This is a genomic window from Acidimicrobiia bacterium (assembly GCA_041676705.1).
Taxonomy (GTDB): Bacteria; Actinomycetota; Acidimicrobiia; order Acidimicrobiales; family SKKL01; genus Actinomarinicola.
The window spans coordinates 1-56892 of the sequence record JBAYRL010000006.1 but is presented as its reverse complement, the minus strand read 5'-3'; the positions used below and the strand labels follow the sequence as shown (position 1 = coordinate 56892).

The following is a 56892-nucleotide window of genomic DNA, read 5'->3' as shown; positions in this document are numbered from 1 at the left end:
CATCCAGTCATTGGCGGTGGCACCTACCGACGACGATCGCTTCAGCCGTATCACGATTGTGGTCGATGTGGAAGCAGCACCGCTCGACCAAGTCATTAAGCAGCTTTTTAAGCTGATCAATGTGGTTAAGATCAGTGAATTGCATCCCCGTGATTCGGTAGAACGCGAACTGCTCTTAGCTACCGTTCGTACCACCGAAGGCGATAGGGCACGGGTACTCGAGCTAGTTCAAATCTTTGAGGGCAAGATACTCAACGTCGGCCGGAACGAAATGACCGTTTCGCTTGATGGCAATCCGGTCAAGGTTGATGACTTCGAGTCGTTGCTGCGACCATATGGAATTGTAGAGTTGCAGCGCACCGGGCGGGTCGCCCTCTCAAAACTCAACCGCCGTAACTAAATTGTATTATTTACTTGATAGGAGAAACCCCTAGTGGCGAACGTCTACTACGAAAAAGATGCCGATCGATCGCTGATCGCCAACCGCAAGGTGGCGGTAATCGGCTACGGCTCCCAAGGCCACGCTCATGCGCTCAACTTGAAAGACTCGGGCATCGACGTTCGCGTTGGTCTGCGTGATGGATCATCGTCCAAGGCCAAAGCTGAAGCGGCCGGGCTGCGGGTGCTTTCGGTTGCCGACGCCTCGGCCGAAGCTGATTTGGTCATGATTCTGCTACCTGACACTGAGCAAAAGGCTGTTTATGAAGAGTCGATCGCTCCGAATCTAAACGATGGCGATGCCGTGTTTTTTGCTCACGGTTTCAACATCCGGTTTGACCAAATCGTGCCCGAAGCTGGTCTCGACGTGGCCATGGTTGCTCCTAAGGGCCCTGGTCACTTGGTGCGCCGTACCTACGAAGAAGGCGGTGGCGTGCCAGCGTTAATCGCCGTGGCGCAAGACGCTAGCGGTACTGCCCATGGCTTGGCTTTGGCATACGCTGACGCTATTGGCGGCAGCCGGGCCGGTGTTCTCGACACCACTTTTGCTGAAGAAACCGAAACCGATCTCTTTGGTGAACAAGTTGTGCTTTGTGGTGGCGTAACCTCACTGGTGCAAGCGGGTTTTGAAACCTTGGTTGAGGCGGGTTATCAGCCCGAATCGGCATATTTTGAGTGCCTGCACGAGCTGAAGCTGATTGTTGACTTGATGTACGAACAAGGCATCAGCGGCATGCGCTATTCCATCTCCGACACTGCCGAATATGGTGACCTTACTCGGGGCCCACGAATCATTAATGATTCGGTTAAAGAAGAGATGCGTACCATCTTGGGTGAAATTCAATCAGGTAAATTCGCCGAAGAATGGATCGCCGAGAGCCGTTCTGGCCGAGCCAATTTCCACGCCTTAGAAGCTGCTGGGAAAGAGCATCCCATCGAGAAAATCGGTGAAGAGCTGCGCTCGATGATGCCTTGGATCGCAGCCGGTAAGACCCGTGTACAAGATGCATCTGGGGGTTAACCCCTAAGCTAAGGGCCTGGCTGAGAAATTCGGTCAGGCCCTTTCTTATTTTTATGGCTAGCTAAATGTGACCAAACTAGTCGGGATTAGCTAGGGTGAAATTCCGAGAACTTTAGGAGAGGTAATGACCGAGCACCAAGCAGCTTTTGAGACCCGCCAGATTCACGCTGGACAACAAGCCGACCCCACCACAGGATCGGTGACCACACCGATCTATCAAACTACGGCCTTCCAGTTTGAAGACTCAGAACATGCAGCCGCTCTTTTTGCGCTGCAACGACCGGGCAACATTTACACCCGGATCATGAATCCAACTCAGGCGGTCTTTGAAGCTCGCATGGCCAGCTTGGAAGGTGGTATTGAAGAAACAGCGGCCGGTGTACCCGGTGCCTTGGCGGTTTCTAGTGGGCAAGCAGCCGAAACCTTGGCGGTCTTGAACCTGGCCCAGGCAGGTGACCATATTGTCTCGTCACCTTCGCTATACGGGGGAACATATAACCTTTTCCACTACACACTTCCCAAACTTGGTATCGAAGTGTCTTTTGTGGAAGACCCGGATGATGCAGATTCTTGGGCTGCTGCTACCCGTGATAACACCAAAGCCTATTATGGCGAATCGATTGGTAATCCCAAGAACGATATTTTAGATATTGAAACGGTGGCTAACACTGCCCACTCGTTCGGAATTCCACTAGTAATTGATAATACAGTGGCGACTCCGTATCTCATCCGGCCCATTGAGTGGGGTGCCGACATTGTCATCCACTCGGCTACCAAGTTTATTGGTGGGCACGGTAACTCGATCGGTGGCGTGATTGTTGATGGGGGTAAGTTCGACTACGCCGCAAGCGGTCGTTTCCCTAACTTCACTGAACCTGACCCCAGCTACCACGGCCTGGAGTATTTCCCCATGCTCGGCCACGGTGCGTATATCGCCAAAGCTCGGGTTCAGCTGCTGCGTGACCTTGGTTCGGCCATCGCACCGCAGAACGTGTTCTATTTCCTCCAGGGCCTACAAACGCTTTCGTTGCGCATGGAACGCCATGTCTCGAACGCCAAAGCCGTTGCCGAATACCTGGCGAACCATCCCCAGGTCGAGTCGGTTAACTATGCTGGATTACCTTCTAGTCCCTATTTCGAGCGTGCCCAGAAATATTCGCCTCTAGGCGCTGGCTCATTGCCGTCGTTCGTGATCAAAGGCGGGCGCGAGGCCGGGCGCAAGTTCGTTGAAGCGCTGAAGCTTCACTACCACGTGGCCAACCTGGGTGACACCCGTTCTTTGGTTATCCACCCAGCGACTACCACCCACTCACAGCTAAACGATGAAGAACAACTAGCCGCTGGCGTACACCCTGGCCTCATCCGTCTCTCGGTTGGTATCGAGCACATCGACGATATTATCGCCGACTTAGAGCTGGGTTTTAACGCTTAAAGCTTTTCAGCTACATAGTCGATACTGGCGCACAACGCTTCAATATTGGCAGGCTCAATGGCAGGAAACAGTGCAATACGTAACTGGTTGCGGCCAAGTTTACGATAAGACTCGGTATCAACAATGCCATTTTGTCGTAGTACCTTCGATACGGTGGTGGCTTCGATCGAATCGTCTAGATCGATAGTCGCCACCGTATGGGAACGCATTTCTACGTTTTGCACAAACGGTTCGGCAAAGGAAGAGTTGTCGGCCCAGTCGTAAATAATGCGGGCTGATTCATCGCAACGTGAAGCCGCCCACTCCAAACCACCATTCGAGTTGATCCAGCTAACTTGGGCTTCCGCCAAGAAGATGGTGGCTAGGGCCGGAGTGTTGTAGGTCTGTTCCTTACGGGAATTATCGAGGGCCGCTGCTAAGTCGAGAAACGATGGAATCCAACGTTCTTTGGCAAGTTCCTCAATCCGTGCAATAGCGGCTGGCGAACAAGCGGCGAGCCACAACCCGCCGTCCGATGCCAAAGCTTTTTGTGGTGCGAAGTAGTAAACGTCGACCTGGCTCGGGTCAAAACGCAGCCCTCCAGCACCCGAGGTGGCATCTACCGCTACTAAAGCATCGGTGCCAGCGGGGCGCACTAGGGGCATCATGACACCGGTTGAAGTTTCGTTCTGGGTGAAAGCGTACAGATCGATGCCTTCTTCGGTGACAGCTTCAGGGTGGCTGCCAACTTCAGCTGAAATGATGGACGGATCTTCTAAAAAGGGTGCCGCTTTCGCCCCGGCCGCGAACTTCGACGAGAACTCGCCGAAACTGAGATGCTGACTACGATTTCGAATCAAACCAAACAGAGCAGCGTCCCAAAATGCCGTCGTTCCGCCGTTGCCTAAGATGACTTCATAGCCCTCAGGCAGGGCAAAAAGCTCGGCTAGGCCACGTCGAAGCAAACCAACCATGTCGCGTACTGTGGATTGTCGGTGTGACGTGCCAAGATAGTGGGGTGCCGCCTCTGCCAGTGCGGATACCGCCTCAGTTCGTACAAGTGATGGACCGACTCCAAAACGGCCGTCGCTTGGAAGCAGAGAATCGGGAATTGTAATGGTGGGGTCGTTTGCGCTCACGCGTGTAACTATTGCGGGCGATCACTACTAGGAGCTAATCGAGAATGTCACCCCAGCGTATTTCGGCCCGTGTGGCCGCCATAGCCCCCTCTGCAACACTGGCTGTAGACGCTAAAGCCAAGGCCTTGAAAGCTGCTGGTGAAGCCGTTATCGGCTTTGGTGCCGGTGAGCCCGATTTTTCTACGCCTGACTACATTGTCGAAGCAGCCGCCAAAGCGTGTGCCAATCCCGCTATGCACCGTTATACACCAGCCGCTGGCTTGCCCGAGCTTCGAGAAGCGATAGCCGAAAAAACTCATCGCGATTCGGGTTATGAGGTCAGCCCTTCACAAGTGGTGGTCACCAATGGTGGCAAACACGCCGTCTTTAACGCCTTCATGACCTTGCTTGACCCCGGCGACGAAGTGCTGTTGCCAGCACCTTTTTGGACCACCTATCCCGAGCCCATTGCGCTGTGTGGGGGCGTGTCGGTTGTAATTCCAACCAACGCTGCCAGCGGGTTTAGGGTCACCATTGAGCAACTGGAAGCGGCCCGCACCCCGCGTACCAAGGCGCTAGTTTTCGTGTCGCCGTCGAACCCCACCGGAGCGGTTTATCCGCCCGAAGAGATAGCCGCCATTGGACGCTGGGCGGCCGAAGCTGGCATTTGGGTAATCACCGATGAGATCTATGAACACCTGACCTTCGGTGAGCACAAGTTTGCGTCGATTGTGAAGCTCGTTCCCGAACTAGCTGATCGTGCCATTGTGCTAAACGGTGTGGCCAAGACCTACGCCATGACCGGTTGGCGAGTGGGCTGGATGATCGCCCCTTCTGACGTTGCAAACGCCGCCATTAACCTGCAATCTCACCAGACTTCCAACGTGGCCAACGTGAGCCAAATGGCGGCCTTAGCAGCTGTTTCTGGTCCCCTCGATGCGGTGGCGCAAATGCGGGAAGCCTTCGAGCGCCGAGGCAAGCTAATGACCCAAATGTTGCGCGGCCTTTCCGGCGTGGATGTGCTAGAGCCCCAAGGAGCGTTCTACGCTTTCCCTTCATTCGAGGCGCTACTTGGCCGAACCTTTAGCGGTCAGCAAGTTAACACCACGCTAGAGCTTGCTGATGTGCTGTTGGAGAAAGCCAAGGTTGCCATTGTTCCAGGAGAAGCATTTGCGGCTCCTGGGTACGCTCGATTGTCGTTTGCACTTGGCGACGATGATCTGGGTGAGGGAGTGTCTCGCATCGTAGATTTCTTGTCATGAATGTTGTCTCTTAAGAGGTAAATGGCCTTATGCAGTTTCCTAGCCCAGCTTCTAGCGAAGCACCGTACGGTTCCTGGCCCACCCCCATCACTTCAGATTTAGTCGTGGCCGCCGCTGCTGGCCTCTCTGATGTGCAAGTGGACCGAACCGACGGCTCGATTTGGTGGAGCGAAAGCCGACCCGAAGAAGGTGGTCGAGTAGCGCTCGTTCGCTGGAATGCTGGCAGTGGTGAAATTGCCGAACCGATACCGTCAAAGCCGTCTGTCCGTACTCGGGTGCACGAGTACGGCGGGGGTGCATGGTGGACCAAAGACGACACGGTCTGGTTCACTAACTGGGAGGATCAAGCCCTATACCGCTACACACTCGGCGATGAAGAGGCGGTACAAATTAGCCGCACTCCGGCCGGGCATCACGGTCGTCGCTATGCCGATGGCACCCTCACTCCCGATGGACGCTGGGTAATCTGTGTTCGAGAAACCCATGTGGAACCTGATGGGAAAGTGCTGGCCACACCACGTAACGAGATTGTGGCCATTCCGGCTTGGGCCCACGGGCCGACCGTTGCCACGGTGCTCGTCAGCGGCGCCGATTTTGTTTCTAGCCCCCGTGTTGACCCCACCGGCAGCCGTTTGGTCTGGTTGAGTTGGAACCATCCCCAAATGCCATGGGACGGCACCGAGCTATGGAGCGCCGAGCTGCAAATGAATGGCGCTGCTTATGAGCTGGTGGGCACCCATGAAGATGTGCTGCCACTCACGGTAGAAGAACTACGCGCCCAAGAAGACAACGGTCAGGTAGAGACCGCGGCCATTACCCTGGTCGGTTCCCGAAAGCTTGTTGGCGGTGCCGACGAAGCGTTGATACAGCCCGAGTGGTCACGCACTGGCGACCTCTACGTGGTTTCTGACCGTTCGAACTGGTGGAACCTTTACAAGGTTGGTCTGCTCAATGGCGATCTGTATCCAATGGCCACCACGCCCGGTGAGATTGCCACGCCACCCTGGGTGTTTGGTCAGTCACGCTATGTGTTTAGCTCGAAGCGAAACCTGGTTTTCGCGGCTCTTGCCAACGATGGTTTTGATCGGTTGGTAGCTATCAGCGATGGAACTATCACCGAAATTGATACGCCCTACACGTCGTGGTCATCGCTGCGTCTCGACCACAGCGGCAACCTGATCGCGATCGCAGCTTCCCCGACCACCGAGCCAGCCGTAGTGCGGATCAGCTTCGAGGGGCTCGATGCCAACATCGAGGTTATTCGTGAACCGCGTGACCTTGGATTGCCCAAAGAATGGATCAGCAAGCCCGAGCCGATCTCGTTCCCCTCGGATGGTCGGGTGGCCCACGGGCTTTACTACCCACCCACCAATCCCACCCAAAGCGCGCCCGCTGGAGAGCGGCCTCCGTTGATGGTCATGATCCACGGTGGACCAACCTCCGCGGCACGGCCCCAGCTTTCACTAGCCACCCAATACTGGACATCTCGTGGTTTTGGTGTGGTCGATGTGAACTACGGCGGCTCCACTGGCTACGGCCGCCAATTTCGACAGCTTCTCAACCTTAACTGGGGCGTCGTTGATGTTGAAGACTGCGTAGCCGCCGCTCTATATCTGGTGGCCAACGATCGGGTCGACCCAGCTCGGCTGGTGATCCGGGGCGGTTCGGCCGGTGGCTTCACCACCTTGGCGGCCTTGGCTTTCACCGACACCTTTGCGGCCGGTGCTAGCCATTACGGTGTGGCCGACTTGGCGGCTCTGGCCACCGATACGCACAAATTCGAATCGCGCTATCTCGATGGGTTAGTCGGGCCATATCCCGAGGCCAGCGAAGTTTATGCCCGGCGCTCGCCAATTAATCATCTAGAAGGCTTTGATCGTCCGCTGATTGTGTTCCAGGGTCTTGAAGACGAAATCGTGCCGCCTAACCAAGCCGAGATGATCGTGAAGGCTTTGGCTGATCGTGGCGTGCCGGTGGCCTACGTTCCCTTTGAAGGCGAGCAGCACGGGTTCCGCCAAAGCGCCAACATCAAACGCGCCCTCGAAGCAGAACTGTGGTTTTACGGACAGATGTTGGGTTTCGTGCCCGATGGAGAACTTGAACCGGTCGCCATTCTGGGCGTCTAAAGCGAGTTTTTGGTCACATCTGTTTGTTGTGCGAGCCAAACTCGCTCCATGATTGCCATATGGCTCGTATCCTTGTAACCGAAACTATTGCCGAAGGTGGCCTCGACCTGCTCCGTCAGGCCGGGCACGACGTAGACGTTCAACTGAACAAATCCTCTGACGAGCTACTTTCGCTGGTTTCTGGTGCAAGCGCCCTAATTATCCGCTCCGCCACACAAGTCACCGCCGAGGTGCTGGCCGCCGGACGTGACCTAGTGGTTGTTGGTCGGGCCGGACTCGGGGTCGACAACGTCGATGTGGCGGCTGCCACGACCCAAGGCGTAATGGTGGCCAACGCCCCGGGCTCAAACAGTCTCTCGACGGCTGAACACACCGTGGCCATGCTCTTGGCCCAGGCGAGAAACATTCCTCAAGCCGCTGCGGCGCTGCGTGAAGGCCGCTGGGAAAAATCGAAATGGGAAGGCACCGAACTTCACGGTAAAACGCTTGGAATTTTGGGCCTTGGTCGCATTGGGACCTTGGTTGCCCAGCGTGCCCTAGCCTTTGGTATGCGCATTGTGGCGTGGGACCCATGGGTCTCGGCCGAGCGTGGTCGCCAGCTGGGCGTGGAAATGATGGAACTCGACGAGCTTTTTGGCGAAGCCGACTTCATCACAGTTCATCTGCTAAAGACCGCTGAGTCCACAGGACTGATCAACGCCGAGATGCTGGCCAAAGCCAAGCCAAATCTGCGGATCATCAACGTGGCTCGCGGTGGAATCATCGACGAGACAGCCTTGGCCGAGGCCATCGCGGCGGGCACCGTGGCTGGCGCGGCGCTCGACGTTTTTGACAAAGAACCCCTGTTAGAATCGCCACTGTTCGACCTGCCAAGCGTGGTCGCCACACCTCACCTAGGTGCCTCCACCGCCGAGGCCCAAGACAAAGCGGGCATCATCGTGGCCGAACAGGTGCTTTTGGCCTTGGCTGGCGACTTTGTACCCTTTGCGGTGAACGTGGCGGCCAGTGAAGCCGCCGAGGAAATTCAGCCCTTCATTCCGTTGGCGGAACGCTTAGGCGAGCTGTTCTTCGGATTGTGTGACGGCATGCCCGAAACGGTTGAAGTTGAACTTCAGGGGCGTTTAGCTGGTTTCGACACCCGCATTTTGGTGCTGTCCATTCTGAAGGGCCTGCTTGCAAATGTCACCGAAGAGCCGGTGACCTACGTGAATGCGCCGCAGATTGCTGAATCACGTGGTCTGAAGCTTCGTGAAGTGAAGATCGAAGCGGCCCAAGAGTTCGTAAGCCTGATCACCCTAAGCGCCAATCATCACTCTTTGGCGGGAACCATGGCCGGGACTCGTGGTGAGGCCCGCATTGTGATGGTCGATGGTTTCGCGGCTGATGTACCGCCAGCCGAGCACATGATCTTTGTTCGTAATGACGACCGACCGGGCATGATTGGTGCCGTCGGCACCACCCTTGGCAACGCTGGCATCAACATTGCCGATATGGGTGTGGGCCAATCTCCAGCTGGTGAGGCAGCGCTAATGGTGATTGCCACCGGTGAACCGGTACCGGCGCAAGTAGCAGAACAACTTGCCGCGGTACCAGGAATCACCTCGGTGCATGTGGCTAACCGGCGTTAGGCGCTGACAGCCCAAGTTGGGCGTTTGGCTTCGTACTCGGCAATGGCATCCACATAGCGAAGTGTGATGCCAATGTCGTCGAGGCCTTCCAAGAAACGTTCTTGGGTGCCATCATCTAGTGGGAACGGTTCCTCGATACCCAAGCTAGGCACGGCCAAAATGCGCCGTTCCACATCGATGGTTAGCTCTAACGCCGGATTTTCTTCAATTGCGGCGATGAGCTTTTCACCGAGTTCCTCGCTGACTTGGACCGGAACTAAACCGTTCTTGGTGGAGTTGTTGCGGAAAATGTCGCCAAAGCGGGGTGAGATGACGGCCGCGAAGCCGTAGTCCATAATCGCCCACACGGCATGTTCCCGAGACGAACCGGTGCCAAAGTTGGGGCCAGCCACCAAAATTTTGGCACCAGCGTATTGGGGCTGGTTCAAAACAAAGTCGCGGTCGTCACGCCATTCCGAGAAAAGGCCAACGCCGAAACCGGTGCGTTCAACCCGCTTTAGCCAATCGGCCGGGATGATTTGGTCGGTGTCCACATCGGAGCGGTCTAGGGGAACAGCGGTGCCTGTTACTATTCGTACTGCTTGCATGGGTGCTCTTTCCTACAGATCAGCGGGTGAGGCGAAATGGCCAGCGATGGCGGTGGCGGCGGCTACGGCGGGGGAGACCAGATGGGTTCGCCCACCACGGCCCTGACGGCCTTCAAAGTTGCGATTACTGGTTGAGGCCGAGCGTTCACCTGGGGCGAGTTTGTCGGGGTTCATGGCCAGACACATAGAACAACCTGGTTCGCGCCAATCAAAGCCTGCTTCCACGAGGATTTTGTCTAGGCCTTCAGCTTCAGCTTGTTGTTTAACGGCGAACGAACCTGGAACCACCAAGGTGCGAACGCCTTCGGCGACCCGGCGGCCCTTAGCTATTTGCGCTACCGCTCGAATGTCTTCGATGCGTCCGTTGGTGCATGACCCGATGAACACGGTGTCGACCGGAATTTCACGAATCGGTGTGCCTGCGGTGAGGCCCATGTAATCCAAAGCCCGTTGCGCGGCACCCTGGCTAGCGTGGTCGCCAAAGGAGGCTGGGTCGGGTACTGCGGCGTCAAGCGGTGCTACTTGACCAGGGTTGGTGCCCCAAGAAACATGGGGGAAAATTTGGCTGGCATCAAGCACGACTTCTTTGTCGTAGGTGGCATCTGGGTCGCTCACGAGTGCTTTCCAGCTCTCTACTGCAGCGTCCCAATCAGCGCCAACCGGCGCATATTGACGGCCCTTAATGTATTCGAAGGTCACTTCATCGGGTGCAATGAGGCCAGCTTTGGCCCCGGCTTCTATTGACATGTTGCACACCGTCATACGGCCTTCCATCGAAAGGGCCCGAATGGCTTCGCCACGGTATTCGATGATGTGGCCGACCCCGCCGCCGGTGCCGAGTTTGCCAATGATGGCGAGAATCAGGTCTTTGGCGGTTGAACCTTCAGGCAGCCGCCCGTTGACGGTGACGGCCATGGTGCCGGGCCGTTTTTGGGGCAAGGTTTGGGTGGCCAGCACGTGTTCCACCTCGGAGGTACCAATACCGAAAGCTAACGCCCCGAAAGCTCCGTGGGTAGAGGTGTGGCTATCACCACAGACAATGGTCATGCCGGGCTGGGTTAGGCCCTGTTCGGGGCCAATGATGTGCACAATGCCCTGGCCAGGCGAACCCATCGGGTGCAACTTAATGCCGAACTCTTCGGTGTTGGCGCGCAGCGTTTCCACCTGCTTGCGCGAAATTGGGTCGGCAATTGGGGCGTGAATGTTCTCGGTAGGAACGTTGTGGTCTTCGGTGGCCACGGTGAGATCGGGGCGTCGTACGGTGCGATCGTTCATGCGCAGACCATCGAAGGCCTGGGGTGAGGTGACCTCGTGCACTAGGTGAAGGTCGATGTAGAGCAGGTCTTCGTTGTCGCCGTGATGAACCACATGGCGATCCCAGACTTTCTCGGCGAGTGTCCTCGGCCGTGTCGTCATTGCGTGTCTCGCTTTCCCGATTAACTAATCTCAATATATGGGATTATAATCCCGATGTATGGAACAAATTGTAACCGGTGTGGGGGTGATCGACAAGGCCGTCAGGCTCATCAATGCCGTTGAAGAACAACCCGGCGATCTAAATGAGCTCTCGCAACGGACCCAAATGCCGCGAGCCACGGCCCACCGGTTGCTTATTTCGTTGCGCGACCACGGCTTTGTGCGCCGTGATGATCAAGGCCGTTTTGTGCCCGGTTTACGTTTTGTTGGTTTGGGCCGTGCCGCGGCCAATGCGTTGCCATTACCTCGAAGGGCCGAGCCTGAACTAGCGAAGCTGCGCGACCTGACCGGCGAAAGTGCCCAGCTGTACGTGAAAGAAGGCGATCGCCGAATTTGTGTGGTTTCACTGGAATCGCTTCACGGTCTGCGCACCATCGTCCCACCAGGCGCCTCGCTACCCCTCAATGCCGGTTCCGCGGGCCATGTGCTCACGCGGCCACCCAAGGGTTGGATTCAAAGTGTGGGCGAACGCGAAGCGGGCGTGGCGTCAGTGTCAGCGCCGGTGTGTAACACCGCTGGCGAAGTGATCGCGGCGGTTAGCATTTCAGGGCCGATTAATCGTTTGGGGACCAATCCCGGGGTCACCCATGGGCCCGTAGTAGAAGCAACTGCGAAAGCTATCGAAGCTTTAGCCGACCTCGTTTAGGGTCACTCGTAATGTGGCCCCAGTCGGCGTTTCGTAAGACACAACGTCGCCAGCTTTGGCCCCAAGCAGTGCTTCGCCCAGGGGCGAGCCCAGCGAAACTACCTCGAGGTCACCGTCGCGCTCTTCGATTGACCCCACTAAATATCGTTCGGGCGTGCTGTCGCCCTCGTAGGTGATCGACACCACCGAGCCCGGTACTACCTCGTTCGTGTTCTCGGCCACCACAATCTCAGCGTTCTCAATAAGTGCTGCCAGATGTGCAATTCGGCCTTCCATCTGGCCTTGTTCTTCCTTAGCCGCGTGGTAGTCGCCGTTTTCGGACAAGTCGCCCAATTCTCGCGCGGTCTCGATTTTTCGTGCGATGTCGATTCGACCCCGTGTGACCAGGTCGTCGTGTTCCGCCTTTAGTCGGTCGAAAGCTGCTTGTGAGAGATGATGCGTTGTAGCCACGCCCCCACATTAATGGCAACCGGCGCATTATGGCGGCCAAGTACCACTAATAGGCCGAAGAGGGATACCTTGGCGTTTGGTAAAAGTTCAAAAGGAAGAAGAGGTTATGAGTCACCGGGTTGGGGTTATTGGCGGCGATGGAATCGGCCCTGAGGTTATTGGCGAGGGCCTGAAGGTAATTCGCGCCGCTGGTGTCGACCTTGAAACGGTGGATTACAACCTGGGTGGTGCTCGCTACCTAGAAGATGGCGTCATTCTGCCCGACGAGGTGCTAGAAGAGTGGCGCGGCCTCGACGCCCTTTATTTGGGTGCGGTCGGACACCCCGACGTTGCACCGGGGGTCATAGAGCGTGGCCTGTTGCTAAAGATGCGCTTCGAGCTCGACCTTTTTATTAACCAGCGTCCATTTGTGAACGATGCCGGTATCGACATGGTGGTGGTGCGAGAAAACACCGAAGGTACCTACGCGGGCGAAGGTGGATTTCTTCGCAAGAACACCCCAGAAGAGATTGCGACTCAGGGTTCGGTCAACACCCGCATGGGTGTCGAGCGCTGCGTACGCTATGCCTTCGAGCTGGCGAATGGTCGTGCCGCCAAGCATTTAACCCTGGTGCACAAGACGAACGTGTTGGCCTTTGCCGGAGACCTATGGGAACGGACCTTTAACGAAGTAGCCACTGAATATCCCGAAATCACCACGGCTTATAACCACATCGACGCCGCCTGTATTTATTTTGTGGAAGACCCCAAACGTTACGACGTGATCGTGACCGACAACCTTTTTGGCGACATTCTGACCGATCTCGGCGGGGCGGTCGCCGGCGGAATTGGCCTGGCAGCCTCGGCCAACTTGAACCCGCTGACTGGTCCTTCCATGTTCGAGCCAGTCCATGGTTCGGCCCCCGACATTGCTGGTCAAAACAAGGCTAATCCTGTCGCGGCTATCCTCTCGGGTGCCATGATGCTCGACTACCTCGGCGAAACAGAAGCCGCCGAGCGAATCCGCCGGGCCTGCGCCGATGCGCCAACCGGTTCCACCACCGAAATCGGCGATGCCATCGCCGCTCGCCTTCAGGGAGAGATGAATGCTTGAGACTGTTGAGAAGATTTGGATGGACGGCGAGTTCGTGGATTGGGCGGACGCCAAAATCCATGTGCTCACCCACACTCTTCACTACGGTAGCGGTGTATTCGAAGGGGTCCGAGCCTATGAAACGGCTCGTGGTCCGGCAATTTTCCGTTTAAAGGAACACATTGACCGCCTCTTTGATTCCGCCAAGATTTACATGATGGATATTCCCTTTACCCGGGAAGAACTCACCGAGGCCACCATCGAAACGGTTCGGGTCAACAACGTCGAGTCGTGCTACATCCGCCCCTTGGTTTATCTGGGTTACGGCGTGATGGGGTTGAACCCTCTTCCCGCCCCGGTGCAGGTTTCCATTGCTGCTTGGCCGTGGGAAAGCTACCTCGGCGAAGACGGCTTGGCCCACGGCGTGCGCATGAAGATCAGCTCATGGAAGCGCCACGACCCAAACATTATGCCGCCCGCCGCCAAAGGCACTGGCATGTACATGAACTCTTCGCTGGCCAAAGTCGAAGCCATCAAGGCTGGTTACGACGAAGCCATCATGCTTTCGCCTCAAGGTTATGTTTCGGAATGTACCGGTGAAAACATCTTTGTGGTCCGACATGGCCGCATCATCACCCCGCCGGTGACCGCCGGAGCGTTGGAGGGCATCACCCAATCATCCGTGCGGCGCATTGCCGAAGACCTGGGCATTCCCTACGAAGTCGGCAATATTTTGCGCTCTGACCTCTATGTCGCCGACGAAGCTTTCCTCTCGGGCACGGCCGCTGAAGTCGTGCCGGTGCGTTCGGTGGATGACCGTGAAATTGGTGAGCCCGGGCCAATCACCCGAGCCATTCAAGAGATTTACTTTAGGGCTGTGAAAGGTGAAGACGATCGTTACGACGATTGGCTGACCTATGTCCGCCCCTAATGTTCCCACGGCCGTCGAAATCTTCGACACCACCTTGCGCGACGGGGTGCAGTTCGAAGGGATCTCGGTAACAGCAGACGATAAACTGCGTATTGCCGAACAGTTGGACCGGCTGGGTGTGCATTGGATCGAGGGCGGCTACCCGGGTGCAAACCCTCGTGACGAAGAGTTCTTCCGGCGTGCTGTTAAAGAACTCAAGCTCACCACCTCTACTCTGTTGGCCTTCGGCTCGACCCGGCGGGCTAAAGGCCGAGTGGATGAAGATCCGAGCCTGGCGAACCTGGTGGCTGCTGGCACCTCAACTGTTTGCATCGTGGGGAAATCGTGGGATTATCACGTCACCGAAGCCTTGCGCACCAGCTTGGACGAGGGCGTGGACATGGTCGCCGATTCGGTTCGTTACCTGAAAAGCCACGGACTTCGGGTGTTTTTTGATGCTGAACATTTCTTTGACGGCTACAAGAACAATCCCGAGTTCGCGCTCCAGGTATTAGAAGGTGCCGCCACTGCTGGGGCTGACGCTCTGGTGCTTTGTGACACCAACGGTGGGTCGCTGCCCCACGAAGTGGGTGCTATCACCGCTGCGGTAACTAGCCATTTCAGTGATCTGGTGATTGGGATGCACACCCAAAATGACACCGGTTGCGCCACCGCCAATGCCATCGCCGGTGTTCTTGCGGGTGCCCGGCAGGTTCAAGGCACTATTAATGGCTACGGTGAACGAACTGGTAACTGTGACCTCACCCAGCTGGTACCGAATTTGACCTTAAAGATGGGTATCGAAACACTGCCGGTCGAGCGTATAGAGCTACTCAGCACGGTGTCACATCATGTGGCTGAGCTGGTGAACCTCCCTCCACAACATCAACAGCCCTACGTGGGTTCATCAGCCTTCGCACACAAGGCGGGGCTCCACACCAGCGCTATTGCGCGGCGGCCTGACAGCTACGAACACATTGATCCCAAGCTGGTGGGGAACACCACCCGTTTCTTGATATCTGATCTTTCGGGGCGGGCTTCGATTGAGCTCAAAGCGGCTGAGCTTGGCGTGACTTTGAGTGGTGAGCAGGTAGGCGAAGTCGTGACGCAGATGAAAGAACTGGAGCATCGCGGCTACCACTTCGAGGTGGCTGACGGTTCACTAGAGCTGTTGATGCGCAAGGCTTCGGGCTGGGAACAAGACTTTTTCGAGCTTGAATCGTTCCGGGTGATCGTCGATCATCTCGGCGCGGGGCTGAACACTGAGGCCACCGTGAAGCTGAAGGTCGCTGGCCAGCGGATGGTCGCCACCGGCGAGGGCAACGGACCAGTCGACGCCTTGGATTCCGCTTTGCGGGCGGCTATTGGTCCCACCTATCCCGAGCTTGACGACATCCGTTTAGTAGATTTTAAGGTGCGAGTGCTCGAATCGGGCGCTGGTACTGGGGCTGTGACCAGAGTCCTTATCGACTCTGCCGATTCACGGCGTACGTGGTCCACCATGGGCGTGAGTGAAAACGTGATCGAAGCGTCGTGGCAGGCCCTGTTAGATTCGGTTATCTACGGTTTATTACACCGCTAGATTTGTCTAAGGTTGAAACGTGGCTATTCCTTCCTATGTGCCGGTAGATAAAAATGTTCCCAATCGCAAATATGTTGCGCCGAAGCGCTTGGGTGAGGTGTGGGAACCCGATCGAGCCGGTGAGCTTATCCAGCGTGGCCAACCCTTTGGGCCTCGTCTCGGGGTGCAAGGACCAGACATTGGTTACGCCCTGAAACTAGCCGAGCTGGCTCGTGACACCTGGGTGTTGGAAGACCACGAAAAGGGTGACGATGCTCGCACTGGCATCGCGGCGGTGGCCATGAAACGGGCTGCACTTTTCGGGCGAGCCCCTATCATGCACGATGTCACCTTTGCCGCCAAAGTGTGGGGGTTTACTTCGGCAGCCCCGGTCGACTTGATCCAGCTTCGCAGCGCGCTCTTCGCCCAAATCTCTAGCCCGCACCATTATCACGAACGTCGAGTGGTGGCCGATCTGATTCCTCAAGAGCTGCTGGCGAAACCGCTTGGCGAGCTAGACGCATTGTTACCAAAAACTTGGGAGCAACTCGTCGTTGCTGGCACCCAATGAGCCCTCGTGTACGGTTTTCCCCGGCCCCAACCGGGTATCTACACGTTGGTTCGGCGCGATCAGCCCTCTTTAACTGGCTCTATGCTCGACACACCGGCGGTACTTTCATCGTACGGGTAGAGGACACCGATGTTGATCGCAGCCGTCCCGAGCTGACCGAGTCGATCTTTGATGCCCTGCGTTCACTGGGGCTGAACTGGGACGAAACCTATTATCAGAGTGCTCGGTTTGAGATTTATTTGGCCGCCGCGCAGCGGCTCTTGGCTGAAGGTCACGCCTATTACTGTGATTGCTCGCAAGAAGCAGTGAAAGAACGTGCCGCTCTTCGTGGTGGTCCTCCTGGTTATGACGGCCACTGCCGCGATCGCCATTTGAGCAGTGGGGTTATGCGTTTTCGCTCCCCCGATACTGGTGTTACAGGCTGGGATGACCTGATTCGCGGGCGGGTAGAGTTCGAAAACCAATATCTCGAAGATTTTGTGATCGTACGGTCAAACGGCACGCCCATGTTCCTGCTAGCCAATGCGATTGACGACCTCGACATGGAAATCACCCATGTGATTCGAGGCGAAGACTTGGTGAACTCCACGCCGAAGGTGTTGTTGTTGCGCGATGCTTTGGGTGCCGAGGCCGAGCTTTTGTACGCGCATTTGCCGTTGATCGTAAATGAGGAGCGCAAGAAGCTTTCCAAACGTCGTGATGACGTCAACGTTGCTGATTATCTAGATCGTGGATTCTTGCCCGAGGCCATGGTGAACTACCTCGCCACGCTGGGCTGGGGTGCGCATGATGGGGTCGAAATCCGGCCGATCGCCGAGATCATAGAGCGTTTCGAGATTGCCGATGTTGGCAAAAGCCCGGCCATGTTCGACGTAAAGAAGCTCACTCATTTCAACGGCGAATATATTCGAGCGCTATCGGGGCCGCAGTTTATCGAGCGGGTACAACCATGGCTCACCGAAAATGTGCCTTGGAAGCCCGAAGATTTTGATGAGTCGTTGTTTGTCGAGCTGGCACCCATGATTCAAGAACGGGTCAAGCTTTTGGGTGAAGTGCCAGAAATGGTTGATTGGCTCTTCACCGGGGCAGCGGCTGACGACCCGGCCAGCTGGAACAAGGAAATGTCGAAACCGGCGGCCGCACCGATGCTGGATAACGCACTGGCGCTTTTCGAGGCTGATGAAACTTGGGATGCGGCCTGGGTTCGTTCCGTGGTTGAGCAGGCTGCCATGCAAGCGGGTCTGGTGAACCAACAGGGCAAACCCCAGCTTGGTAAGGCCCAGGCCCCGCTGCGGGTGGCGGCGTTGGGTCGGGCGACCGGCCTGCCCCTTTTTGAGTCCCTTGCTTTGTTGGGCCGTGATGAAACCTTGCGCCGATTGCGCGAAGCCCGAGCGCGGCTGTGAGCTGTAATTTCTTGTGCTGCGCTGGAGTTTTCGCCTAATCCTGCTCGGGGCGCTCTTTGTTGCGCTCAATGTTGTTTATCTGGCGTTTACTTTTGTGAACGTGTGGTGGACCGCCCGCCAAGATCAAGCTGGCCCCGCTGATGCCATTGTGGTCATGGGCGCCGCTCAATACGACGGCACGCCGTCGCCGGTGTTGCAGGCACGACTTGACCATGCCGTAGAGCTTTTTGAAGCGGGCTACGCGCCTCTCGTGGTGGTGACCGGCGGCAAGCAGACCGGGGACCGATTCACCCAAGCGCTCACGGGATACAACTACCTGCGTGGCAGAGGCATAAGCGACGAGCAGATTCTTCTTGAGGTCGACGGCACCAGTACCTACACAGAACTAGCCGCCACCGCACGTATTTTGCACGGCCGGGGCCTGGAGCGGGTGTTGCTAGTTTCTGATGGTTATCATTCGGCACGCTTGCGAGCTATTGCCGGAGAAGTTGGGCTTCAGGCATCAGTTTCACCTACCGGAACCAGCTACGGCCTAAACCAGCTGATACGAGAGACGGCCGCGGTTTCTGCCGGAAGAATCGTTGGATTTCGACGCCTTGAGAGCTTCGGCTAAAGTAGGACGACCGCCGTTCGGGGGTGGTGTAATTGGCAACACAACTGGTTCTGGTCCAGTTATTAGGGGTTCGAGTCCTCTCCCCCGAGCCAGAATGAGCCTGTATACTTGATCGCATAATGCGAACAATGAATCCGGCTCTAAATGAGTCAACGTTTGAGAAAGCTGATTGGGCTCCGCCGGTCGGTCAACCTCATGCCGTCAAGGTCATGACCTTTTCGGGAACGCTTAGCGCAACTGCGGTGCTACTAGCTTTGCTTGCGGTCGGGGCAGTATTCGGCTGGAATTCCGTTACCCAGAACGAAGTCTCTACTTCTTTACCGGGCTGGCTGATTTTCGCTGTGCTCGGTGGATTTGGGGTAGCGATACTCACCATATTCAAGCCACACCTGGCCCGTTTCACGGCACCCCTTTACGCGGGTGTTGAGGGCTTGGTGCTGGGTGCTATCTCTGCGGTATACAACTTTGCTTTCGAAGGAATCGTGCTGCAAGCCGTGGGCCTCACCGCTGGGGTGCTTGCATTGATGATCTTCCTGTATACCTCGCGCATCGTGCAGGTCACCGACAAGTTGCGCATGGGTATAGTGGCCGCCACCGGCGCAATCGCGCTCATGTACCTGGTGACCATGGTCATCGGCTTCTTCGGTGGGGGAGTCCCTTTCATCCACGACAGTGGAACCTTCGGGATCATCTTTAGCTTGGCCGTGGTCGGTGTCGCTGCTTTTAACCTGATGCTTGATTTCGACTTGATCGAAAAAGGTGTAAACGCTGGGGCGCCACGTTACATGGAGTGGTACGCCGCCTTCGGCATCATGGTGACGTTGGTTTGGCTTTACCTCGAAATGCTGCGTTTGCTGGCCAAGCTGCGCGACCGCTAAAGTCGAGCATCTTGCCCCCATCGTCTAGCGGCCTAGGACACCACCCTCTCAAGGTGGCGACACGGGTTCAAATCCCGTTGGGGGTGCCAATTTTCAAGCGGCGAGTGATGTTAACAACACATCAAACGCGTAGTTAGTCAGCTTTTCGCCGGTGCCGGTTTTTCGACGGCGGGTCTGCAATAATCGTGGATCATTCGGCCCTGGCGACTGGGGCACCAGCAACTGGCCGTTTCGGTTTAGAAACTGCCATCGATGTTGTTCCGGCGGGGCATTCGGATCAGGCAAAATAGTCAGCTCGTGCCGATGCACAATCCGGTGATGACGACGACACAACAGCACCAGATTCCGTAATTCGGTGGGTCCGCCTCGATCGAAATAGTGAATATGATGCGCTATTAGCTTGCGGGTGTTCGCACAACCCGGGTAGCTGCAACCGCCGTCACGGGCCAGTAGTGCCCGGCGTTGCTGAGCGTTCGCGAAACGATCAGGCACTGAGGCCATTATCGGCTCACCCTTGACCATCACGGTCGTGACTAGCGGGCCCCGTTCTACGAGCATGGGTAGCTTCCATTGAGGTACCGGCCCAACACCTGGAATATAGGCCCGGTCAACTTGCACACCCTCATCGTTCTCATGGGCGTGAATCAACAGGTTTACTGTCAGCGATTCTGGTAAGAACCCTACGTCATTGGCTTTGGCCGAGCTGGCAGCCTCGGCCATGGCCAAAAGCGCTTCAGCGCAATTTCGGTCCAGCCCCGGTACAAAGCCAGCTTCACCAGGCACCTTAGTTATCCTGCTTCGTTCGCCTTCAAGCCAAGCGGCCATAGCAAGGCCGTCACTCATATCGAAGTTGGCCCTCAGGCGGAACCGCCCATTTAGCCAACCCCAACTAGCTGACGAGGCTTCGGGATCAACTTCGGTTAACTCTTCAATGTCGGTGCTGTACGTTCGCTCGCTCGGGCGAGCCACACGCTGATATTCACGTAACACCCGCTCAAGCTGAGACCCAGTACAGGCCTCAGTGGCTTCTATCACCTTGGTTTCAAGCGCGGGCGTTACTCTGCGCGCAATCGCCAGAACCGAGCGGAGAGACCTCTCACCGCCGTCAAGAAGCTCGGTGGTGGCTGGCAGCTCATCTAAGCGTTCGGCCAGTTCATCCACCTCGCGAGCCTCGGACCCTGTCATGCCTAGCGCCCAACCCAAATAGCCGGATTCGGGATTATGTTGTGGATGGGCGCGAAGGGCACGCACCGCCGCAACCAGCTTCGCCTGCCAGACAGTGACCTGTGAAGCGGCCGCTTGTGCTTGAGCTAGCAGCTGGTTATAGCCTTCAAGCCCTCCTGCGGGCGCACCTTCGAACATGTATAGATCATGACGGCGTCCTGTGACATTTAAGGCTTCCAAGCGAATCGCTTGCCAAAATCGGTTGCCGAGATTGAGCCGAATTCCTAACATTGGCGAACGGGCTTCGGCTCAAATCAAAGGGGAACCTATGCCACAGGCCATTCCAAGTTCGATCCGGCGCAACCACTGGATGAACCAGGTCGCCGTTCACGCCGAGATGAAGCCCGACGAGATGGCCTTCAAATATCTGGGCGAGATCACCACTTGGGGCACGTTCCATCTAAGGGTGCAACATTTCGCAGCGGCCCTAGCGCGGCGAGGCGTTAATTTCGGCGACCGGGTCATGCTCCTGACTCTGAATTCGACCGAAGTATTGGAAGCCGTGTTTGCGGTGAACACGCTTGGGGCCATGGCAGTGCCCCTCAATTTTCGCTTAACCCCGCCTGAGCTGGCGTTCATCATTAACGATGCTGATGCCGACATGATCATTGTCGATCCCATGTTGGCGCCTCTGGTGGCCGCGACCCAAGGCGTTACCGACCGGTTGAAGCAGGTCATCGTGCTTGGAGAAACTGCCGGGGAAGATCAAGAGGCGAGTGCTGGATTGATCGGCGAAAGCCTGGATTGTTTCGTAGCGCCTGACGTGCCGGAATCTACGCCAGCTTTGATTATGTACACCTCTGGCACAACCGGAGCACCCAAAGGTGCCATGCTCGACCACATCAATATCTTTAGCCAGGCCACAACCATGGTCCGTATCAATGGTGATCATCCTGATGACATTGCCTTTGTGACGGCACCGTTCTTCCACATCGCCGGTCTTGGCTCGATGGCCACGTCATTTCTATTGGGAATACCGTCGGTCATCCACCCGCTGGGTGCTTTTAATGCTTTAGAAACTATCAAAGCCTGGGAGGCCGAACGGGCAACCGTTGTTTTCAACGTGCCTACGCAATGGCAGGCCATTGTGGCCGAACCGTATCTAGCTGAGGCCGACCTGGCGCTTAGAATAATTGCCTGGGGTGCTGCTCCCGCCTCTGAGACTCTTTTACGGCAAATGGCGGAATCGTTCCCCGATGCCACCAACGTGGCAGTGTTCGGCCAAACCGAAATGAGCCCGGTCACGTGTGCTTTATCGGGCGAAGATTCTCTTCGTAAGCTTGGAAGTGTAGGCAAGCCGATACCGACCATGATGTATCGCATCGTGGATAGCGAAATGAACGATGTGCCCGTAGGTGAGGTGGGCGAGATTGTGTATCTCGGACCGAACCTGATGCAAGGTTATTGGCGCCGGGAAGAAGCAACCGCTGAAGCTTTTGCGGGGGGCTGGTTCCATTCTGGTGACCTGGTGCGCCAAGATGATGAAGGTTTCGTCTGGATTGTGGACCGGGCCAAAGACATGATCATCTCGGGCGGTGAAAATGTGTATTGTGCCGAGGTTGAAAATGCTTTGTTTGCTCATCCTGCAATTGCTGACGTAGCGGTCTATGGCCGAGCCGATGAGAAATGGGGTGAAATTCCTGTGGCGGCAGTGGTTCTTAACGAGGGCGCAGAGCTCACCCTCACCGAACTGCAGGAATGGATGGAAGGTCGCCTCGCTCGGTTCAAGCAACCAAAAGACCTGGTCTTCTACGATGAGCTCCCCCGGAATGCGGGCGGCAAGGTGGTTAAAGGCGACCTGCGGGCCAAGACCACACCCGCATAGTGGCCAAAAAAGAAGCCGGCCAAGAACGCTAGAAAAGCGTTTACTTGGCCAGCTTACAGCTTTAGATTAAGCCTTCGCCCTCAAGGTAAGCCTTGACGACTTCACCCAGGCTCTTGCCTTCCACGTCGACTTGACGGTTCAGCTCGGCCATGGTGTCAGCTTCGAGATTGTTGAGAATCTTCTCGGCCATCTCGGTCAGCGCTTCGGGCGCTTGGTCATACACGGCTTCAGTGATCGTGAACGACAAGTTGTACACAATGAAGGTACCTTCATCGTCGACCACGGTTAGGTTCAGCTCGGGAATACGGCCGTCAGTAGTAAAGATCTCACCGAAGGCACATTCACCCTTAGCGGTTTCGTTGTAGATAATTCCAGAGTCCATGATCTGACGTTGGTTCTGGGGAATCGAGAAACCAGTGAAGTTCTCAAATAGCACCAAACCGTCGGCACGGTCAGGGAACTCAGGCTCCATGCAGGCCTCAGCCTCGGGATTGTTCTCGAGGTACTCGGCCATCTGCGTGAGAGTGAAAGCCCCACCATTCTCATCGGTCAGGTCGGGTCCGGTCGCAAAACCATAGGTGTTGTTGAAGGCCGAACGTCCGAGCCAGTGGATGGAGTTTTTCTCAAGGTCCTCATCAGCAGTGACCTGATAAAGTTCGTCAGGATCATTGCTTGGATCATCGTGGCCCAAGTGGTTGGTCCAGCCGGTGCCGTTGTATTCGGGATAACCCTGAATCTCATTGGCTAATAGGGCATCACGGTTCACGTTGGTGCCACCAAGGTTGATCCGGCGGGTCACGTTACCACCACCAGCTTCAATGCCTTGAGCGAACATTTCAGCGACCAGCTGGTTCTCGGTGAAGTCTTTCGAACCGATGGTGATGTTTACAGCTGAGAGGTCAAGCGACGCGAATTCGCCACTGCTTTCCTCGCCGTTGTCAGCGTCGTTGTCATCGTCGCTGCTACAAGCGGCCAGAACTAGCGCCAAGCCCGCTAAGGCCGCCACTAGTTTGATGAATCTAGATTGTTTTCGCATTATTTCTCCTTGATTTGGGAATTTGGGGCGCGTTGAATCGCACCCATGGATAAGCGGGAACTCAGAGACCTTTGGGTCGCAATGTTCGTTCCGCGACCGCGGCGACCCAGTCGAGTGTTAGGGCCAAGAGGGCGGTGATGGAAGCACCGGTGAAGGTCACCAGGGTTCGTGCGTTCTTCAGACCCGAGTTGATAGTGTCACCCAGACCACCACCGTTGGTGAACGTTGCCAGGGCGGCCATACCCACGTTGATCACCAAGGCGGTGCGGACACCGGCCAGAATCACCGGAACGGCCAAAGGCAGCTCAATCTCTAACAGAATTCGCCATCGGGGCAAACCCATGCCACGGGCTGATTCAATGACCTCGGCCGAGACTTGATCTAAGCCCACCATGGTGTTGCGCAGTACCGGCAGAATCGTGAAGATGACCAGGGCAATGATGGCTGTTCGGGCGCCACGGCCTTGCCACATATAAAGAATGACGAACAGACCGTAGGCAGGTAGCGCTTGGCCAGCGTTGGCCACTGAGAGCACCACACCACTGGCCCAACGCATGGCCGGGCGGGTGAGGATAACTCCTAGTGGAATCGCAATGATCAAGACCCAAAATGTGGACCACCCGGTTAGAGCCAGATGCTCTTTGATCTGGGGAAAGAGCTTGTTGTCCCATGACAAAGCGGACTGATCACTGAAGTTCTTCTCGGCCCCGGCCACATACCACGCCAGTAGCGCCGCCGTGAGAGCCAGGCCAAACGGTGCCAGGATCAGGCCACGAGAAAGCTTCATTTGACCACCGGGACTTCGCCCGTCAGGTTCTGGTAAAATTCACGCGCTTCGGCCTGCATACGATGAATGACACCGGTAATGGTCTCAATATCTAAACAGCCCTGGTAGCGACCCCGGCCATCTACCACCAAGAGAGTGCCGTGGCTGGACTGGATCATTTCTTCCAACGCGTCACGCAAGGTGGCCTGGGGCTCGACCGTGGCACGTACCGGTCGGCCAAGGCTTGGCAAATCGGCGGGAGTGTTGGCACGTAACAGGTCACGTCGTTGTAGCCAACGCACGGGACGATCGTTTTGGTCGACCAGCACCAACCATTTTTCCGGGCTCGCATCGATGGCGATTAAGGCATCCTCGATCGAGGTATCTGGGCCCATGGTGGGATAATGAGCAAGCGTTACGTCGCGAACCCGTTCAAAGTTGAGACCCTTGAGAGTGGAGCCTGAACCCAGGAAATCATCTACGAAATCGTCGATCGGGTGGGCCAGAATACGCTGTGGCGTATCGTATTGAGCGATCTGCGAACGCTCTTTCAAAATCACGATTCGGTCACCCATTTTTATGGCTTCGTCGATGTCGTGAGTCACGAAAATAATCGATTTGTGAAGCTCGGATTGCAGCCTCAGGAACTCATTTTGCAGACGATCACGAGTAATGGGGTCAATAGCACCGAAAGGTTCGTCCATCAGCATCACAGGTGGGTCAGCGCCAAGAGCACGGGCGACTCCAACTCGCTGGGCTTGACCGCCGGAAAGCTCTTTGGGGTACCGATCGCGGTAGATGGTTGGATCCAGACCTACCAGATCTAGCAGCTCATCAACCCGAGCATTGATGTCAGGTTTCTTCCAACCTAAGAGGCGGGGCACGGTCGCCACATTTTCGCCAATGGTGCGGTGAGGAAATAGTCCAACTTTTTGAATAACGTAACCAATGTTACGTCGCAGCTGGTCGGGGTTGACCGAGGTCACGTCTTCGCCATCGAAGATAATGCGCCCACCGGTCGGCTCGATTATGCGGTTGATCAGGCGCAAAGTCGTGCTCTTTCCACATCCGGAAGGTCCGACGAGCACCGTGATTTCGCCCCGAGCAAAATTTAAGGTGAGGTCATCCACGGCGGGCACGGTGGTGCCTGGATAACGCATGGAAAGACCCTCAAGAGAAATAACCGGGTCGGTAATATCGGCTGGTTTGCCAGGAAGCTCAAAGTTCCCGTTCGCTGTGTCGTTCATCGTTTTCTGATTCCGGGAGAGGTTGTGAAGTGGCGAATAATGCCAAAGATGGCATCGAAGACGAGTGCTAAGACCATGACCAAAACGGTGCCGGTCCACACTTGTTCTACCGAGTAGCCGAGCGGATATGCAGAAAGCCCTTTCTTAATAAATTCACCGAGACCGCCGCCGCCAACGAGGGTGGCGATAGCGGCGATTCCCGAGGTCAACAGAATCGATACCCGAACCCCGGTGCTGATCACAGGCCAGGCCAGAGGCAATTCGATTCGGGTTAACACTGCTGCCTTAGACATGCCGACCCCTCGGGCCGACTCAGCAATGGCACCGTCAACACCTTCAAGCCCGGCCACCGTGTTGCGCATGATTGGCAACAGGGCGTACATGACCAGTGCAATGCGTGCGGGCGCGGTGCCCAAGCCTACCAACGGAATGAAAAGGGTAAACAGGGCCAGGGAGGGAATAGTGAGAAATATTGATGCAATACCCAAAAGCGGAGCTCGTAACACCTTTACACGGTGCGCGAGTACGCCGAGGGCCACCGCTAGTACGGTAGCGATAATGACTGATTGGAGAACCAAGCTTGCGTGTTCAAGGGTGTGTTGGCGTACGTCATCGAAGTGAAGCACCGTGACATAGCGCCACCAAGAACCCACTCCTTCAGCCAGCGAGGCGAAAAGTAGGTTCATATTGTCACCGTTTCTGGCACGTTTAGTCTTGGGTCTGGCATATCTCCTTCTCGGTACTACGACGTTCGAAGCACCGAATCTGAGCGACACTGCCGACCTCCCCGCGGCTAGCAGCGCGTGGCCTACTGCACCACCTGCTCTAGGTTCCTAACACACAAAAATCCAGAAGAACCCTATGTTCCAGCGTGACACATATGGGCGAAAGGATGTCGAATTTAAGGCAAAAAGATGCCATGAGCTGGGTCTATAGTGGCATCGCCTGTTGGTGCTCGCCGGTTTGCACGCGCCACAGCGCAGCGTAGAGGCCGCCTTGATCTAACAGCTCTTCATGCGTTCCTGACTCGATCACACGCCCAGCTTCCATCACGTGAATGCGATGGGCATTCCGTACCGTTGAGAGCCGGTGCGCGATGACTATGGTGGTTCGCCCTTGTGAAACCCGTTCCATCGAACGTTGAATGGCAGCCTCGGTTTCGTTGTCGACCGCTGAGGTTGCTTCGTCGAGTACCAAGATGGCTGGATCACGAAGAATAGCTCGAGCAATGGTCAGCCGTTGACGCTGACCCCCTGAGAGTTTTTGGCCTCGTTCGCCCACAACGGTGTCATAGCCATGAGGCATGGCCTCAATGAACTCTGCCGCTTCTGCCAGAGCTGCGGCGGTGCGTACCTCGGCGTCGGTGGCATCGGGACGGCCGTACGTCAAGTTCTCACGTACGGTGCCGTGGAACAAGAACACATCTTGCGAAACGAACCCCATGGCCCCACGTAGCGAGCGAAACGTGAGCTGGTCAATCGGCACGCCATCGACCGAAAGGGTGCCGCCCGTGGTGTCATACAAGCGCAATAAGAGCTTGACCACTGTAGATTTCCCGGCACCGGTGGCCCCCACGATGGCGTGAGTCTCACCAGCGGGAATATTGATGTTTACGCCCTTTAGAACCTCTTCGCCAGTGGCATAGGCAAAGCGCACGTCATCGAAGCAAACCGCACCGGCCACTGGGTTGGCGAGTTCTTGGGTACCGGCCTCAATTTTTGGTTCGGCTTCTAACAAACCAAAAATTCTTCGACACGAAGCCATGGCCCGTTGGTAAAGGTCGAGGGTTTCACCCAGGTCGGTGAGTGGCCACAACAGGCGCTGAGTCATATAGACCAGCACGGAAAATAGGCCCACCGCCAAATCGCCGCGCAACGTGGCCCGACCACCCACAATCAAGGTCATGGTGAATCCGGCTAAGACCGCGGTTCGGATTAAAGGGCGGAAAGCTGTGGAGAGCCGGATGGCGTCTTTGTTGACCGACTTGTAGTTTGACGATGCTGCGTCAACCCGAGCCACCTCGCGATCCTCAGCGCTGAAGGCCTTAATGGTGGCAATACCACCAATTCCATTGGTCAGCGTGTCGCCAATATTGCCCGCCGCTTCACGTACCTTGGCGTAGCGGGCCTCTAAACGTTGCTGGTAAAACAGCGAACCGGCCACGATAACGGGAATGGGTATAAATGCCAGCGCCATCAGCAACGGTGAAATAACAGCAAAGGTGATGCCCACCAGCACCACGTTCGAAGCCGTAATGATGATTTTGTGCGGACCCATGTCCAAAAATCGTTCAAGCTGATTGACGTCGTCATTCAAAACTGTCATTAGGCCGCCCGAGGTTTGGTCCTCGAAATAGGCCACCTCAAGGTTTTGTACATGCCGATAAGCATCCATGCGGGCGTCGTGTTCCAAGGCTTGAGCTAAGTTTCGCCAGGTCACGACGGCTAGATACTCGGTCGCCGATTCCGCCAACCAAATGAGTACGGTCAGGATGACCAAAATGGTGAGCTGTTCATAGCGATCGCTGACGTTGAACATGCGGCCAATGAATGACTGCTCGGTGTTCACCACGACATCGACCGCTGCCCCAATTAATAGCTCGGGGGCGATGTCGCACACCTTGTTGATGAACGACATGAGGGTGGCGAAGATGAGGTGGCTTCGACGGCCCTTGGCGTAGCGCCACAGCTCGCGCAGCGGCGGCTTGGTGGATAAAGGAATAGTGGATTGAGCGCTGTCGGGCATGGGCCTCTTAGGTGGTGGGGTCAAACAGGTTGGTGCTTAGATACCGTTCTCCGGTGTCAGGCAACACTGCGACCACCAATTTGTTTGCGAACTCCGCACGAGAAGCAACTTCGGTGGCTGCAGCTAGCGCGGCGCCAGATGAGATACCTGCCAAGATACCTTCACTTGTGGCCAAGAGGCGTGCTGCCTCGGCCGCTGCTCGCGCCTCGACTCGGATCACCTCGTTGTAAATGTTGGTGTCAAGCACCCTCGGTACAAAGCCTGCCCCTAATCCTTGGATGGGGTGCGGTGCCGGGGCCCCACCAGAAAGCACCGGCGAATCGCTGGGCTCGACGGCAACGATCCAGATATCAGGATTGTGTCTGCGAAGTGCGATGCCAGCACCAGTCACGGTACCTCCGGTGCCAACGCCCGAGATTAAGGCCGCGATCTCACCGTTGGTATCGTTCCAAAGTTCTTCACCAGTTGTACGTTCGTGTATGTCAGCATTGGCCGGGTTCTCGAATTGTTGTGGCATGAACCAGCCATTTGCATCAACCAGCTCTAGCGCCTTGGCAATGGCGCCATTCATACCTTGCTCTTTGGGAGTCAACACCAGCTCGGCACCATAAGCGACCAAGAGTTGGCGGCGTTCAATGCTCATCGAATCGGGCATCACCAGCACCGCTTTGTAACCCTTGGCAGCGGCTACCATGGCCAAGCCAATGCCGGTGTTACCGCTGGTGGGTTCAACAATGGTGCCCCCAGGGGGGAGCTCGCCGCTTCGCTCGGCGGCCTCAATCATGGCTAGGGCGATACGGTCTTTAACGCTGCCGCCAGGGTTGAAGCTTTCAAGCTTGACCGCGATGCGTCCTTCAACCTTGGTGTTGTAGCGGTGCAGCTCGACTAGCGGGGTCTTGCCGATCAGGTCTAAAACGCTGTTGTGCAAAGCCATTAAAGGCCTCCCATCTCGTGGTTTTCGAGCCAAGACGGCTCGAGGAATTGTTGATCGTGGTCAGGCTCCTGTCGTACTCCATCGACAATTAGCGCCTGTCCCTTAGTGCCCACCACTACTGAATTAGCCGGGATGTCTTCAATGACCAAAGCATGGGGCCCAATCCGGGTATTGTCGCCGACCGTGACGGGCCCCAGGATGGATGCCCCCACCCCAATTGTCACGTTGTTACCAATAGTTGGGTGCCGTTTAGCGCCTTTCTCGTCGCTCCACCATCCATGGCCGCCGAGTGTGACGTTGTGGTACATCATTACGTCATCGCCAATTTGTGCGGTCTCGCCAATGACCACTCCGTCACCATGATCAATAAAGAACCGCCGCCCAATCACAGCGCCGGGATGAATTTCAATGCCAGTTATTAAGCGCAGGGCTTGGGAAAGTAAGCGTGGTAGAAAAGGTATCCCGCTTCGCCATAGGAAATGAGCGACCCGATGGCTCGCCAGCGCCCAGATACCGGGATACAACATGGTTTCTAAGGTGGCCACTCCATGCAACGCCGGATCTTTTTGAATTGCGACCCGTATCGTTTCGGGTGCCGCGCGCTTGAGCCATCTCATGGAACCACTCTAGGCGCTTGGGCTATGACTTGAGTTCCCACTCGCTTGGCACCGTAACCACTGGCCGTGGTGAATGGTGGGTGAGCTTAAAGGTGGTCGAACCCAACAATCGGTCAGTGAACGCGCCTCGTCCTCGGGCCCCAAGCACGAGCAGGTCGACCTCGTTTTGTTCAGCGGCACGCAACAGCCCGGTAACAGCGCTTTCTGCTTCGACCATCACGCACTCGTAGGGGATGCCCAGATCACGAACTCGGGCTGTCCATTCACCATGCAAAAGCTCGGTCAATGAATCTTGCCATTGCCGGAAGCTCTCGGTTGGTACCTCTTGCATTAGCTCTGGGTCCCACGTGACCACATACACCACAAAAAGTTCGGCTCCCGTTTGTGCGGCATGGTTCGAAGCCCAAGTGAGGGCCTTCATGCTGTCTTCTGAGCCGTCGATGCCTACCAAAATCTTTTCGATCATTGCAACCATGTGAAGCTCCTTATTCACGCCGTTCTAAAGAGAATCGTTGTGCATGTATTTTCAGTAAGTCGGTTCTAGTACAGATGCCTATCAGTTTGTCTTCGGTCGTGACGGGCAGATGCTCAATTCCTTCGTCCAAGATGGTCTGTAGCGCTGTCAGTGCGGTGTCGTTTGGTGAGGCCGTAACCACGTCGTGGCTAGCGATCTCAGTGATGGGTGTCTCGAGAGGTAAGTCGGTGCTGAGCAAGTCGGAGCGGCTCAGCATGCCAATCAATTTATCGTTTTCAACGATTGGATAAGCGCCATGTCCGTGGTGGCGAAAGGTGTCGCGAGCTTCGGTAATGGTGCAGGTAGGGCTAAGTGTTTCAACTTTGGTGGTCATCAGTCGTGACACCAAAGTCGTGCGAAATAAGTCAGCTTCGTAATCTCGGCCAACAGAAATACCCCGCTTGGCTAATTTGTCGGTCATAATGCTGTCGCGATTGGCAGTGTTATAAACCAAGTCGGCTAAAACGGTGGCAATCATTAGCGGTAAAATTACTTGGTAATCTTGGGTCAGTTCGAAGACGAAAATTATTGAGGCCAAGGTCGCTCGCGATGCAGCACCAAAGGTGGCTGCCATGGCTACCACGGCAAAGGCCCCAAGCGAGACATCGGGCCCTGGCAAGGCAAAGTTCAAGCCTGCTCCAGCCAGAGAGCCAAACGATGCGCTGACCAGCAGAATGGGGGCCAAGGTACCGCCAGAGGTGCCAGACCCTAACGCCAGCCACCATGCCACCAACTTGGCGGCTCCGATGACCAACACGAACTGTAGAGATTGGTTTCCGCTGATGACCTCGGCGATTACGTCGTAGCCGACGGTAAAAATCTTGGGAACGAACATCCCGATAAGGCCGAAGCCTATAGCGCCAATCGCCGGGTGCCAGAAGCTTGAAATGGGGAGCCGTTCATAGAGATTCTCAACCGCAAAGAGGCCCCGGGTAATGATGGTTGCGATTAGGCCACAGATGATGCCGAGCAGAGCAAAAGCCGGCAGTGCCTCGAGGCCCAGATAGTCATGGGTAGGAATTGCAAATAGAGGTTCGGGCCCAAAGACCAAAGCGTGGGTCCCAGCGGCCACCGCTGAGGCTAGAACCAGTGGAATGATGGCGCGAATCGAGAATTCGAAGAGGAGAAGTTCAATGGCCAGCACCACGGCTGCCAGCGGGGCTCCAAAGGTGGCCGACATTCCAGCCGCGGCACCGGCGGCCAGCAATATTTTTCGCTCCGATGGTGAGACTGGAACGACTTGCCCCAACAGCGAACCAAGCGATCCGCCGGTTACGATGATGGGGCCTTCAGCGCCAAAGGGTGCGCCCGAACCGATGGCGATGGCCGCGGAGATTGGTTTTGCTATAGCTGTTCTGGGGGCGATCTTGCTTTGCTTAGTGAGAATGGCCTCCATGGTTTCCGGTATGCCATGGCCTTTGATGACCGGTGCCCATTTTGCGAGCAAAGAAATCACCAGGCCGGCCAACGTGGCAATTATCAGCACTTGCCAGTTGAACCGTTCGTAGCGCAGCGGTATCGATGAGAAGCTAAAACTGCTTATAAAGGTGACGTTCGTAATAGCGTTGATCAGGTGGAACAGCACCCAGGCGGCCAGGCCGCCGGCAATACCCAACAAAACGCCGAAAATACTGAGGAGTCCTAAACGATGATTAGTGGTAAGTTGCGGCATTGTTTAGAAATTATATCGTGACACGATATGTCTCAACGTGAGCTGACAACTAAAGACTATGAACGCCTTCTAGAGTTTCGCGATGGTCTGCGGCGCTTTATGCATTGGAGTGAAAGACAAGCCCGCGATGTAGGCCTAACCCCAGCTCAGCATCAACTCCTGCTTGCAATTCGCGGCCATGATGCCGCGCCATCGGTGGGCGAGGTGGCCGAACATTTGATGCTGCGGCACCACAGTGCGGTCGAGCTGGTGGATAGGGCTGAAGCCGCTGGATTGGTATTGCGGGAACCTGATGAAGACGACCATCGGGTGATTCGTCTGCACCTAAGCGAACGCGGCCAAGGGCTATTGGCCGAGCTTTCGAGCTTGCACATGGAGGAACTTTCTCGCTTGCGTGGGAGCTTAGAGAACCTGTGGCAGGGTTTGGCTTAGGCCAAAAAAGAATGAGCGGCCCACCATTGGCGGGCCGCTCATGTGGTTATCGGCTTAGGTGCTAGTTGGCCAGAAAGAGTTGATGAGTGCGGATAATGGCACTGGGGTTGCCGTTGCCGCGCTCGCCAGAAGGTAGCGTCCAGTCATCAATGCCACGAATGTTGTTCACGTATCCAATGGCAGTTGCGGTAGGCGAAACCCAAAGTACAGGCACTTGCTCACTGGTGATGATTCCAATCTTTTCCACCGCCGCGTAACGTTCGGTGAAGTCGGCACTTGTCTTCAAAGTGTGCAGCGCCTCGTCGATTTCAGGGTCCACGTAATTGAACACGTTGCCCGGCGTGGTGGCTATTGGGCCGAAATAGGTTTGGAGGCTGGTGATCGGGTCGCCAGTACCGCCTCCGGTTCGCCAGCAGTTGATCATGTAGTTGCCCTTAAATGGGGGTTCCTGATCAGCGCTGCCGACGGCGTTCTCAATGTGTGGACCTTGTTCAACCTGGTTGAGCTTGGTGTTGACATTGATCTCGGCCCAAAAACCCTGTTGTAGCTGAGCGACCTGCAACAGGCTTGGATCGGGGGGACAGTTGTATTCCACATCGATCGGATCGCCTGGGTTTCGGCCGTCGGAACGGTTGGGGTCAGCGCGGTACTCTTCGATCAGTTCTTTCGCGCCCTCAACGTTACGAGTGCCATCGGTCGGGTAGGCGTCGGCCACTTTAGAGGAGTACCAAGGACTGTCGGGTGAGAAAAAACCGCTTGAGGGGTTAACTAAGCCATCATCACCCAAGACTTCTTGAACGGTATAACTGTCGGTGGCCATGACTAGGGCCTTACGAACGCGTACGTCGTCGACTGGCGGCACCAGCATGTTAAAGATGGCGGTGTTGGATTCATTGCCCGCATAGAGCAGCACATCGATGTTGCCTGTCCGCTCTAGTTCCTGGGTGGCTTTGATGGCGCTACCGCGAAGGGTTTGGGTCATCTGGACCGAGCCAGCAGCCAAGCTTTGCACCCGGCTGTCTTCATCTGGGATTGGCCGGAAAATGACCTCATCAAGGTAGGGGAGCTGATCGCCGTTGGCAGCAGTGAACCAGTAGTTCTCGTTACGCTTGGTCACCATGCGGTCATCGCGTCGCCATTCAACGACCTCAAAAGGCCCAGTGCCGACCGGATGACTGCCGAATCCATCGGGGTTCGCCTCGTAGGCTTCCTTCGACACGGGCCAACCAATTTGGCCCCGCAGAAGGTCGGGGAAGGCGGCGTTGGTTTCACTCAGGTGATACACCACCGTTAGATCATCAACGATGTCCATCCCGGTGACACCCGCGATCTGCAGGGTGCCAAAAGTTTGGCGAGAATCGTTGTTGTGAAGAGTGTCAAAGTTCCACTTCACCACCTCGGCGTTTAGATCGCTGCCATCGTGAAACTTAATGTCGGGGCGTAGCTTTAGGGTCCACTCGGTGAGGTCATCGTTGGGCTCTAGCGATTCAGCCAAGAAACCTTCGAAGTCACCTTCAGCATTGATGGAGACGAGGGGATCGTAAATTGCCAAAGCCACCGTCGTTCCCGAGGAGGCGAAGTTGCCTTCTCCAGGCGTCCACGTGTTGGATTCGGCTTCCATGCCAATGGTTATCGAACCGCCGTAGTTCGCTTCATCAGTGGTTGCGGGCGGTTCGTCGGGTTCTTCACTCTCAGCCTGGGTGGTTTCAGTAGTCGAGGATGCGGAATCTCCCGAATCTGAATCGCTGCCGCAGGCCGCAGCGAAGATGCCGAGTGCGGCCAGCAGCGCTAATACTCGCCACCAGGCGCCACGCTTAGACGTCATATAGCTCTCCGTAGGTAAATTAGTGTCCGATGTCACATATACATCGTACGAAAGAGTACATGATAGTCACAGCTAACCAGAGAGTAACCGCCAATAACATACGTTCTTTTGGCGGCTACCTCTGGTGTTGGATTCCTATGCGGTGCCGTTGCGGCCAATCCGTACCCGCCAGACCTCGGGGCCTGACTCTAGGTAATCCCATGTGAAACGACCGGTATGTTCTGCCTCAAATTGATAATAGAGCGGCTTGGGGTCGTGGTCGTTGATCAAAATGAACGCCGTATTTGGTTCTAGGGCGTTGTAAGTTTCAAAGATCAATTCGTGGCGGCGCATGGGAATTTCTTGACGCACGTCGAGTTCGGTGTCGCTCATGAACTATGTCTCCTGGTGTAGGCGAGCAAGGTAATGCATGACACCGTTGATGCGTTGGGCACCCTTGGGGTCGCCCGACTTGGTTAGAACCCACCACGCTTTGGCCGCAATTCGGCTGGCCTCTTCGGGGGCGCCCGAGCGACCAGCCAAATGTAAGGCCTGTGATAGTAAGGCCACTAAGTCGGGTTCGTCTTGGGTCTCGGCAGGCGTCATGGTTAAGTAGAAGCCTGCCACATAATTCTAGTAAAAGCTAGAATTAATTGCCGAAGTCCCAACCGCTGTCAAGGTTGCGGTACTTACCCAAAACGTTCTTGGCCATCAGAATGCGGTGAACCTCATCAGGGCCGTCGGCCAAACGCAAGGTACGGGCACCTTGATACATGCCCGCCAGCGGCAAATCACCGCTTACTCCGGCTGCACCCCAAACCTGAATAGCACGATCGACCACTCGCTCATAGGCGTTTGGTACGAACACTTTGATGGCAGAAATGTCGGTACGGGCATCCATGTCAGCCGCCATTTTCTCAGCGGTGCTAATGGTCATCAGTCTTGCCGCTTGAATGTCCATGTAGGAATCGGCGATGAAGCCCTGGATGAACTGCTTGTCCTTTAGTGCGCCGCCGTGAACCTCGCGGGTAATGGCGCGTTCTACCATTAAGTCGAAGGCCCGCCACATCTGGCCTAGAGAGTTCATGCAGTGATAAACCCGGCCTGCGCCAAGGCGGTCTTGGGCAGCTTGGTGGCCGGTGCCACGCTCGCCTAAAGCGTTGTCGAGTGGAACGCGAACGTTGTCGTAAATGATCTCAACGTGGTCGCTTTCACGGCCCCACACTGGGATGCCACGTACAATGTTCACTCCAGGTGCATCGGCAGGCACAATAATCTGAGTCATGGCCGAGTTGCGATCAGCGCCGCCTTCGACCTCCTCGGTACGGCACATCACAATAAAGAAATCGGCTCGCTTACCATTTGAGGTGAACCACTTGTGCCCGTTGATCACCCAGTCGTCGCCGTCGCGTCGAGCAGTGGTGCGCAGGGAACGAGGGTCAGAGCCGGGCTGGTCGGGTTCGGTCATCGAAAAGCCCGATTCTAAGGTGCCGTCAATTAGTGGTAGCAGCCATTTTTGTTTCTGTTCTTCGGTGGCGTATTTAACCAGGACCGACTGGTTGCCCGAGTTAGGCGCCACCACACCAAAGAGGCTTGAGGCTCCAGTGGCATAGGCCAGCACCTCATACATGTAGGCCAGTTCCAGAAAGTCGAGACCGGCACCCCCGTATTCAGTGGGTAAGTGTGGTGCCCACAAGCCAGCTTCTTTAACTTTTGTTTTTACCTGCTCGCGTAGGCGGCGAGATTCCGCCTTGTCTTCCTCAGTGAGATTTATGCCGCGGTATTCCGCCCAGAGCATGTTTTCATTGGGCAGAATTTCCTTGTTAACAATGGTGGCGGTGAGGGCCCGGATCTCATTAATTCGATCGCTCACGTTGGCCATTGGCTGCACGTTCATTTGTAGCACTTAAGCACCTCTTTAGAGTTGACGTCTGTGTCAACTCTAAAGGTTGTGCTGAAATTGTAAAAGAGGAAAACGGCCCTTGTCGCTCTGTTAGGTAGCGTCGGTGGGGATGATTACCACTGGACAGGTGGAGTGGCTGGCCACTTGTTGGGAAACGGAACCCAGCAAAAGCCCCATAAAACCGCCGCGGCCACGACTACCCACTATGACCATGTCGGCGTCTTCGGCCGCTGCCAGTATGGCGGGTGCCGCTGCACCTTCCATCAATAATCCCTCAACGGGTTCCACCAGTTCGGAGGTGTCCACCTCGCTCAGCATGGCATCGAGGGTTTCACGGGCACCGTCGGCCAGCATTTGAATATCGAATGGGATTCCGCCCATACCCGAAGCTGCGTAAGGCACGTGCCATACATGCACAACAGTAAGCTTCGCCCCTTCCAAAGCAGCTTGTTTTACGGCCCACTCGAGAGCTTTTCTTGAGCCTTCGGAACCGTCAACGCCTGCTACGAATTTTTTCATAGTGCTGTTGTACTCCTTAACTAATAGCGACCTAAATGTGCCGCTAATTAGATTGTACTTTTAGTGGAGTACGGGTGCGCTTTGACGGTTGAATTCATCGACGTGAACCACTCTGGGTTGATGGTCGATTAGCTCGGAATCTTCATAATCGCCGTAGCTAATAACGATGATCTTGTCACCAGGTTGCACTAGTCGTGCCGCAGCGCCATTTAGACACATATCACCCGCCTCACCCGGAATCACGTAGGTTTCAAGCCGGGCGCCGTTATCGATATCGACAACCGCAACCTGTTCGTTTTCAAGTAGGTCGGCGGCAGCCATAAGCTCACGGTCGATGGTGATTGACCCCACGTAGTTAAGGTTGGCATCGGTCACGGTAGCTCGATGAATCTTGGATTTCATCATGCGACGTCGCATCTATGGAGAGTCTCCTTGATGGTGGGTGCCAGCTACGGTCACCCCCGGTTATGTGTTTCTATCCTGCCACCAAAAACTACGTTTGCGGCAAGTTAAGACGGAAATTCTTCGAACCGATTGGTGTTATTCACCAGGCTCTTCAGTCTCATTGGAAGGAGATTGAGTTTCTCCATCAATCATGCCCTCGAGGCCGCCCCGGGCCACAGCTACCAAGGTATTGAGATCATCACGAGAAAGTTCGCCACTTTGTGCTGCTACGACCTTGCCCTCGGCGTCCAGAATCACAAAATAAGGGAAGTTTCCACCGCCAAAAGCGGCGTGAGCGGTTGAAGTGGCGTCATCTTTCAACGTGGGTACGGTCCACTTTTCGCGGTCAAACCATTTGCTGGGTGGGTAATTCGGCTGACCGGGGGAGATTGACGTTGAAACCGCTACGAAATCGACGTCCTCGGGCAGCTCACCATCATCAATCCACTGCTGAATGCGTGGCACCTCAACCTGGCAATGTGGGCACCAGTGTGCAAAGAAGCCAATGAGCTTAGGTCGACCGTCATTTGAGATCGACATTGGTTCGCCCTTAAGCGAGGTACCCGAAATCTCGGGTGCTTCGAGACCTATCGATCCCTCGGCATCTTGGATGGGCAACGGAGAGCCATTGACCGTCACGGCCGCTGTTTCTGGTTGCTTAGAGCTTTCTTCTTGGGAGAGCGCCACCGCAATGATGCCGGCGAAGATCACGACGGCGGCCACCGCCGCGATGATCCAAACGTTGCGTGAACCGCTACCAGCTTGGGCCGCTTTGGCCACCGAAGAGTTACGAGTGCGAGGTGCCCTAGAAGAACTCATTTACCAGCTTTCTGATTAACAACCGACTTGTCGGTCAATAACAGTAGAACGATGATCGCTAAAAAGCCTGTCAACGCCATAAATGCCAGGCTTACGAAACCCCACTGTTGAAAGTAAGGCACATTGCACGGAACAGTTGGGCTGCAAGAACCGCCTGAGGTAGGGAACTGTTCAATATAGAAATGATACGCAGAAACTATGGAACCTAAGGCTGCCAGAGGAATAGCGTAATACTTGACTGCCGTGTCGCGTCGAACGGCAGCGATACCCAAAAGCAACGCCGAAGGGTACATGGCGATTCGCTGGAGCCAGCAGTATTTGCACGGCTCATAATGAGCGATCTCTGAGTAATACAGGCTTCCAAGAGTGGCCCCGGCGGCGATTACAAAGGCCAACCAACCAGCCATTGGCGCAAGTACACTGGCGTAGGCAGCGGTCCGTGAGGAAGGCCGTAGCCACCGAGCCAATAGCAGCACCAATGTCACAACGGCCGTAATGGCTGTAGCTACGGTTAGCATTGAGAAAAAGAGGTTGGCAGCTTGCACAGTCATGAGTATCAATATCGTGGCATGCCAATTAAAGATTTAGTATGCATAGCGTGGGAAAAGATTCTTACGACCATTCCGAAGTGAGTCCAACTGATTTAGATGCTCAAATGGCGCAGGCCATTTTTAGTGCGGTGCCTGACGGGCTAATCATCGTGGATGAAGACGGTCTGATCGTGTTGGCAAATCCGCAGGCCTACGTAATGTTTGCCTGGCCCGAGGGCCAACTGGTGGGTAGTCGTATTGAAGATTTGATTCCACCTCGATTTCGGGCAGGGCACTATCAAGATCGCGCTAACTATCATGCTGCGCCCAGGGTTCGACCCATGGGGCTTGGCATGGAATTGCGTGCCATTCGCCACGACGAAACTGAATTCCCGGTAGAGATATCACTCAGTCCGGTTACCGAGGGTGGCAAGAGCTATGTGGTGGCCTCAATCCGCGACATTACCGAGCGGGTTGAACAACAAATGCGGTTGGCCGCTACCCGCGAAGCGTTGCAGCTAACTGAAGACCGCGAACGCATCGCCCGTGAACTACACGACACGGTGATTCAACGCCTCTTCGCCACCTCCATGGGGTTGGAAGCCGCGTTGACCAAAGCTGTTAGTCCCGAGACGCGCGCACGCCTCGAGCGCTCGGTCGACGATCTTGATACCACTATTCATGAAATCCGCACTGCTATTTTTGGTCTTCAAGGTGGTGTTCTGGCTTCGGGTGTTCGTAGCGAAGTCATCAAGTTGGTGAAAGACGCCGCGGCGAGTTTGGGTTTCGAACCGCACCTCAGCTTTATCGGACCAGTCGATACGCTTGTTTCAACAGAACTTGGTGATCAGCTTTTGCCCACCTTGCGCGAGGCGCTTTCTAACGTCGTTCGCCACGCCAATGCCACTGCGCTTGAGGTTAGTTTGACGGCCACCAAGACAACGGTGACTTTGGTCGTTACCGACAATGGTGTTGGGGTGGCTGGCACTTCGTTGAGCAGCGCTAGCCCGTTGTCAGGTTTTGGCGTAAAAAATATGACCCACCGTGCCGAATCGCTCGGCGGTTTCGCTTCGCTGACTAATGTGGATACGGGTGGTCTCCGTCTAGTGTGGGAAGTGCCCGTTAGTAGCTAGAGGCCTGGAGATTTCTTATGCCCATAACTGTGTTCTTGCTCGACGATCATGAGATTGTGCGTCGGGGCCTGCGCGAGATGCTAGAGGCTGACGGTCAATTTGAAGTGGTGGGCGAAGCGGGCACGGTGGCAGAGGCCCTCGATCGGATTCCTGCTACAAAGCCGCAGGTGGCCGTGCTAGACGTGCGTTTGCCTGATGGCAATGGTGTGCAGGCTTGTCGAGACATCCGAAGTCGTAATCCCGAGATTGCTTGTTTGATGCTTACCTCGTTTTCCGATGACGAGGCGCTTTTCGATGCCATCATGGCCGGTGCTGCGGGCTACTTGTTGAAACAGGTACGCGCTAAAGAATTGCTCGAGGCGATCAAGGCTGTTTCTGAGGGTAAGTCGCTACTTGATCCCGAGGTGACCCAAAAGGTTTTAGAACGAATCCGACTGGGTTCACCTGACGATGAGAGACTGTCACAACTCACCGAGCAAGAGCGCAAAATCTTCGATCTCATCGGTAATGGCCTTACGAATCGTCAGATCGCGGAACAGGTTTTCTTAGCTGAAAAAACTGTTAAGAACTATGTCAGTAACTTGTTAATGAAGCTCGGAATGGAACGTCGGACCGAAGCCGCAGCCTATGCCGCCCGCATAGATGAACGCCGCAAGCGCGACAGCCGGCTGTCTTAGCGACAAATCGCCCCGGTACCGGGAATGATGAACAAAGGGACCGGAGAAAATCGCATTAGGTGGTAACAGGTCGAGCCAAGTACAGCGTCATCGGCTGACCCCAAACCTCGGGTGCCTAAAACCAGCAACCCAGCTTCTTCACGTTCAGCGACCCTGGTTAGAACCAAACCGGGTGGGCCGTCTTCCAAAATAGTGCTGAACTCTATGCCGCTCTCGCGCAACAGCGCAGTCCATTCCAGCATTTCAGTTTGCAATTCATCTTGAACTTGGTCGCTCGGGTGCATTTGGCCATTGATGCGACTTAACATGCCGACCGCGTGTACGGCAATCACATGGGCATCGAAGGCTTTTGCCAACAGGGCAGCGTGGCTCACGGCCAGTAGCGACATTTCCGAGCCGTCGATTCCTACCACGATACGGCCGGGTGCAGGCACAAGTGAGGCGTTGGTGGTATTCACAATACCTAGATTGTCACACCTCGTGACCACAATGCTTGAACACGGATAGCGACCCCCGTATGACGCAGTGCATGAAAGGGTGCCTACGTAGCTATATCCGGGAATTTTCAATGTCTAATTCAATTGTTACTTCTGGTCGCGCGTTGCGTCTTTTAGAAATTGCTGAACGTATCGAGCTTGCCTGCCACGAGGTTGGAGATGAGGGCGTGGCACTCATCCGTGTAGCAAATTTGGTGGGTCCTGTTGAGCTGGCTTTGTTGCCGGTTTCATACGTCGATTTGGTATCCACACTGGTAGAAACGGTGCCTGAGCATTGGGCCGCTAGTGGGGTAGTGCTAAGTGGTCACGCTAAACGTTTTAGTGGCCAGGCTGAAGCGGTCGAACGCTTGGGCCTAGCGCGAACGGTGGTCTTGTGTGATCGCCACGGTACCTTCACTTCGGTAATCCGAGTGGCCGGTGATGCACCCACGAGCCGGATTGAAAACAGTCTCGATGGACCCCATGGAAAAATCGCCGATGCTCTACGACGAAGTATGGGATTACCAACCGCACCGGCCACCGTGCCCATTCGTCATTTTCTAGCCTTGTTGTGGGTCCATAGGATATATACCCTGGCAGCCACGGGCACCGAGGTAACCGTGCAAGTCATCGAAGGAGCCCAACCCACACGGTGGCTATCGTGGCACCAGGTTCACCAGGCCTGTTTAGCTGGAGAGTTACCAGAGCTAGGCATTAGTAAACGCATTGCCTCATGGATGGATGTCGGCATCTTCTCGCGTTGGTGCTTGGCTAACTTTCCCGAACTTTCAGACCTATTGAATGACTTGGCCGAGATAGTTCCCTCTGCCACCTATAGCCATTTGCAGCTGCAGTTGTTACGAATTTAGCTTCCCAATGTCACCCAGCCTGCGGCTCTGTCCTAGCGTAGGAAAAATAGGCCGTTGGTCACAGCGGCCCAGGGAAGATCCAAGCAATACAACTCTACAATTAGGGGGGACCCTTAGAATGTCTGCGCCGAAATCGGCCGCTCCTACCCGACCTGTGCCAGAGCCGGTACCGGAAACTGCCCATTTCTGGGAAGGTACCAAAGCTGGCGAACTTCGGATCCAGCGGTGTCAAGACTGCGAGGGAGCATATTTCCCGCCGCGGCCATTTTGCCCAACGTGCTCTAGCCGCAACGTAGCGGTTGAGGTAGCTAGTGGTAAAGGCACTCTCTATAGCTATGTGATTCATCACCGCGACGTGCCCGGCTTCACAGCACCGTACTCAATTGCTGTTGTCGAGCTTGATGAAGGTCCTCGGATGATGACCAACATCGTGGGCTGCGATCAAACGCCTGAAGCCCTGGTGCTCGACATGCCGGTTGAGGTCACTTTTGAAGAAGTCACTGATGAGATTTCAGTGCCGCTGTTTCGTCCGGTGGAGGCATAAGTAATGAAACCGAAAAGTGTGGCTGTAGTCGGGGCCGCAGAAACCACCGACATGGGGAAAATCCCCAACCTTTCGCAGCTTGGCCTTCATGCTGACGCTGCCTTGAACGCTATGGCTGACGCCGGCCTTACCGCCAAAGATATTGACGGCGTGGCCTGCGCGGGCGAATCGCCAGTAGCCGTGGCCCAATACTTGGGTATTGTGCCCAAGTACGTTGATGGCACCTCAGTTGGTGGCTGTTCATTCATGTTGCATGTGCGCCACGCTGCTGCCGCCATTAATGAAGGTCTTGCCGACACTATTCTTATTACCCACGGTGAAAGTGGTCGTTCTCGGGTTGGTTCCGGGCGCTGGGGCATGGCACCTGCCAGTCTGCCGGGCCAGTTTGAAATGCCCTATGGCCCCATGGGTCCTCCCACCACCTTCACGATCCCATGGTTGCGTTACGCCAAGACCTACGGTGCTACCGAAGAAGATTTGGCCAACGTGGCGGTGATCCAGCGTGAATGGGCAGGGCTAAACCCCCGTGCTTCGTTCCGTGATCCGCTCACCGTTGACGAAGTGCTCGACTCGCGTATGATCGCTTGGCCCTTCCGTAAGCTGCTTTGCTGCTTGGTGACCGATGGTGGTGGTGCCTTGATTCTCACCTCAGCCGATCGTGCCAAAGATTTTCCGCAGAAACCGGTCTACATTTTGGGCACCGGCGAAAGCAGTGAAACGCCCATGGTTAGCCAAATGGACGATTTCACCACTTCGCGAGCCTTTAGAGTTTCGGGTAAGAAGGCGTTCGATGAGGCCGGTATCACCCACGACGATGTTGATCACCTTATGATCTACGACGCCTTCGCGCACCTCCCGATCTATGGTCTAGAAGATCTCGGTTTTGTGGGCTTAGGTGAAGCTCCGGCGTTTATTCGAGAGCGCAACACCGCTATTGGAGGGAAGCTACCGGTTAACACCAACGGTGGTGGCCTTTCATACATGCACTCCGGGATGTATGGCATGTATGCCCTACAAGAGAGTGTCCGTCAGATGCGTGGTATTGCTCCGGCACAAATTGAAGGTGCCGAGATTTCAATTGCGCACGGTGTGGGGGGCATGTTTGCCGCCAGCGGCACCATAATCTTCTCGAACGTAGAGCCTTAAGAAGCTTGCTGCGTTATAGCTGCCACCCGTTTGTCGTGATTAACGGGTGGCGCTATCGCGCTTGGCGTCTGATCAATAAAGGAAATAACGCTGTTCCAGCGCCGCGATGCCAACGCCCGAGCTAGTTCCGCGTCGCGGGTTGCTTTAGCGTGCAGGGCTTCTTGAGCCAAATTGCAGGCGGGAGCCGGGCGCTCACTGTGTTGATACATGCGGCACAAATCGACATGTGCGTGGCCATGCCAACTGGCTCGATAAGCATGTTGGTGCCCAACTAGACCTTTACCCAAACTCACGCGGTGTGAAGCTTCCAGGCGAAGGCCTAAACGAATTCCGTAGAAGGCAGCCCGGTCGTAGATAAACGGCAGGTCATACAAGGCGCCATTCCAGGTGGCGATCACCCCGGGTTCGAGCGACGCTAGGTGCTGTTCTAGCCCTGCTAGCAGCAACCATTCATCGCCGACCAAAGTTTCGGTGCCTCGAATAGTAGAGATGGCAATAGCGACAACCGATGAGATACCAGGGTCAAGACCGTCAATTCTGGTATCCGTCTCAATGTCGAGACCGTATATCAGCCTTTGTCGTGCCATTACCTAAAGCATGGTACGTAATATGAGCGCTGAAGTGGTGGATACTCGGGGTGTTTAGTTAAGTATCGATGTGCAGCTTAGGTGTGCCGTCTTCGACGAAAAGGGTGCCGGGCATACCTATTAGGTCGGCATTGTGCCAGCCAAGGTGGGTGGCCTTTAGTTCTAACACCATGCCTTTTAACTCACCCATGACTATTGCTAATGATAGCTCCATACAGTCATCGCCAGGATCGCCATATTCACCGGCGTCAACGATAAATACGTCGTAGTTACCATCAGGAATATCGGGGATGCCACCAGGCAAAATAGCTGGTTGGGGTTTTGGAGAGTTCTCGGTCATAACGGCTCGATTATTTTGTAGGCTTCCGCTTGGCTTAATCCGGCCAGGCTACCGGTGGCAGCTAGCTGGCTTAGAATACGGTGTCGAAAGGCTTCGGCTTGAGTGCCATCATCGTTGGGCTGAATGTCCATGGTGGTGATGAACTGACTTACGTGTTGCATTAAGGCGTTCACTTTGTGTTCTCCAAAGCCCGTAACCTCTTCGAAGTGATCGGCCTCATCGGCTTCAAACAACAACAAGGCGTCGGGACGATGATGCGCCAGGTTTTGTTCAGGAAAGAAGTGCGGGTCGCGCGCTCCGACAATTGAATCGACGCACAAAAACCCAGCAGCGCGATGATCAGGGTGGAGTCGATAACGCTTCCATGGATCATGCCCGAGGACCACATTCGGTTTCAGGCGTCTAATCCATTCAACTATCTGAAATCGAACAGAACGTGTGTTTTCTAATTCTCCGTCAGTGTGGCCCAAAAAGACTACCTCGCCGGTTGCGCCGATAGCTTTCGCTGCTCGGCGTTGTTCATCTTGTCGAGTAGATACCAGTGCGCCCAGGTCTTCATTGGGGTCCCAAGTGCCTTTTTGGCCATCAGTACATATTAAATAGCTGACTTCGCAGCCAGCGGCCGCCCATTTGGCCAAGGTGGCACCGCATTGGAAGTCAATATCATCGGGGTGCGCACCGATTGCTAAAGCCCGATTTGGTATCGCCAAGTTAATTTTTGGGTTCACTCTTGTTCCGAAGGTCTAGATAAAACTGACAGATCACGCGGTTCGTCAACATCCCATCCCAAAGCGGCGTCTTCCACCACACGATACGGCAAACCTAGCGCTTGAACGTGGTCTAGATGGTAAGCAAAGGAACCCGGTCCATAGCCAAATACGAAGGCGGCGCTGGTGGGCACGCTCATCACGTTTGTGCCTTGTCGGTGCCGGTCAGGCACGATTGTTACGCCCTCGAATTCGGCAAGCCACGCCAAATCTTGGGCCAAGGGTAAATCGCCGTGAGCAACGATCACGTGTGAGAAACCAGCTTCACGTAAGTATTGAAACGCTTCTTGCACGGCATTGTTCAAACCAGGCTCTTTCTGAAAAAGGACCATGGCTTCTTGCTGGCGGGCCCATGTTGCTACCTCGTCGTGATCACACACCACTAACACCGGTAGCGGCGCGGCGGCTTGCAACACCACCTGCGCCATTTCACGAGCCAAGCTGGCACGCTTGCTAGGTGCCAAAGTTTGGGCCAGGCGACCCTTAGCCGCACTAAATGGTTTCATGGGCACAATAACGGCAGCTCGGGTGGGCATTAGCCTCATAGAATACAGGGTCGCACCGCGAAGCACGCCTAATGTTGGCTTATGGAAACACGAGTAGCGGTGGTCGGCGCAGGCTCTTGGGGAACAACTATCGCCCATGTTATAGCAGCTCGTGAACCTGTACGGTTGTGGGCTCGTCGCCCCGAGGTCGCTGCTGAAATTAACGAAACCCACCGAAACTCGTCGTATCTGGCGGCCCACGAATTGAACAAAGCAATCGTGGCGTCCTCTTCTATGTCTGCCACGGTTGCCAATGCCGAAGTGGTGGCAGTGGCCGTGCCCTCGCAGGCCTTTCGCGGAGCCCTGGCAACCATGGCCCCACACCTTTCGGCTAATGCCTCACTGGTTAGTTTGACCAAGGGCTTTGAGGAAGGCTCGATGAAACGGATGACCGAGGTTTGCGCCGAAGTTGTCCCGGGCCATTCCACCGCGGTTTTGACCGGTCCTAATTTGGCTAACGAAATTATGGACGGTTTCCCGGCCGCTTCGGTGGTGGCTACAGCCGATGAGGCCCTAGGTGCCCAGGTGCAGGGCTTGTTTGCTGGCTCAAACCTTCGGATTTATACCCACCATGATGTGGTTGGTGCCGAAACGGGTGGTGCTCTTAAGAATGTGATTGCCATTGCGTGTGGTGTGGCCGATGGGCTTGGCGCCGGAGACAACTCGCGAGCTGCCATCATTACCCGCGGTTTGGCTGAGTTGACACGCCTTGGCGTCTCGATGGGGGGCGTGCCTATCACCTTTGCCGGCTTGGCCGGCCTTGGTGACTTGGTGGCTACCGCTATTAGCCCCCAAAGCCGTAACCGTCATGTGGGTGAGCAGTTAGGTCGAGGCCGCGACCTGCCTTCAATAATCGCCGAGATGAACATGGTTGCCGAGGGTGTTAAAGCAGCTCAGGTGGCGTTGCGGTTGGCCCGTGAACATGGGGTTGAAATGCCGATTGCTAATTTGGTGGCTCAGGTTTGCAACGGCAGTATTTCGGCCACTGAGGCTTTTAATCTGTTGTTGGCCCGAGATGCCCGCCCCGAAGTTTATGGTTTTCAACCCTAGATAATTCTGGGTCTAGGTCGGGCTTCGGTAGCATCTTGGGTGTCATGGCTGAAGATGCTCTAAACCCAATGCGGTCAATTGTTTCTCACGCTGCGGAATGGATGTTGCCTTATTGGCTTGAACGCCAGCTAAATCCGTCCAGCCCTTCTTTTGTTCCGGCGTTGGGAAGCGGAGCACCTGAAAATATTACTCATCGCAACGCGGTACCAGTTGGCACTTTAGGTTCCCCCGAACATGCCATTGTCGATCCTCGGGGTCTGGTTACCCCATGGCCCGGTGGCTGGAGTTTGGACTGGTGGGCTGGCGCCGATGACCGGTGGCGTCTCCCAGCCCGTGAAGGCGGGGTGCGCCAGGTGTTGCACGGTAATGCGCCGATTGTTGAAACCACTATGCGGGTACCTGGTGGCGACTTTGTAGAACGAGTTTGGGCGTTTCACGATTCTGAAACCGGGCCCACCTTGGCGGTTGAGTTTGCCAATGAAAGCAAGGCACCACTGGCATTGGCGATTGCCATTCGCCCTTTCGGAGTTCTGGGCCACCATCGTGTAGGTACCGTTGAGGTCACCGATTCGATGGTTTCGGTGGATGGCCGTTTGGCCATGTGGTTACCCAAACCAGCCCACCGCAGCGCTGCCGCCAGCTTCGTGGATGGTGACGTAGCTCGTGTGGTTATGACTGGTGGTGCTTCATCATCGGCTTCAACCGTTAGTCGATGCGAGGCCGGGTTCGCTCAGGCAGCCTTAATTTATCCCCTAAGCCATAGTGCGTCGCTTCGGGTCCTCATTCCGCTGCGCTCGCTAACACCCAGCGAAGTCTCAACCGCCCCGGCCGTGGTGCCGCCGTATGATGCCGTAGCTCGAGGCTGGCAGTCTCACGTGGGTCGTGGCACGAGGATTGTGGTGCCCGATCAGATCTTAGGTGACACCTTCGAACGTGCCCGTACCCAAATGTTGTTGGTTTCACCCGGGGTCGATTTGGCCCACGGTGACATGCGCGACGCCGCCGCGGTGGTGCGAGCCCTCGACCTGGTTGGATTGCATGAAGAGGCAGGATTAATAGTTGAAACCTTGCCTGAGGGCCAAGGTACATCCGGTCGCCTTGGTGGCGACGACCGCAACCGAAGCGCTACGGGTGCGGTTGTCTCGGCTTTTGCCGAACATATTTTGTGCTGTCCAGAGTGGGAAACCGACGATTTAACCTTGGCTATGGCCGCTGCTGGGGCCCATTATCGCCCTGGTGCGCGCCGCTGGTCGTTTAAGCACGATTCGTTAGAAATTATGGATGCAGCTTGGCATCTGTATGGCACCAACGTTTTGGCCCAGGCTTTGCGAGACCGTAATGAGATCGAAGCCGCGGTCGAGATTGAAAATCGGGCTCAAGATTTGTGGGAGATGGTGGAGGTTGGTCTCCAAACCGGAACCAGCGGCAGCTTTGGTTCTAACCCGGTAGAACTTTTGGAGCTGCTGGCACCCCTTAATTTGTTGGAAGCACAAAGTGAGGTCGCTTCTTCACTGATGGAGGAGATCCGGCGTCGCTATCTCCACGAAGGTGCCGTAGTCGACCGTTTTGGTGGTGGTGTTTTATCACCTGGGGCCACTGCTCGTTTCGCTCAGGCGTGTCTACGTCGTGGCGAACGCGAAGCTCTCGAGTCTTTACGGGTTCTAAACGAGATGTCCACTCAGCATCTGGGTTGGCCCACCACGATCAATCCGCTTACCCATGGTGGGGCTAGTGGTGAGGCGTGGTCGGCGGGTGCCGCCGCGGCCTATGTGGAGGCAGTGTGTGACCTGATGGCTTACACCGTCGCCCCGCAGAACGGTCAGCCCGCCCAAATGGTGCTTTGTCCAGTTCTTCCCGAGAGCTGGTTGGGGGGAAACATTGAGCTACACAATCTGAACACTTCTTTGGGTCTGCTCTCTTACGGCATTCGTTGGCACGGTAAACGGGCCGCGCTCTTGTGGGATTTCATTCCAAAAGAGGGTTTGGGTGAAGTTCTAATTACCATGCCGGGGGTTGATCCAAGTTGGTCGACCACCGAACTGCGTGGCGATGCACTCTTGGGTGTGCCACCAATTGCGACCGAGCTTGAAGAAGTGGCAGCTGAAGAACCCGCTGAACAAGAAGTGACCCTCTCCCTTGGGGTCCGCACTCGCACGACACAAACTGAAACCCAAGCTGAAGCAGAAGTTACGGTGTCGAAGCCGATTCCACCATCTGCGAAATCGTCTCCCAGCCCAACCACGGTTTCGTTTCCGGGTTTGAACCCTGAAGACGGACAGTCCTTTAGTTAGAAGAACGTTAGTTTCTTGGGCTCCACCAAGCGGTCATCTGCGCCTCACCTCCAGCTAGAAAAAGCTTGTTGGAATGCTGGCGAAGAGGTGGTGGTGGGGATAGATGAGGTTGGTCGAGGCGCGTGGGCTGGGCCCCTTAGCGTGGGTGCGGTGGTGCTACCGAAAGAGCGTCGCTTGTACAAGCTTCGTGACTCCAAAATGCTTAAGGAAGCGGAGCGAGAAACCGCTTATGCCCGCGTTGTTGATTGGGTGAGCACGTTCTCGGTAGGGCACGTGAGCCCGGCTGAATGCGACGAGCTAGGTATGTCGCAGGCCCAGAAGTTAGCTGCGCAGCGAGCTATTGCGGGTTTGGGAGTAACACCTGATCGCATTTTGGTTGATGGTAACTGGGATTTTGTGGGTGGTGGCAAGACCCAGCTGGTGGTGCGCGGCGATACTATTTCGTTGTCAATTGCCGCCGCTTCGATTGTGGCGAAAGTGACTCGAGATCGGCTGATGCGCGAGCTATCCGAGTCTTTCCCGCCGTTTGAATTCGAACGTAATAAGGGTTATCCAGCACCACGTCACCGGATGGCTTTAGCTGGCTATGGACCCACTTCGATTCACCGTAGAAGCTGGAAATACATGGGTTCTTTGGCTTTTCAAGGGGCTATTTAGACGTAATGAAAATAGCGCGGTACCTTCATTTAACATGAATCCTTCCTGGTCCTCGCCGGTTCCTGGGTGGTGGTCACGAACCTGGCCTTTGGTCGCATTGGGGCTCTTAAGCGTGACTATGTGGATTGGGCGTGTCCGCAATGTTATTTCTACCGACACGCTGCATGGCCCGGGCTTAGTTTTTCGCTTGGTTATGTCGCTTCTTTTTGTGGGTTTAGGGGCGGTGCTGCTGGTGTCTTGTTGGATGGGTCGCCAGCAACGAAACTGGCGTGAGTTTGCCCTTCGAAGCAGCGATGGTTGGCGAGTTAGGGCTGGTATTCCCGAATGGGGTCGTCAGCTAGCAGCAGTGCTAATTGTCTTCACTACTTTGGTCTGGCTGGTGCAGGGTTTTGGCATCATGCTCGACTCGAATCACACCACTAGCTTTAAGATGATTCACACTTTTTTAATGGTGGGTTCGTTAATCGTGGCTGGTACGGCGGGCTGGGGTTTACGCCGTAGTTGGCCGGTGGTTAACTCTTCCCGTTCGACAATACCCGGTTAAGCGGAAGTCTCGACTAGAATCAAGGGTCACCATGGGCCAGCCAGTAACTGTTATCGAGAAACCATCAAGCATCCCCGGAACGGTTCGTTTCGAGATTAACCGTTCACTCACTGGGATGGGGCATGAACGCTATGTAGCGGGCACTTTGATCGAAGGCGATCGTCCCCCAGATCGGTTGGCACGTAGCTTGTTCGAGCACGGGGGCATTGAAAGCGTTCATATTTACGCCAATGTCATTACGGTCACCTTAGATGAGCACCGTAACTCGAGCGGTCTTAAAGAAATCATCGAAGATCTCTACATCTATTATCTGCCTGGCGTTGAAGTCGCTCCGGTAGAAGGGTTTGGCGAAGACTAAAGTCGCGCTTGCCCAACACGAACGCATGTTCGATAATGGTTAGGTGGGGTTAGCTAAGCACCAAGCCGTTCTTCAACATCTTCAAGAGCTAGACGGTGTTGTCTCACCCAAGGGAACTCACCTCCCTTTACTAGAGCCTTTGCAACCACTTTTTGGTGGTGACTTGCCTAAAGGCTGGGTGGTGTCATTAGCAGCTCAAGCGGGGTCAGCTAACTCGTCATTGGCTTTAGCTTTGGCCGCGGCCACTACCGCACAAGGCTCGTGGGTGGTGGCTCTGGGCTGGCCATCGTTAGGTTTGGTGGCTGCCCACAACCTAGGGGTTAACCTCAATCGTTTAGTTATAGCCGACGTAAGCTCGTCTGAAGAAACTTTGCTGGCTTTAGATATCTTGGTTGGCTCGGTCGAGCTAATTATGGTTAATAACCTTCGCTTAAACGGCCGTGAACATCGTCATTTAACCTCTAGGTTACGTACCAGGGGCACAACTTTAATTAGTGTAAACACTTCTTGGCACACTACTCCCGATATTACTTTGTGGGCTTCAACCCTAAGTTGGGAAGGTTTAGGTAACGGTCATGGGCATTTACGTTTAAGGCGTGTGAATATACGCTCTCGGGGCCGACGTAAAGCATCTCAAGAACGTAGTGTGCAAGTTTGGCTACCAGGGCCTGAGGGTAAAGTTGAATCCGCTTCTTCCCCGGTACCGGTAACAAGCCTAAGGGCAATTTAATGCTGGCAACAGCTTTGCCCACCCGCACTACGGTCATCTGGTGTTCAGGCCTCGACCATAACGAAGAGGTGCTTGAAACTTTAGGTAGGTATGTGGCTGAAATTGAGGTTCTTAGCCTGGGTACCTTCCGCTTTGCCACTATTGGTCCTGCCCGATATTTCGGTGGAGAAGAAGCTTTTCTAGCGACCTTGTTTACGGCTTTGGTCGAAACTCCCGGTGTCCAGACGGTACGGATTGGCACCGCCGATGGACTTTTTAGTGCTTTGGTGGCATCTAGCCAACCAGGTTCTGGTTCTTTGGTGGTGCCCAGAGGTACATCACCCAAGTTTTTAGCTAGCCAACCTATTGATTGGCTAGCAAGTTCTGGCCTTGTGAGCACCCTTAAGCTTCTGGGTATAGAAACTTTGGGTGATTTTACTTCACTGTCTCTAAAAGACGTGGTCACCAGGTTTGGCTTGGAAGGCCAACAGGCCTATCAACTAGCTAGTGGGCAAGATGAGGAAACTATTAAACCTACGCTAGCGCCAAGCGATGAAAGTGTGGCTGTTAACTTCGAGGTGCCAGTCAATCAAGTTGAACAAGTAATCTTTATCGTAAAGTCTTTGGCGGAAGAGCTGCATGAGAAATTATCAAAGCAGTTTATGCAATGTGCTCTGCTCAGCATTCAAGCAGAAACAGAATACGGCGAAACCTTAAGTAGGCAATGGCGCCAAAGTGGTTTAATCAGTTCGAAGGTATTGAGTTCTCAAGTGCGTTGGCAGCTTGAAGGCTGGTTGTCGCAACCAGCTAACAAGCGTCCCCATGGGGGTATAACTCGTTTGGTTCTGATGCCACTAGAGCTTCGTCCGGCGTCTCATTATCAAGCCCAGCTTTGGGGTGAAGAGCTCTTCAGTCCTGCTCATGAAGCTATTAAAGCCTTTAGAAGGTTAAGTTCTTTGCTTGAACCAGCTTCACTAAAGGTGCCCCAATGGCGGGGAGGCCGAGATTTTGGTCGCCAAATAAGCTTGGTTCCTCTGGAGCATGAAGATCTCACCCAACCAAAGGCAGCCCCAGAGCAGAAACCTTGGCCTAACCAGCTGCCGTTGCCAGCACCAGCCACGGTGTATGGAAGGAAAACGGTTCAAGCTTGGGTGGTTGACCGTCAAGGCGACCCGGTTGCGGTAAGCGGACGTGGAATGTTAAGCGCGCCCCCGCATCTGGTACGAGTAGAGGGCCAAACCCCAAAGACGGGCTGGAGCGAAGTTCAGTCGTGGGCTGGTCCGTGGCCTTTGAGTGAACGATGGTGGAACTATCAAAATCATCGTAGGTATGCCCGTTTCCAGCTTGTTACAACCGATGGAGTCGCCAGGTTGATGGTGCTTGAAAACGGGCATTGGTGGGTGGAAGCTTTATACGATTAGCCGTTGTTCACAGCCCTTATTCAAAGGCCTCAAAAAGCTCTTCGATAGCTGCAAATTGGCCGCCTTTGGTAGACGACATCACCATGATGGGGGTGGTTACCCCAGCCTCGAACCAGGCTTCAATTCCTTCGCGTACTTCGCCTACCGAACCCGAAAGTGTGCAGTCATCTAGCCAGCGATTGCTCATTAGCCCAGGTAGCGCCTCGCGGTTGCCTTCTTCAAGTGCCGCCTCAATTGCCATCATTTCTTCCTCGTAACCAGCCGCTTTCCAATAATTACGGTAGTTCGGCAACATCACATAGCCACTAAGGGTGCGCCGGTGGATAGCCCGGGCGGCATCGCGATCATCATCGATCACGGTCGGTATCATATTTCCCACAAAAAAGCCGCTGTCACGTTTTTCTTTGGGTATGCGAGGGACTGAATGGTCGCGAATATATGAGAGGCTAGCGTTTGCCCAAATGGCACCATCGGCCAGCTCAAGTGATAAATCAAGCATTTTGTCACGTAAGGTAGCGGTCACAATCGGGGGCAATTCGCCAGCTTGGCGTGTGGCCCCCTGAATTGCCGTCACATAGTCACGAATGTCGGAAAGTGGTCGTGAGCTGTCCACCCCTAAACGGTCGTTAGCCGGAGCGTGGCTCACACCCACCCCTAAACGGAAACGACCCCCTGAAATTTCATGAATAGTGCCAGCATGACTCGCCAAATCAACGGCATGGCGCAAGTAGATGGGCTGAATAGCGGTGCCGAATTCGATGGTAGAAGTGGTATGCGCTAATGCCTGGCACAAACCCATGGCGTCACCCATGCTGGGACAATAAATACCGGCAAAACCACGGCGTTCAATCTCCTGGGCGAACTCAATCGTTCGAGCCTTCTTGCCGGGTACGGCTACCAGAGAAACGGCTGGTTTTTGATTCATCTGTTTCCTCCTAAAGATTCCCGCCATCTTAGATGCTGGGCCATAGTGCTCATCTCTACCTTGAATGAAACCCCAATGCTTATTTGGTCTTAGGTAGGGCCGATCAAGCTCACGTGGGTCTCTCAGGGATGGATGCGGATGAGCGATAACGAGTCAATGGATCATGGTCTCGACGACGAAATGTTGGATGAGATCATCGGCGAATTCTTGATTGAAAGTAGCGAGGCACTGGACCAGCTCGATCAAGATCTCGTCACTTTGGAAGACAACCATTCCACGGAAGTCTTAGCGTCAATCTTTAGAACCATGCACACCATCAAAGGCACCTGCGGGTTCTTGGGTTTTGGCAATTTAGAATCTTTGGCCCACACCGCCGAAAACCTTTTGTCGCGGTTACGTGACGGTGAATTGCAGGTCACGGCCGAAATTACTACGGCTTTGTTACTTACCGGTGACGCTATTCGCGAGATGATGGCCACCGTTGAATCCACACGTAGCGATGGCACCTCGTCGTATCCCGAGCTGGTAAATGAGCTTTTGCGTTTGCAACAAGATGAGCCCGAAACTAACGGTGAGGTACAGCCCCTCAGCGAGGTTCTCACCGATTATGGCGATGTAGCTGCCGAAAATGATGCAGCTGCCGAAGATATTGAAGAAGCGCAACAAACCCAAACTAGCCAACGGGCATCCAGCCGTTCCGAATCCACGATTCGGGTTGATGTTGAGCTCCTTGATGATTTGATGAATCTGGTGGGTGAGCTGGTGCTTGCTCGCAACGAAATAGTGCAGCTGTCTCAAGACGAAGGTCGGGTTGAAGACGCCTTGAGTCTGCCCGCACAACGTTTAAATCTCATCACCACCGAACTTCAAGAAGGTGTGATGCGCACCCGCATGCAGCCCATTGGCAACGTGTGGAATCGTTTTCCGCGGGTCGTGCGTGACTTAGCTCGGGCCAGTAAAAAGATGGTCCATGTCGAAATGGAAGGCTCGGACACCGAGCTCGATAAAACAATTGTGGAGGCCATTAAAGATCCACTAACCCACCTGGTACGCAACTCGGTGGATCACGGAATCGAGTCACCCGAGGAACGTCAGCGTTTGGGCAAGCCTGCCGAGGGCGTTCTAAGCTTGCGGGCTTTCCATGAGGGTGGACAGGTCATCATCGAAATTTCGGATGACGGCGCTGGAATTAATGTGGATCGAGTGGCGCAAAAGGCCATTGAGAAAGGTCTTATCGAGCCCGATGCGGTAGCGCGGATGAGCCAGCGAGAGCTGGTAAATCTCATCTTCACCCCTGGCTTTTCCACCGCGGCTGTGGTTACCAACGTTTCCGGCCGTGGAGTGGGGATGGATGTGGTTCGTACCAACATCGAACGTATCGGCGGCAGTTTGGATGTCACCACCGAAGCGGGTGTGGGTTCAACCTTCCGGGTCAAAATTCCGCTGACCTTGGCCATTATCCCGGCCCTAATGGTGGGTTGTGGCGATGAACGTTTTGCCATTCCCCAGGTGAGCTTGTTGGAGCTGGTGCGTCTAGAAAACAACGAGCTTCGCCATGATATCGAGTGGATTCATGGGGCTCCGGTGTTTCGACTTCGGGGTAGGTTGCTACCACTGGTCGATCTTTCCAGTGAATTGGGCTTGGAAGCGTTGCCGCTTAGCGAGCGTCGCCAAGTGAACTTGGTGGTCTTGCAATCTGACAACCATCAATTCGGCCTAATCGTTGATTCGATCACCGACACCCAAGAGATTGTGGTTAAACCGCTTAGCGCCCAACTCCACGACGTGGGCACCTTTGCTGGGGCCACCATTATGGGCGATGGACGAGTAGCGCTGATCCTTGACATTCTAGGTTTGGCACAACGTTCAGCCGTGGTTTCGCATGATAAATCTCGTGTCCATGATTCACCGGTGGCTGAGGTGGAAGAAATCAGCCAGGTTGATGAAGACGCCATGTTGGTTGTTGGCGTGGGTGGTGGCCAACGTGCCGCCGTGGCTTTGTCCACGGTTTCTCGCTTAGAGCAGATTCCGAATTCGGCTGTTGAATACAGCTCGCGAGGTGTTGTTGTTCAATATCGTGGCGAACTTTTGCCGCTGGTATCGCTGGCGGCGGTCGCCAACGTAGGTGTGCCAGCATCTGTTGCGTGGGCTGAACGAGGCAACCTCAATGTGGTGGTGTGGGGTGCTGATGATAATCAGATTGGTTTAGTCGTCGACAACATCATCGATATTGTGAACGATTCGGCTGGCACCGCCCCTCGTTTAGTTGAAGAGAACGGCTCGGCATCTTTCGTAACAACCTTAGGTGGTGAGGTTACCGACGTGATCGACATAGACATGTTGCTTGGAGCACCGTTGTCTTCGATTGGTTCCGACTGGAGCCACGATTATATGAGTCTCTCTAGTTGAGCAGCGGCATGATAACGAAAAGGAACAAATAGTATGCAATATTGTACCTTCAACGTAGCTGGCTTCTTGTTTGGGATCGAAGTTGACCAAGTTCAAGAGGTGATCCGCACCCAAAACATGACTCCCGTGCCGATGTCGCCAGCAGTGGTGGAAGGTTTGATCAACCTTCGCGGTCAGATTGTGACTGCGATCGACCTGCGTAAACGATTGTCTTTGCCGGAAAGACCTCAAGGTCTTCGTCCCATGAACGTTGTGGTTCGTATGAGGGATGGCGCGGTCAGTTTACTGGTCGATCAAATCGGTGAAGTAATTGACGTATCACAAGACAGTTTTGAAGCGCCTCCATCAACCCTGGCGGACAATGTGATGGATTTAATTAAAGGCGCTTACAAGCTCGATGGGCAACTGCTTTTGCTATTAGACACTGCCCACGTAGTAGCCGTAGCCAGCGTGTAATACATTCCGCCATAGATTTAGGTTTTTAGTATGACTTTGAATAAACGTATCCGACTAGCGTTTGCACCTTTAGCTGGTATCGCCATTTTGGCGTCATTATTGCTCTTGATGTTAATCGGCAATGTGAACAACAACGTTGCCCGTATTTCGAACCAGGTTGAAACTCAACGCATCGCTACGCAGGGTATTCAGGTTCTTCAAGCTATTCGCACCAACGTTTATGAACTTGGCCAAGCCCGACGTGAACCAGATCGGGTCGCGGTGCTTGATGAGATGCAAGAAAACCTCGATTATCTGGCTGACATTCATGCCTATTTGGATGAGCACCTACTCGACCCGAACACGAGAGCGGCGTTAGAAGAGTGGAACGTCGCCCGGGGCCAGAACACCAACCTGGTCAATTTGCGCGAGGTGCGTGCCAATGCTGTCAACGTTCAACAAGTGGCCATGATTCTGGCTCAACCCGAGGTTATTCCTCTGCTTGGCGAATCGATTGTTGGCATTACCAAGGTTTCTGATGGGGTGACGGCCTACACCCAAGCGCTAACCGACAGCAGCCAGAGCGACTATTCCCGAGCCCGAATGGCTGGAATTGTGGCCGTCGTGACCCTGGTGGTGGGTGCCCTGATTGGTGAGCGTTTGCTGACCCGAGGTGTGTCGCGGGTGGTGGGTTCTTCGGCGGTGGCTTTGGGTGAGGAGGCTGTTGGTTTGGCGGTGGTGTCTTCTCAGTTGGGTGCTAATGCTGAGGAGGCTGCGGTTCAGGCTGGGGTGGTGTCGGCGGCTGCT

At 55.1% G+C, this 56892-nt stretch carries 59 protein-coding genes and 2 tRNA genes (1 of these 61 only partly in view); 33 read left to right on the top strand and 28 right to left on the bottom strand.

The annotated features are described in order from the left end of the window. The 3 genes from ilvN to WC184_10080 all read left to right on the top strand — a co-directional run. Positions 1-400, top strand: the 3' portion of a protein-coding gene (ilvN, locus tag WC184_10090) for an acetolactate synthase small subunit (GenBank protein MFA7478223.1). The gene continues 101 nt to the left of window position 1, outside the view; the window shows 400 of its 501 coding nt (coding positions 102-501); the start codon falls outside the window, past its left edge; it ends in the stop codon at positions 398-400. Between the two features lie 33 nt (positions 401-433). Continuing rightward, positions 434-1459, top strand: coding sequence for a ketol-acid reductoisomerase (gene ilvC, locus WC184_10085; protein ID MFA7478222.1), 1026 nt, complete (start codon positions 434-436; stop codon positions 1457-1459). Between the two features lie 124 nt (positions 1460-1583). Further along, the gene (locus WC184_10080; protein ID MFA7478221.1) at positions 1584-2891 is read left to right on the top strand and encodes a bifunctional o-acetylhomoserine/o-acetylserine sulfhydrylase; all 1308 of its coding nucleotides are present in this window, start codon (positions 1584-1586) and stop codon (positions 2889-2891) included. Here WC184_10080 and serC read toward each other — a convergent pair. Next, positions 2888-4009 carry a phosphoserine transaminase gene (gene serC, locus WC184_10075; GenBank protein ID MFA7478220.1) on the bottom strand — a complete coding sequence of 374 codons (1122 nt, stop codon included), beginning with the start codon at positions 4007-4009 and terminating at the stop codon, positions 2888-2890. The genes WC184_10080 and serC overlap by 4 nt on opposite strands. A gap of 44 nt (positions 4010-4053) precedes the next feature. Between serC and WC184_10070 the strand changes: the two genes are divergently transcribed. Genes WC184_10070 through serA form a run of 3 tightly spaced genes read left to right on the top strand, consistent with a single transcriptional unit; the run spans position 4054 to position 9004 of the window. Continuing rightward, positions 4054-5250 carry a pyridoxal phosphate-dependent aminotransferase gene (locus WC184_10070; protein MFA7478219.1) on the top strand — a complete coding sequence of 399 codons (1197 nt, stop codon included), beginning with the start codon at positions 4054-4056 and terminating at the stop codon, positions 5248-5250. A gap of 29 nt (positions 5251-5279) precedes the next feature. After that, positions 5280-7376 (top strand): prolyl oligopeptidase family serine peptidase, encoded by a 2097-nt coding sequence (locus WC184_10065; GenBank protein ID MFA7478218.1) that lies wholly within the window; start codon positions 5280-5282, stop codon positions 7374-7376. 59 nt (positions 7377-7435) lie between these two features. Further along, positions 7436-9004 (top strand): phosphoglycerate dehydrogenase, encoded by a 1569-nt coding sequence (gene serA / locus WC184_10060; protein MFA7478217.1) that lies wholly within the window; start codon positions 7436-7438, stop codon positions 9002-9004. Here the strand turns inward: serA and leuD are convergent. Continuing rightward, entirely contained in the window at positions 9001-9591 is a 591-nt protein-coding gene (leuD, locus tag WC184_10055; protein MFA7478216.1) for a 3-isopropylmalate dehydratase small subunit, read from the bottom strand. The genes serA and leuD overlap by 4 nt on opposite strands. A gap of 12 nt (positions 9592-9603) precedes the next feature. Then, entirely contained in the window at positions 9604-11007 is a 1404-nt protein-coding gene (leuC, locus tag WC184_10050; protein ID MFA7478215.1) for a 3-isopropylmalate dehydratase large subunit, read from the bottom strand. 58 nt (positions 11008-11065) lie between these two features. Here leuC and WC184_10045 point away from each other — a divergent pair, with 58 nt between their 5' ends. Continuing rightward, positions 11066-11713, top strand: coding sequence for an IclR family transcriptional regulator (locus WC184_10045; protein ID MFA7478214.1), 648 nt, complete (start codon positions 11066-11068; stop codon positions 11711-11713). Here the strand turns inward: WC184_10045 and greA are convergent. Beyond that, a complete protein-coding gene (greA, locus tag WC184_10040; protein ID MFA7478213.1) occupies positions 11696-12163 on the bottom strand; it encodes a transcription elongation factor GreA in 468 nt (155 codons plus the stop codon). The genes WC184_10045 and greA overlap by 18 nt on opposite strands. A gap of 106 nt (positions 12164-12269) precedes the next feature. Between greA and WC184_10035 the strand changes: the two genes are divergently transcribed. The 9 genes from WC184_10035 (at position 12270) to WC184_09995 (ending at position 19260) form a co-directional block, all read left to right on the top strand. After that, the gene (locus WC184_10035) at positions 12270-13256 is read left to right on the top strand and encodes a 3-isopropylmalate dehydrogenase (GenBank protein ID MFA7478212.1); all 987 of its coding nucleotides are present in this window, start codon (positions 12270-12272) and stop codon (positions 13254-13256) included. Continuing rightward, positions 13249-14166, top strand: a complete 918-nt coding sequence (locus WC184_10030) for a branched-chain amino acid transaminase (GenBank protein MFA7478211.1) — start codon at positions 13249-13251, stop codon at positions 14164-14166. Before WC184_10035 ends, WC184_10030 begins: the two co-directional genes overlap by 8 nt. After that, complete coding sequence (gene cimA, locus WC184_10025; GenBank protein ID MFA7478210.1) at positions 14153-15727, top strand: citramalate synthase; 1575 nt, start codon at positions 14153-14155, stop codon at positions 15725-15727. The genes WC184_10030 and cimA overlap by 14 nt, the downstream gene beginning before the upstream one ends. A 19-nt stretch (positions 15728-15746) precedes the next feature. Beyond that, complete coding sequence (locus WC184_10020) at positions 15747-16277, top strand: hypothetical protein (GenBank protein MFA7478209.1); 531 nt, start codon at positions 15747-15749, stop codon at positions 16275-16277. Beyond that, positions 16274-17680, top strand: a complete 1407-nt coding sequence (gltX, locus tag WC184_10015) for a glutamate--tRNA ligase (GenBank protein MFA7478208.1) — start codon at positions 16274-16276, stop codon at positions 17678-17680. The genes WC184_10020 and gltX overlap by 4 nt, the downstream gene beginning before the upstream one ends. 13 nt (positions 17681-17693) lie before the next feature. Continuing rightward, positions 17694-18293 carry a YdcF family protein gene (locus WC184_10010; protein MFA7478207.1) on the top strand — a complete coding sequence of 200 codons (600 nt, stop codon included), beginning with the start codon at positions 17694-17696 and terminating at the stop codon, positions 18291-18293. 17 nt (positions 18294-18310) lie between these two features. Continuing rightward, a tRNA-Gln gene (locus WC184_10005) sits at positions 18311-18385 on the top strand. 27 nt (positions 18386-18412) lie between these two features. Next, positions 18413-19171 (top strand): Bax inhibitor-1/YccA family protein, encoded by a 759-nt coding sequence (locus WC184_10000; protein ID MFA7478206.1) that lies wholly within the window; start codon positions 18413-18415, stop codon positions 19169-19171. A 13-nt stretch (positions 19172-19184) separates the two neighbouring features. Continuing rightward, positions 19185-19260: transfer RNA gene (locus tag WC184_09995), tRNA-Glu, on the top strand. 4 nt (positions 19261-19264) lie between these two features. On the opposite strand, the gene WC184_09990 is transcribed toward WC184_09995, so the two are convergent. Continuing rightward, positions 19265-20626 carry an HNH endonuclease signature motif containing protein gene (locus WC184_09990; GenBank protein ID MFA7478205.1) on the bottom strand — a complete coding sequence of 454 codons (1362 nt, stop codon included), beginning with the start codon at positions 20624-20626 and terminating at the stop codon, positions 19265-19267. 37 nt (positions 20627-20663) lie between these two features. Between WC184_09990 and WC184_09985 the strand changes: the two genes are divergently transcribed. After that, positions 20664-22220, top strand: a complete 1557-nt coding sequence (locus WC184_09985; GenBank protein ID MFA7478204.1) for a long-chain-fatty-acid--CoA ligase — start codon at positions 20664-20666, stop codon at positions 22218-22220. A gap of 61 nt (positions 22221-22281) precedes the next feature. Here WC184_09985 and WC184_09980 read toward each other — a convergent pair whose 3' ends face one another. The 9 genes from WC184_09980 to WC184_09940 all read right to left on the bottom strand — a co-directional run bounded on the left by WC184_09980 (position 22282) and on the right by WC184_09940 (position 31751). Continuing rightward, the gene (locus WC184_09980; GenBank protein ID MFA7478203.1) at positions 22282-23256 is read right to left on the bottom strand and encodes a glycine betaine ABC transporter substrate-binding protein; all 975 of its coding nucleotides are present in this window, start codon (positions 23254-23256) and stop codon (positions 22282-22284) included. Between the two features lie 61 nt (positions 23257-23317). Next, complete coding sequence (locus WC184_09975; protein MFA7478202.1) at positions 23318-24043, bottom strand: ABC transporter permease; 726 nt, start codon at positions 24041-24043, stop codon at positions 23318-23320. Beyond that, entirely contained in the window at positions 24040-25269 is a 1230-nt protein-coding gene (locus WC184_09970) for an ATP-binding cassette domain-containing protein (protein MFA7478201.1), read from the bottom strand. Before WC184_09970 ends, WC184_09975 begins: the two co-directional genes overlap by 4 nt. Continuing rightward, positions 25266-25955, bottom strand: coding sequence for an ABC transporter permease (locus WC184_09965; GenBank protein MFA7478200.1), 690 nt, complete (start codon positions 25953-25955; stop codon positions 25266-25268). Before WC184_09965 ends, WC184_09970 begins: the two co-directional genes overlap by 4 nt. A 244-nt stretch (positions 25956-26199) precedes the next feature. After that, positions 26200-28014 carry an ABC transporter ATP-binding protein gene (locus WC184_09960; protein MFA7478199.1) on the bottom strand — a complete coding sequence of 605 codons (1815 nt, stop codon included), beginning with the start codon at positions 28012-28014 and terminating at the stop codon, positions 26200-26202. 7 nt (positions 28015-28021) lie between these two features. Then, on the bottom strand, positions 28022-28948 hold the full coding sequence (gene cysK, locus WC184_09955) for a cysteine synthase A (protein MFA7478198.1): 927 nt from the start codon (positions 28946-28948) through the stop codon (positions 28022-28024). Then, positions 28948-29565: a serine O-acetyltransferase EpsC gene (gene epsC, locus WC184_09950; protein MFA7478197.1), complete on the bottom strand. Its 618-nt coding sequence runs from the start codon at positions 29563-29565 to the stop codon at positions 28948-28950. The genes cysK and epsC overlap by 1 nt, the downstream gene beginning before the upstream one ends. Positions 29566-29587: 22 nt before the next feature. Next, positions 29588-30040: a universal stress protein gene (locus WC184_09945; protein ID MFA7478196.1), complete on the bottom strand. Its 453-nt coding sequence runs from the start codon at positions 30038-30040 to the stop codon at positions 29588-29590. Between the two features lie 10 nt (positions 30041-30050). Next, positions 30051-31751 carry a chloride channel protein gene (locus tag WC184_09940; protein ID MFA7478195.1) on the bottom strand — a complete coding sequence of 567 codons (1701 nt, stop codon included), beginning with the start codon at positions 31749-31751 and terminating at the stop codon, positions 30051-30053. Positions 31752-31778: 27 nt separating this feature from the next. On the opposite strand from WC184_09940, the gene WC184_09935 reads away from it, so the two are divergent. Further along, positions 31779-32183: a MarR family transcriptional regulator gene (locus WC184_09935; protein MFA7478194.1), complete on the top strand. Its 405-nt coding sequence runs from the start codon at positions 31779-31781 to the stop codon at positions 32181-32183. Between the two features lie 61 nt (positions 32184-32244). Here the strand turns inward: WC184_09935 and WC184_09930 are convergent, their stop codons facing one another. The 8 genes from WC184_09930 to WC184_09895 all read right to left on the bottom strand — a co-directional run bounded on the left by WC184_09930 (position 32245) and on the right by WC184_09895 (position 38223). Further along, entirely contained in the window at positions 32245-34008 is a 1764-nt protein-coding gene (locus WC184_09930; GenBank protein ID MFA7478193.1) for an ABC transporter substrate-binding protein, read from the bottom strand. A gap of 135 nt (positions 34009-34143) precedes the next feature. After that, a complete protein-coding gene (locus WC184_09925; protein MFA7478192.1) occupies positions 34144-34380 on the bottom strand; it encodes a DUF2249 domain-containing protein in 237 nt (78 codons plus the stop codon). Between the two features lie 3 nt (positions 34381-34383). After that, positions 34384-34593, bottom strand: coding sequence for a hypothetical protein (locus tag WC184_09920; protein ID MFA7478191.1), 210 nt, complete (start codon positions 34591-34593; stop codon positions 34384-34386). 43 nt (positions 34594-34636) lie between these two features. Then, entirely contained in the window at positions 34637-35884 is a 1248-nt protein-coding gene (locus tag WC184_09915) for an acyl-CoA dehydrogenase family protein (protein ID MFA7478190.1), read from the bottom strand. 96 nt (positions 35885-35980) lie between these two features. Continuing rightward, complete coding sequence (locus tag WC184_09910; protein ID MFA7478189.1) at positions 35981-36409, bottom strand: universal stress protein; 429 nt, start codon at positions 36407-36409, stop codon at positions 35981-35983. A gap of 60 nt (positions 36410-36469) precedes the next feature. After that, a complete protein-coding gene (gene panD, locus WC184_09905; protein MFA7478188.1) occupies positions 36470-36826 on the bottom strand; it encodes an aspartate 1-decarboxylase in 357 nt (118 codons plus the stop codon). 123 nt (positions 36827-36949) lie between these two features. After that, positions 36950-37672, bottom strand: coding sequence for a TlpA disulfide reductase family protein (locus WC184_09900; GenBank protein MFA7478187.1), 723 nt, complete (start codon positions 37670-37672; stop codon positions 36950-36952). Next, the gene (locus tag WC184_09895; protein MFA7478186.1) at positions 37669-38223 is read right to left on the bottom strand and encodes a disulfide bond formation protein B; all 555 of its coding nucleotides are present in this window, start codon (positions 38221-38223) and stop codon (positions 37669-37671) included. Before WC184_09895 ends, WC184_09900 begins: the two co-directional genes overlap by 4 nt. Before the next feature lie 47 nt (positions 38224-38270). Between WC184_09895 and WC184_09890 the strand changes: the two genes are divergently transcribed. Continuing rightward, complete coding sequence (locus WC184_09890; protein ID MFA7478185.1) at positions 38271-39335, top strand: PAS domain S-box protein; 1065 nt, start codon at positions 38271-38273, stop codon at positions 39333-39335. Between the two features lie 17 nt (positions 39336-39352). After that, complete coding sequence (locus WC184_09885) at positions 39353-40012, top strand: response regulator transcription factor (GenBank protein MFA7478184.1); 660 nt, start codon at positions 39353-39355, stop codon at positions 40010-40012. Here WC184_09885 and WC184_09880 read toward each other — a convergent pair. Continuing rightward, positions 40009-40470, bottom strand: a complete 462-nt coding sequence (locus WC184_09880) for a universal stress protein (GenBank protein MFA7478183.1) — start codon at positions 40468-40470, stop codon at positions 40009-40011. The two genes, WC184_09885 and WC184_09880, sit on opposite strands and share 4 nt — an antisense overlap. Positions 40471-40580: 110 nt before the next feature. On the opposite strand from WC184_09880, the gene WC184_09875 reads away from it, so the two are divergent. The 3 genes from WC184_09875 to WC184_09865 all read left to right on the top strand — a co-directional run bounded on the left by WC184_09875 (position 40581) and on the right by WC184_09865 (position 43047). Next, positions 40581-41357 carry a hypothetical protein gene (locus WC184_09875; protein ID MFA7478182.1) on the top strand — a complete coding sequence of 259 codons (777 nt, stop codon included), beginning with the start codon at positions 40581-40583 and terminating at the stop codon, positions 41355-41357. Between the two features lie 118 nt (positions 41358-41475). Further along, positions 41476-41901 carry an OB-fold domain-containing protein gene (locus tag WC184_09870; protein MFA7478181.1) on the top strand — a complete coding sequence of 142 codons (426 nt, stop codon included), beginning with the start codon at positions 41476-41478 and terminating at the stop codon, positions 41899-41901. A gap of 3 nt (positions 41902-41904) precedes the next feature. Next, positions 41905-43047, top strand: a complete 1143-nt coding sequence (locus tag WC184_09865) for a thiolase (GenBank protein MFA7478180.1) — start codon at positions 41905-41907, stop codon at positions 43045-43047. On the opposite strand, the gene WC184_09860 is transcribed toward WC184_09865, so the two are convergent. Genes WC184_09860 through cofC form a run of 4 tightly spaced genes read right to left on the bottom strand, consistent with a single transcriptional unit; the run spans position 43044 to position 45286 of the window. Beyond that, positions 43044-43634 carry a 3'-5' exonuclease gene (locus WC184_09860; protein ID MFA7478179.1) on the bottom strand — a complete coding sequence of 197 codons (591 nt, stop codon included), beginning with the start codon at positions 43632-43634 and terminating at the stop codon, positions 43044-43046. The genes WC184_09865 and WC184_09860 overlap by 4 nt on opposite strands. Positions 43635-43692: 58 nt before the next feature. Beyond that, positions 43693-43974, bottom strand: a complete 282-nt coding sequence (locus tag WC184_09855; GenBank protein MFA7478178.1) for a hypothetical protein — start codon at positions 43972-43974, stop codon at positions 43693-43695. Continuing rightward, positions 43971-44702, bottom strand: a complete 732-nt coding sequence (locus WC184_09850) for a PIG-L deacetylase family protein (GenBank protein ID MFA7478177.1) — start codon at positions 44700-44702, stop codon at positions 43971-43973. Before WC184_09850 ends, WC184_09855 begins: the two co-directional genes overlap by 4 nt. Then, positions 44699-45286, bottom strand: coding sequence for a 2-phospho-L-lactate guanylyltransferase (gene cofC / locus WC184_09845; protein MFA7478176.1), 588 nt, complete (start codon positions 45284-45286; stop codon positions 44699-44701). Before cofC ends, WC184_09850 begins: the two co-directional genes overlap by 4 nt. Before the next feature lie 42 nt (positions 45287-45328). Between cofC and WC184_09840 the strand changes: the two genes are divergently transcribed. The 7 genes from WC184_09840 (at position 45329) to WC184_09810 (ending at position 52316) form a co-directional block, all read left to right on the top strand. Continuing rightward, positions 45329-46336, top strand: coding sequence for an NAD(P)H-dependent glycerol-3-phosphate dehydrogenase (locus WC184_09840; GenBank protein ID MFA7478175.1), 1008 nt, complete (start codon positions 45329-45331; stop codon positions 46334-46336). A gap of 44 nt (positions 46337-46380) precedes the next feature. Next, positions 46381-48627 carry a hypothetical protein gene (locus tag WC184_09835; GenBank protein MFA7478174.1) on the top strand — a complete coding sequence of 749 codons (2247 nt, stop codon included), beginning with the start codon at positions 46381-46383 and terminating at the stop codon, positions 48625-48627. 15 nt (positions 48628-48642) lie between these two features. Next, complete coding sequence (locus WC184_09830) at positions 48643-49284, top strand: ribonuclease HII (GenBank protein MFA7478173.1); 642 nt, start codon at positions 48643-48645, stop codon at positions 49282-49284. 34 nt (positions 49285-49318) lie between these two features. Further along, positions 49319-49828: a hypothetical protein gene (locus WC184_09825; GenBank protein ID MFA7478172.1), complete on the top strand. Its 510-nt coding sequence runs from the start codon at positions 49319-49321 to the stop codon at positions 49826-49828. A 31-nt stretch (positions 49829-49859) separates the two neighbouring features. Then, a complete protein-coding gene (locus tag WC184_09820) occupies positions 49860-50186 on the top strand; it encodes a hypothetical protein (GenBank protein MFA7478171.1) in 327 nt (108 codons plus the stop codon). 139 nt (positions 50187-50325) lie between these two features. After that, positions 50326-50916 carry a hypothetical protein gene (locus tag WC184_09815; protein ID MFA7478170.1) on the top strand — a complete coding sequence of 197 codons (591 nt, stop codon included), beginning with the start codon at positions 50326-50328 and terminating at the stop codon, positions 50914-50916. Then, entirely contained in the window at positions 50916-52316 is a 1401-nt protein-coding gene (locus WC184_09810; protein ID MFA7478169.1) for a hypothetical protein, read from the top strand. The genes WC184_09815 and WC184_09810 overlap by 1 nt, the downstream gene beginning before the upstream one ends. A gap of 16 nt (positions 52317-52332) precedes the next feature. Here the strand turns inward: WC184_09810 and WC184_09805 are convergent, their stop codons facing one another. After that, positions 52333-53241, bottom strand: a complete 909-nt coding sequence (locus WC184_09805) for an LLM class flavin-dependent oxidoreductase (GenBank protein ID MFA7478168.1) — start codon at positions 53239-53241, stop codon at positions 52333-52335. A 138-nt stretch (positions 53242-53379) separates the two neighbouring features. On the opposite strand from WC184_09805, the gene WC184_09800 reads away from it, so the two are divergent. From WC184_09800 to WC184_09790, 3 genes are all read left to right on the top strand, one after another. Further along, positions 53380-55650, top strand: a complete 2271-nt coding sequence (locus tag WC184_09800; protein ID MFA7478167.1) for a chemotaxis protein CheW — start codon at positions 53380-53382, stop codon at positions 55648-55650. Between the two features lie 33 nt (positions 55651-55683). Next, positions 55684-56106 carry a chemotaxis protein CheW gene (locus WC184_09795; GenBank protein ID MFA7478166.1) on the top strand — a complete coding sequence of 141 codons (423 nt, stop codon included), beginning with the start codon at positions 55684-55686 and terminating at the stop codon, positions 56104-56106. Between the two features lie 30 nt (positions 56107-56136). Next, on the top strand, positions 56137-56892 hold a 756-nt coding region (locus tag WC184_09790; protein MFA7478165.1), incomplete at its 3' end, for a hypothetical protein.

Excerpts from the sequence above, each read along its gene's own strand:
- WC184_10080 (MFA7478221.1), top strand. The coding sequence starts at position 1,584 with ATGACCGAGCACCAAGCAGCTTTTGAGACCCGCCAGATTCACGCTGGA.
- WC184_10070 (MFA7478219.1), top strand. The coding sequence starts at position 4,054 with ATGTCACCCCAGCGTATTTCGGCCCGTGTGGCCGCCATAGCCCCCTCT.
- WC184_10065 (MFA7478218.1), top strand. The coding sequence starts at position 5,280 with ATGCAGTTTCCTAGCCCAGCTTCTAGCGAAGCACCGTACGGTTCCTGG.
- serA (MFA7478217.1), top strand. The coding sequence starts at position 7,436 with ATGGCTCGTATCCTTGTAACCGAAACTATTGCCGAAGGTGGCCTCGAC.
- leuD (MFA7478216.1), bottom strand. The coding sequence starts at position 9,591 with ATGCAAGCAGTACGAATAGTAACAGGCACCGCTGTTCCCCTAGACCGC.
- leuC (MFA7478215.1), bottom strand. The coding sequence starts at position 11,007 with ATGACGACACGGCCGAGGACACTCGCCGAGAAAGTCTGGGATCGCCAT.
- WC184_10045 (MFA7478214.1), top strand. The coding sequence starts at position 11,066 with ATGGAACAAATTGTAACCGGTGTGGGGGTGATCGACAAGGCCGTCAGG.
- WC184_10035 (MFA7478212.1), top strand. The coding sequence starts at position 12,270 with ATGAGTCACCGGGTTGGGGTTATTGGCGGCGATGGAATCGGCCCTGAG.
- WC184_10030 (MFA7478211.1), top strand. The coding sequence starts at position 13,249 with ATGCTTGAGACTGTTGAGAAGATTTGGATGGACGGCGAGTTCGTGGAT.
- cimA (MFA7478210.1), top strand. The coding sequence starts at position 14,153 with ATGTCCGCCCCTAATGTTCCCACGGCCGTCGAAATCTTCGACACCACC.
- gltX (MFA7478208.1), top strand. The coding sequence starts at position 16,274 with ATGAGCCCTCGTGTACGGTTTTCCCCGGCCCCAACCGGGTATCTACAC.
- WC184_10000 (MFA7478206.1), top strand. The coding sequence starts at position 18,413 with ATGCGAACAATGAATCCGGCTCTAAATGAGTCAACGTTTGAGAAAGCT.
- WC184_09990 (MFA7478205.1), bottom strand. The coding sequence starts at position 20,626 with ATGTTAGGAATTCGGCTCAATCTCGGCAACCGATTTTGGCAAGCGATT.
- WC184_09985 (MFA7478204.1), top strand. The coding sequence starts at position 20,664 with ATGCCACAGGCCATTCCAAGTTCGATCCGGCGCAACCACTGGATGAAC.
- WC184_09980 (MFA7478203.1), bottom strand. The coding sequence starts at position 23,256 with ATGCGAAAACAATCTAGATTCATCAAACTAGTGGCGGCCTTAGCGGGC.
- WC184_09975 (MFA7478202.1), bottom strand. The coding sequence starts at position 24,043 with ATGAAGCTTTCTCGTGGCCTGATCCTGGCACCGTTTGGCCTGGCTCTC.
- WC184_09970 (MFA7478201.1), bottom strand. The coding sequence starts at position 25,269 with ATGAACGACACAGCGAACGGGAACTTTGAGCTTCCTGGCAAACCAGCC.
- WC184_09965 (MFA7478200.1), bottom strand. The coding sequence starts at position 25,955 with ATGAACCTACTTTTCGCCTCGCTGGCTGAAGGAGTGGGTTCTTGGTGG.
- WC184_09960 (MFA7478199.1), bottom strand. The coding sequence starts at position 28,014 with ATGCCCGACAGCGCTCAATCCACTATTCCTTTATCCACCAAGCCGCCG.
- cysK (MFA7478198.1), bottom strand. The coding sequence starts at position 28,948 with ATGGCTTTGCACAACAGCGTTTTAGACCTGATCGGCAAGACCCCGCTA.
- epsC (MFA7478197.1), bottom strand. The coding sequence starts at position 29,565 with ATGAGATGGCTCAAGCGCGCGGCACCCGAAACGATACGGGTCGCAATT.
- WC184_09945 (MFA7478196.1), bottom strand. The coding sequence starts at position 30,040 with ATGGTTGCAATGATCGAAAAGATTTTGGTAGGCATCGACGGCTCAGAA.
- WC184_09940 (MFA7478195.1), bottom strand. The coding sequence starts at position 31,751 with ATGCCGCAACTTACCACTAATCATCGTTTAGGACTCCTCAGTATTTTC.
- WC184_09935 (MFA7478194.1), top strand. The coding sequence starts at position 31,779 with ATGTCTCAACGTGAGCTGACAACTAAAGACTATGAACGCCTTCTAGAG.
- WC184_09930 (MFA7478193.1), bottom strand. The coding sequence starts at position 34,008 with ATGACGTCTAAGCGTGGCGCCTGGTGGCGAGTATTAGCGCTGCTGGCC.
- WC184_09925 (MFA7478192.1), bottom strand. The coding sequence starts at position 34,380 with ATGAGCGACACCGAACTCGACGTGCGTCAAGAAATTCCCATGCGCCGC.
- WC184_09920 (MFA7478191.1), bottom strand. The coding sequence starts at position 34,593 with ATGACGCCTGCCGAGACCCAAGACGAACCCGACTTAGTGGCCTTACTA.
- WC184_09915 (MFA7478190.1), bottom strand. The coding sequence starts at position 35,884 with ATGAACGTGCAGCCAATGGCCAACGTGAGCGATCGAATTAATGAGATC.
- WC184_09910 (MFA7478189.1), bottom strand. The coding sequence starts at position 36,409 with ATGAAAAAATTCGTAGCAGGCGTTGACGGTTCCGAAGGCTCAAGAAAA.
- panD (MFA7478188.1), bottom strand. The coding sequence starts at position 36,826 with ATGCGACGTCGCATGATGAAATCCAAGATTCATCGAGCTACCGTGACC.
- WC184_09900 (MFA7478187.1), bottom strand. The coding sequence starts at position 37,672 with ATGAGTTCTTCTAGGGCACCTCGCACTCGTAACTCTTCGGTGGCCAAA.
- WC184_09895 (MFA7478186.1), bottom strand. The coding sequence starts at position 38,223 with ATGACTGTGCAAGCTGCCAACCTCTTTTTCTCAATGCTAACCGTAGCT.
- WC184_09885 (MFA7478184.1), top strand. The coding sequence starts at position 39,353 with ATGCCCATAACTGTGTTCTTGCTCGACGATCATGAGATTGTGCGTCGG.
- WC184_09875 (MFA7478182.1), top strand. The coding sequence starts at position 40,581 with ATGTCTAATTCAATTGTTACTTCTGGTCGCGCGTTGCGTCTTTTAGAA.
- WC184_09870 (MFA7478181.1), top strand. The coding sequence starts at position 41,476 with ATGTCTGCGCCGAAATCGGCCGCTCCTACCCGACCTGTGCCAGAGCCG.
- WC184_09865 (MFA7478180.1), top strand. The coding sequence starts at position 41,905 with ATGAAACCGAAAAGTGTGGCTGTAGTCGGGGCCGCAGAAACCACCGAC.
- WC184_09860 (MFA7478179.1), bottom strand. The coding sequence starts at position 43,634 with ATGGCACGACAAAGGCTGATATACGGTCTCGACATTGAGACGGATACC.
- WC184_09855 (MFA7478178.1), bottom strand. The coding sequence starts at position 43,974 with ATGACCGAGAACTCTCCAAAACCCCAACCAGCTATTTTGCCTGGTGGC.
- cofC (MFA7478176.1), bottom strand. The coding sequence starts at position 45,286 with ATGAGGCTAATGCCCACCCGAGCTGCCGTTATTGTGCCCATGAAACCA.
- WC184_09840 (MFA7478175.1), top strand. The coding sequence starts at position 45,329 with ATGGAAACACGAGTAGCGGTGGTCGGCGCAGGCTCTTGGGGAACAACT.
- WC184_09835 (MFA7478174.1), top strand. The coding sequence starts at position 46,381 with ATGGCTGAAGATGCTCTAAACCCAATGCGGTCAATTGTTTCTCACGCT.
- WC184_09825 (MFA7478172.1), top strand. The coding sequence starts at position 49,319 with ATGAATCCTTCCTGGTCCTCGCCGGTTCCTGGGTGGTGGTCACGAACC.
- WC184_09820 (MFA7478171.1), top strand. The coding sequence starts at position 49,860 with ATGGGCCAGCCAGTAACTGTTATCGAGAAACCATCAAGCATCCCCGGA.
- WC184_09810 (MFA7478169.1), top strand. The coding sequence starts at position 50,916 with ATGCTGGCAACAGCTTTGCCCACCCGCACTACGGTCATCTGGTGTTCA.
- WC184_09805 (MFA7478168.1), bottom strand. The coding sequence starts at position 53,241 with ATGAATCAAAAACCAGCCGTTTCTCTGGTAGCCGTACCCGGCAAGAAG.
- WC184_09800 (MFA7478167.1), top strand. The coding sequence starts at position 53,380 with ATGAGCGATAACGAGTCAATGGATCATGGTCTCGACGACGAAATGTTG.
- WC184_09795 (MFA7478166.1), top strand. The coding sequence starts at position 55,684 with ATGCAATATTGTACCTTCAACGTAGCTGGCTTCTTGTTTGGGATCGAA.